We start from the raw sequence: 57671 nt of genomic DNA, 5'->3' as shown, positions 1-57671 counted from the left end.
AAAGAAGCGTGTTCTATATTTCCGATGGAACGGCCATTACCGCAGAGGTACTGGGGCACGCCGTACTGTCGCAGTTTGCGCTGGACGCCACCAGCTATACCCTGCCCTTTGTCGAAACCGAGGAGCGGGCAGAGGCCGTACGGCTGCAAATCAATGCCATCTATCAGTGCAGCGGCGATCGCCCGCTGGTTTTTTACTCGATCGTGTCGCCACACATCCGCACGATTATCGAAAGCAGCGAGGGCTTCTGCCAGGATATCGTCCGTGCGCTGGTTTCGCCGCTGCAGGCAGAGCTGGGTATCCAACCGGTACACGTCGCTAACCTGACCCATGGCCTAACGGCCCATAATCTGAACCGCTACGATGCGCGTATCGCCGCGGTTGATTATACCCTGGCCCACGACGACGGTATCTCGCTGCGTAACCTGGAGCGTGCCCAGGTGATTCTGGTGGGCGTTTCGCGCTGCGGTAAAACGCCCACCAGCCTGTATCTGGCGATGCAGTTTGGTATCTTTGCCGCTAACTACCCGTTTACCGCCGACGATATGGACAACCTGCAGCTGCCACCCGCGCTACGCGAACATCAGGACAAACTGTTTGGCCTGACCATCAACCCCGAGCGACTGGCGGCGATCCGCGAAGGCCGCCGGGAAAACAGCCGCTATGCCTCCCTACGCCAGTGCCGTCTGGAGCTGGGAGAGGTTGAAGCGCTCTACCGTAAACACCAGATCCACTACCTCAACACCACCAACCACTCTGTCGAAGAAATCGCCGCCAAAATCATCGATACCCAAGGGCTCAATCGCCGCATGTATTGAAATAGCGCCTGCCCCTATCGCCGCGTCATGCGAATAGGGACAGGCAAAAAAGGGGCTTATTGTGCGGCCTGACGCACGTACTAGTAAGAAAGTACACCAACTGCTCACAAAAGCCACGGCACTCTATTGATTTGTCCTGTAATTGCTTTATCGTGATCGCCATCACTTCCCGGTACTCTTGCCGTTGAGAAGACCAGCTTTAGAGACAACCATGCACAAAACCGATGAACTGCGTACTGCGCGCATCGATACATTGATTTCGCCCGCAGAACTGGCGCAGCAACTGCCTATCGATCCGTTGGTGGCAGATCACGTGACAACGTCACGAAAACGAATTGAACGCATCCTTCAGGGCGATGATCCCCGCCTGTTAGTCATCATTGGCCCCTGCTCCATCCACGATACGGCGGCGGCGCTGGATTACGCTCAGCGTCTGGCTCCCCTGTGCCAACGTTATCAGGATCGTCTGGAGATCGTGATGCGCACCTATTTTGAAAAACCGCGCACCGTTATCGGCTGGAAAGGGCTGATCTCCGATCCGGATCTGAACGGCGCCTGCCGCGTCAACCACGGCATCCGTCTGGCCCGTGAGCTGCTACTGCGGGTCAACCAGCTGGGGGTGCCTACCGCAACAGAATTTTTAGATATGGTGACCGGGCAATATATTGCCGACCTGATCAGCTGGGGCGCGATTGGCGCACGTACCACGGAGAGCCAAATCCACCGCGAGATGGCCTCGGCGCTCTCCTGTCCGGTTGGATTTAAAAACGGCACCGACGGCAGTACCCGCATCGCTATCGACGCGATCCGCGCTGCCCGCGCCAGCCATATGTTCCTGTCGCCGGATAAAGATGGCCGGATGACCATCTACCAGACCAGCGGTAACCCGTTTGGCCATATCATCATGCGCGGCGGTAAGGTGCCCAACTACCATGCTGCCGACATTGAGCAAACCTGTCAGCAGCTGCGCCAGTTCGATCTGCCACCTTACCTGATCGTCGACACCAGCCATGGCAATTGCCAAAAGCAGCATCGTAGGCAGCTGGCTGTCGCCGACGCGGTCGCCAGCCAGATCCGCGCAGGTTCCCGCAATATCGTCGGGATTATGGCGGAGAGCTTCATCGCCGCAGGAGCCCAGAAAAATCAGCCTGGCCAGGCGCTGATTTACGGGCAATCGATCACTGACCCCTGTCTGGGCTGGGAGGACAGCGAGCAGCTGCTGGCGCAGCTGGCCGATGCAGCTGACAGCCGCCTCTGATCCCCGTCAGGACGCACGTCCAGTGCGTCCTGACATCCCCATTCTCCTATTACTTTATCTTTTTGTGCCCTTCTGCTTGATCCAGATCATAAACAATTCGCATCCCCGTTGATCGAATGATAATTATTATCATTAAATGCCGCGCATTTCAGGTATTAACGGAGAGTTACCATGACGCTGGACATTACCCCTTATCTGGCCGCGGCCGAGGGCATCCCCTTTCCCGAACGCTGGGCCACCATGCCCTGGCGCCATCAGCAGCCCCTGCCTGCCGACGCCCTGACACAGGGCTGGCAACAGCTGTGCCAACGCACCCTGCCGCCCAATAAGCGCCTGGTCTATGTGCATATTCCCTTTTGCGCCACCCACTGTACCTTCTGTGGCTTTTATCAAAACCGCTTCAGCGAGCAGGCCATTGCCCGCTACTTCGACTACCTGCAGCGCGAAATCGACCTGGAGAGTGCCCTGCCGCTGCAGCAATCGGCACCCATTCACGCCATCTATCTGGGCGGCGGTACCCCCAGTGCCCTAAACGCTGAACAGCTGCACCGCCTCATTGTTCAACTGCGTAGCCTCCTCCCGCTGGCCGCCGACTGCGAAATCACCGTCGAAGGACGCGTTCTGAACTTTGATGATGCGCGCATTGACGCCTGCCTGGCGGCCGGTGCCAACCGTTTTTCCATCGGCATCCAGACCTTTGATACCCATCTGCGTCAGCGCATGGGGCGGCGAGCCGATCGCGATCGGGCCATCGCCTTTCTGCGGGCATTGGCCGAGCGCGACCGGGCGGCGGTGATCTGCGATCTGATGTTTGGCCTGCCGGGACAGACCGCGCGGGAGTGGCAAAACGACCTGGACATCGTCCACGATTTGCCGCTGGACGGCGTCGATCTCTACGCCCTCAACCTGCTACCCTCAACGCCGCTGGCCAGGGCCGTCGACAGCGCCCGCACCCGCGTCGCCGACGCCGCCGAGCGCCAGTCATTCTACCTGCATGCATTCGATGAGCTGGATAAGCGGGGCTGGCACCAGCTCAGCAACAGCCACTGGGCACGCACCACCCGCGAGCGCAACCTGTATAACCTGCTGATCAAGCAGGGTGCCGACTGCCTGGCCTTCGGCAGCGGTGCCGGTGGCCACCTTGATGGCCAGTCCTATATGCTGCAGCGTTCCCTGGAGGCCTACTATCAACGGCTGGACGCCGCGGATAAGCCGCTGATGATGCTGAGCGCACCCGCGCCGCAGCACCGCTGGCGCCTGACGCTGCAGGGCGGCATCGAGACCGGGCGGCTGGCTCTCGCCACCCTGCCCGGCGATCCTGCGCCGCTGCTGCCACTGCTCCAACAGTGGCAATCCTGCAACTTGCTACGCCTGCAGGATCACTGCCTCATGCTGACGCCACGCGGACGTTTTTGGGCCAGCAATCTGCTGCAGGCCCTACAGCAGCTGTTGGCCCAGTTGTTAACCCCGACAGCGATGACATCCCCTGTTGCGGGCGCCCGCGCCGCACACGCCCCCCAACACACACCCCCGGAGAGACACCATGCATCCTAAAAACCTGTCACGCGTTGCCGAACTGGACGCCTTTCTATCCACGGCGCCGATGGATACCGTTGAAGAGATAGCCCAACGCTTCGCGCTTTCTGCGCTGGATGTGCTGCGCCGCCTGCCGCAGGTCACCCTGTGCGGCGGGGATGCCTTTGATCGGGTTTGGCAGACCCTGACCGGCTGGGGCGATGTCACTACGCTTATCAACAACCCCGATTTAATTCTGGAGTTTCATGGCCCGCTGCCCGGCGGCGCACACCGGCACGGTTTTTTCAATCTGCGCGGTGAGGGCGGCCTGAGCGGCCATATCCGCGCCCAGCGCTGCCGTCACATTGCGTTGGTTGAGCGCCCTTTCATGGGGATGGAGACCGCCAGCGTGTGGTTTATCAACCCGGAAGGGCAGGCCATGCTGAAAGTATTCGTTGGCCGGGACGAAAAGCGGCGCCTGCGGACAGAACCGCTGATGGCTTTCCGCACCCTGGCGCAGACGCTGGCAACCACGGAGGAGTACAGATGACACCGTGGATCCTGTTTGGCGCCGGACAGGGCGCCGGCCTGGCGTTGGCACAACAGGCGGCGGGCCATCACCCGCTGTATGCCCTGGTGCGTAAGGAGGCTCAGGCCCAACGCCTGCGCGATCTCGGCGTTCAGGTCACGCTGGGCGATGCCTGCGATATACAGACGCTGGGGGCGCTATACCGCCAGGCTGGCCCACACAGCGCGATCCTCTCCACCCTGGGCGGCGGCGGCCATGACTACCTCGCCCACCGGGCAATTATCGATTGCGCCGTCGAACAGGGGATCGCCCGGATGCTGTTAGTGACATCGCTGGGCTGCGGGGAGAGCTGGCCACTGCTGTCGCCGCGCGCCCGCGCCGCCTTCGGCCACGCGGTGCGGGAAAAGAGCCTGGCGGAGTGCTGGCTGCAGAGCAGCGGTATGGACTTTTGCATTCTGCGTCCCGGCGGGCTGCTGGATGGCGAGGCCAGCGGGCAGGCCACGTTGTACCGGACGCCGCGCCACGGTCTGGTGCGCCGCGCCGATCTGGCGCAGTGGATGTACCGCCTGATGGCTATGCCACAGCTCTGGGGGCAGATCCACACGCTGATAGACCGCCATCTGACGCTGCCAGAATACCCCATATGTTAAAAACTGCTTGCCGTCATCGGCAGCTTATACGATAATGATTATCATTAAGATGAAGAGCGGAATTTTATCCTGCGTAATGACTATGGAAAAAGCGACTCCCGATTCACCACGTACCAAGCTGACGCAAGAACGTACTTCAGCGCCGGGCAGTACCATCGCCAGTCACACCCTGCTCGGCCAGGCAGGCCGGGTCACCATTACCCATAAGGGAGAGTACTACCAGCTACGTCAGACCCGGGCGGGTAAACTTATCCTGACCAAATAGATCCCATAACACCCTGATATTGTTTCGCCAGCCACCCAGTCCTCCGCATACCCGCGGTGTGGCAAGGCAGCCAGCAGTCCCAATGCCATATTACATTTGGAGTGTTGAGCCATGCCTACGCTTTTCTCCCCTTCCCTACGCCCGCTCACCCTGACCATCAGCAGCCTCTTGTTAACCCCAGCCCTGCTACAGGCTGCAGAGAACGGCGACAGCGTGACCGTTATCGCCACCGGAAACCAGCGCGACAGCTTCAGCGCTCCCATGATGGTCACCGTCATCGACCGGCAGGACCCAGTGGCCGCCAGCGCAGCGTCCGCGCCGGAAATGCTGCGTAATGTCCCGGGCCTGAACCTGAGCGGCGTCGGCCGCAGCAATGGCCAGGACATCACGCTGCGCGGCTACGATAACCGCGGCGTTCTGGTCCTGGTCGATGGCGTACGTCAGGGAACCGACACCGGTCATCTGAACGGGACGTTTCTCGATCCGGCACTCATCAAGCGGGTCGAGGTGGTACGCGGTCCCGGCGCCTTGCTGTATGGCAACGGCGCACTGGGTGGCGTTATCGCCTACCAGACCGTCGATGCTGCCGACCTGCTGCTGGCGGGGAAAAACAGCGGCTACCGCCTGTTTGCCAGCGGCGCTACCCAGGATCACAGTCTGGGCCTGGGCGCCAGCGCCTATGCCCGCAGCGATAGGCTGGACGGCCTGCTCTCCTTTAGCACCCGCCAGCGCGGCGACCTGCGCCTCGGCGGGGGGGAGCGCGCCGCCAACCGCGAAACCATCGGCAACCTGTTGGCCAAAGGCACCTGGCTCATCGACGGTGCCCAATCGCTGAACGCCAGCCTACGCTATTACGACAACGCCGCCCGTGAGCCCAAAAATCCGCAGGATATCCAGGCCAGCGCCAGCAATCTCATGACCCGTCGCGACACTATCCAGCGCGATCTGCAACTGGAGTACCGCCTCAAACCGATGGAGAATACCTGGCTCGATGCCAGCCTGCGGCCTTACTACTCCGACGTCCGGATTACCGCCACTCCCCAGGGAGAAAGCGAGGAAAGCCGAACCCAGCGAACCCTGGGGCTACGGGCAGAAAACCGCAGTCAACTGTGGAGCGAAGGCCCCGCCGCCCACCTGTTGACCTACGGCAGCGAAGCCTATGGACAAAGCCAGCGCCCGGGCGGCGGCGCCAGCACCTACCCCCAGGCGGATATCCGCTTTGCCTCGGGCTGGCTGCAGGATGAGATAACCCTGCGCGATCTGCCCGTCAGTCTGGTAGCCGGTACCCGCTACGATAACTACCGGGCCCATAACGACAGCTATGGCGACATCAACGCGGACAAATGGTCATCCCGAGCCGCGATCACCGTCACCCCGGCCGACTGGTTAATGTTGTTTACCAGCTACGCCCAGGCCTTCCGGGCACCGACCATCGGAGAGATTTACAACGACGCCCGCCACTTCAGTATCGGACCCTTTGTCAACTACTGGCGTCCCAACCCCAACCTGCGCCCGGAGAGCAACACCACCCAAGAGGCCGGCTTTGGGCTACGCTTCGACGATCTGCTGGCCGAGGGCGACAGCCTGCAGTTCAAGTCCAGCTACTTCGGCACCCGCGCCAGGAACTATATCGATACGCAGGTGGTCAACGACTTCGCCAAGCGCCAGTTCTATACCACCTCGATCAACGTTGACGATGTCAAACTGTGGGGCTGGGACGTCGCGCTGAACTACCACAGCGATCGGTTCAGCTGGGAGTCCGCCTATAACCGTACCCGCGGCAAAAATAACCAAAGCGGCGACTGGATTGCCAACGGGACGCCGGACACCCTCAGCAACCGGCTGGATATTCCGCTGGCCCACAGCGGCTTCTCCGTCGGCTGGGTCAGTACCTTTGCCGCTGCCTTCCACACCAACGACAGCCGGACACAGCCGCAGGCCGGCTATGGCGTCAATGACTTCTATGTCAGCTACCGCACCCCAGCGCTGGGCAACCAGTTCAGCGCCACCACCGTCCTGAGCAATGCGTTTGACAAGGCCTACTACGCGCCGAGCGGCGCGCTGCAGGATGGCCGCGGCGCCCGTCTGCTGCTCAGCTACCAGTGGTAGCGCGATTTTCACCCCGGGGCGCTAGCGCGCCCCGTTTTCACCTGCACCATAAAAAAGGATCTTTGCATGAGCCATGACCTGTATACCCGCTACATGAACGCCAGCCAGCAGCACCCACGCGCCTCTGCCCGCGATCTGGCGCAGATTTTGGGCGTCAGCGAGGGCGAGTTGACCCGGGCCCGCGTCGGCCACGACGCCGTCCGCCTGCACGCTGACGCCGCGGCCCTGCTGACGGCCTGCGCCGCGCTGGGCGAGGTTAACGCCATCACCCGCAACGGGTATGCCGTACATGAGCAGCTGGGGCGCTATGACAACGCGCACCTGAGCGGCCACAGCGGGCTGATCCTCAACCCACGGGCGCTGGATCTGCGCCTGTTTTTACAGCACTGGCACGCCGCCTTTGCCCTGCGTGAGCACAGTGCGCGCGGCGAGCGCTTTAGCCTGCAGTGCTTTGACCCGCAGGGTGATGCCGTACATAAAATCTATGCCACGCAGGAGAGCGATATGGCAGCCTGGCACGCGCTGGTTTCCCGCTTCACCGGTGACGGCAATCCGGCCTTCCCCGTGCTCTCCGCGCCCCCCTCTGCCGCCGCACCGGCGCTGGACGCAACCGCGCTGGAGCGCGAATGGCGCGCCATGACCGATGTACACCAGTTTTTTCCGCTGCTACAACGCCATGGCGTCAGCCGGCAGCAGGCCTTTGCCGCCGTCGCCGATGATCTGGCCTGCCGGGTGGGTAACGCCGCGCTGCAGCAGATCCTGACCCAGGCGCAGCGGTGTCAGAATGAGATCATGATCTTCGTCGGTAACCGTGGCTGCGTACAGATCTTCACCGGTGAAATCGCCAGGCTGACCCCGCAGGATCAATGGCTCAACGTCTTTAATCCGCGCTTTACCCTGCACCTGTCCGCCCCGGCCATCGCGGAGAGCTGGATCACCCGTAAACCGACCCGCGATGGCATGGTCAGCAGCCTGGAACTGTTCGCCGCCGACGGTACCCAGATAGCCCAGCTGTTCGGGCAGCGTACCGAAGGCGAGACGGAACAGACACAGTGGCGCGAGCAGCTGGCGGCCGTGACATCGCTGACGCAGGAGCCGGCATAATGGCTCGAATCACTCTGGCGATACTGCTGGCAGTGTGCAGCATCGGCGCCCGGGGCGGTGAACGGCTGATCACCATCGGCGGTGACGTGACGGAGATCGTGTTTGCCCTGGGGGCGGGCGATCAGGTTGTCGCCCGGGACAGCACCAGCACCCAGCCTGCCGCCGCCGCCGCACTGCCGGATGTAGGCTATATGCGCCAGCTCAACGCAGAGGGTATCCTCGCCCTGAAACCGACCCGGGTGCTCGCCAGCGATCAGGCCCAGCCGACCATCGCGCTGTCACAGATAAGTGAAGTGGGCGTCACCGTGGTACCGGTGGCCAGCGTCAACCGCCTGGAGGCCGTCAGCAATAAAATCCGCCGGCTGGCCAGCGCACTGGGGCGCGAAGCGCAGGGACAGGCGCTGATCGAGGACTACCAGCGACGTCTGGCCGCCATCCCGGGTTCCCCCCTCACTACCCGGGTGTTGTTTATCCTCAGCCACAGCGGCATGACACCGATGGCGGCCGGAGGCCAGACCGCCGCTGACGCCATCATCCGTGCAGCCGGGGGCAAGAACGCCATGCAGGGCTTTAACCGCTACCGGCCGCTCTCCCAGGAGGGGGTCATCGCCGCCCAGCCGGATCTGATCCTGATCAGCCGCGATGGCGCCAAGGCGCTGGGAAGTCCGGAGCGGGTATGGACGCTGCCCGGGATGGCGCAAACGCCGGCGGCGCGCGAAAAACGGGTACTGGTGCTTGACGACATGGTGCTGCTGGGCTTTACCCTCGGCACACCGGATGCGCTGGCCGCACTGCGTAGCGCGGCCGAACAGGCGCAGCGGCCATGATCCGCCGCTCTCCGCGTCTGACGCTGGCGTTGCTGTTGGGTCTATTGATGTTGATCACGCTGACCGCCGCCCACCTGGGCGCACTGCGCCTGTCGCCCGTCGCGCTGCTGCGCGACGGCGATCCCCTCCAGTGGCAGATCTGGCTCAACATCCGCCTGCCGCGGGTGCTTCTGGCAGTGGTGATCGGTATTGCGCTGGCCGTCTCCGGCACGATTATGCAGGGGCTGTTCCGCAACCCGCTGGCCGATCCCGCCCTGCTGGGGATCAGCAGCGGCGCGGCGCTGTGCGTGGCGCTGACCATCGTGCTCCCGCTGGCGCTCTCGCCGCTGCTGGCACTGTATACCCAAATGCTGGCGGCGTTTGGCGGTAGCCTGGCCATTTCGCTGCTGATTTATCTCCTCAGTCGCGGCGCACATGTGACACTGTCACGATTATTGCTCGCCGGCATCGCTATTAACGCCCTCTGTTTTGCCCTGGTCGGGGTGCTGAGCTACCTGAGCGACGATCAGCAGCTGCGCCAGTTCACCCTGTGGAGCATGGGAACCCTGTCGCGCAGTGAATGGCATACGCTGGGCGTCAGCGCCCTGCTGATCCTGCCGGCCAGCCTGTTCGCGCTCACGCTGGCCCAGCGCCTGAACCTGCTGCAGCTGGGCGATGAGGAGGCCCACTACCTCGGACTTGATGTGGCGCGCACCAAGCGCCAGCTCTTGCTTCTCAGCGCCGTCCTGGTCGGCAGCGCGGTGGCTGTCAGCGGCGTCATCGGCTTTATCGGCCTGGTGGTTCCCCACCTGTTCCGCCTGCGGCTCGGCGCCGATCACCGCTGGCTATTGCCCTGCTCGGCCTTGGGCGGTGCCTGCCTGCTGCTGCTGGCCGACACCCTGGCCCGCACCCTGGCGGCCCCGGCGGAAATACCGGTCGGGATGCTGACCAGCCTACTGGGCGGCCCCTATTTTCTCTGGCTGATACTGCGCTACCGGGAGGTAAGTCATGGCCAATAACCCCAGGTTACAGGCCGAGCGGCTCACCTACAGCGATCATGGCCGGACGTTAATCCACCAGGTGTCGCTGACCCTGCCCTGCACCGAGCTGGTGGTCATTATCGGCCCCAACGGGGCGGGAAAATCGACCCTGATGCGCCTGTTGGCGGGCTATTTACGCCCGGACAGCGGGCGCTGCACCCTACTGGGGAAGGAGCTGGCCGCGTGGCCTGCACAGCAGCTGGCGCAGCGGCGGGCGGTGATGCGCCAGCACAGCGCGCTGGCCTTTCCCTTTAGCGTACGCGAGGTGATCGCCATGGGGCGTGCACCCTGTCCCGAGGGGCAACAGCAGGCGCTGCAGGCGGTGATGCAGCAGAGCGGCTGTCTGGCGCTGGCGGATCGCGACTATCGCACACTCTCCGGCGGCGAGCAGCAGCGGGTACAGCTGGCGCGGGCGCTGGCCCAGCTGTGGCATCCCGCCCCCCAGCCGCGCTGGCTGTTTCTCGACGAGCCGACCTCTGCGCTCGATCTGTTTCACCAGCAGCACCTGCTGCGCCTGCTGCACGGGATGACCCGCCGCGAGCCGCTCTCGGTCTGCTGTATCCTACACGATCTCAATCTGGCCGCCCTGTATGCCGATCGCATCCTGCTATTGCATCAGGGGACGCTGGTCGCCAGCGGAACGCCGGAGCAGGTGCTGGACCCGGCGCTGCTGTCACACTGGTATCGGGCCGATCTGACGGCAGGACGCCATCCAGAGAACGGCGGCCCCCAGATCCACCTGCGGCGCTGAGGCAAGACAAACGTTTCTCCTGCCGGCGGGCGCTGTCCCGCCGTTTTCTCCGCGATAACGCATCAGCATGGCTTATCTATAACGGTTTTATATTGGCATCATAATGGTGTGTCAGTAGACTGTGCGCGAATGGATTTCTCTCCCTCCCGTGCGCAGCGCCGTCGTACGGCCGGGGATGATGCGACCCACCACGGTGTAAGCAGCACGAATCAATGACAAAGGAGTGAATTGAATAATGAGTGAAACCAACGCCAACCCAGCCTGGCAAGTAGAGAATATCGGTATCGATCGGGTACCCGAACCGGCGTGCCGCAGTACCCCCAGCGAACTGTTCTGGATCTGGTCTGCCGCCAATATCGGTATTTTGGGCGTGGTCTACGGCGCGATCATCGTCAGCTTTGGCCTCTCCTTTGTACAGGCGATCCTGGCCGCCCTGCTCGGGGTGATGAGTTTCTGCCTGGTCGGCTACTTCAGCTTTGCCGGTAAACGCGGCCGCACCTCTACCCTGACCCTCTCCCGCGCCATCTTCGGCATCCGCGGTAACATCGCCCCCACCCTGTTCAGCTGGATCAACCTGATGGGCTGGGAGGCGGTCAACATCATCACCGGAACCCTGACCCTGGCCGCGCTGCTGCAGGCCTGCGGCGTCCCGGGCGGACACGGTCTCACCCTGGTGTGCCTGGTGCTGTTTGCCGGCCTGGCCATCGCCGTCAGCCTGCTGGGACAGACGGCCGTCGCCGCCATCCAGCGCTGGTTTACCCGCATCTTCGGCACCATGACCCTGATCGTGGTCGGCTACATCCTGTTTACCACCCCCTGGCAAGCCGTACTGGCGATGCCCTCCGGCAGCTGGCTGACCGCCTTCCTACCGGCCGTGTCGGTGATCGCCGCCGGCACCGGTATCAGCTGGGCTATCGCCGGTGCCGACTACAGCCGCTACCAGTCCGCCAAGAGCAAAGAGAGCCACATCTTCGCCGCCGTCACCGGCGGCGCCGCGCTACCCCTGTGCCTGCTGATGCTGGCCGGGATCCTGCTCTCAGCCCGCCTGCCCGATCTGGCCGCGGCAGAAAACCCCATCGCCCTGATAGGCTCAGTGCTGCCGCGCTGGATGTCCATCCCCTATCTGTTGGCCGCCACGGCGGGCATCGTGACCATCGCCGTGCTCAGCCTCTACTCCGCCAGCCTGAACCTGCTGACCATCGGGGTTAAGATCCGCCAGATCTGGGCGGTAACGCTTGATGCCGCGATCGTACTGGGCATCGCCCTGTACATTCTGTTCGTCGCCGGCGACTTTATGGGGCCTTTCGTCGCCTTCCTGCTGTGCTGCGGCCTCTTCCTGGCCGCCTGGGAGGCCATCTTCCTTGTCGACTATGTCTGCCTGCGTCGCCATCAAGGCTATAGCGACAGCCAGCTTTTCGATCTGCACGGCGATAATGCCGGCGTACGCGTCGGCCCGCTGCTGTGCTGGCTGCTTGGCGCGCTCTGCGGGCTGATGGTGACCCGCACCGGCTTTATCGACGGCCCGCTGGCCATCGGCATCTTTGCCGACTCCAGCCTGGGGCTGTTCGTCGCCTTCCTGATCAGCCTGCTTAGCTACGCCCTGCTAATCAACATGAGTAAAAAAGCATGACAACGATGCGAACACCGCGCCCGGTCGCCGTCATCGGCGGCGCCGTCGGCGATCTGATCCTCAATCTGCCGCGTCTGCCGCTGCGGGGAGAGGACATGGAGGCCCAAGAAGGCGGGCGGACTATCGGCGGCTGTGCCTTCAACGTGGCGCGGGCGCTGTGCCGCATGGAGATCCCGGTCATCAACGGGATGCCGGTCGGCAACGGCCCCTGGGGCGCGCTGGCGGAACAGGCCATGACGGCGCTGGCGCTGCCGGTGCTGCTGCGTCACCCGCAGCAGGATAACGGCTGGTGTCTGGCCTGCGTTGAAGCCGATGGAGAGCGTACGTTTATCAGCGTCAGCGGCTGCGAGACACAGTGGTCTGCGCCCCTGCTGGCGCAGATAGCGCTGCCCGCCGGGGCGCTGGTTTACCTCAGTGGCTATGAGCTGGCGGGAGACGGGGGTCAGGCGCTGTGCGAATGGATGTATGCTTTGCCACCCGGTTGCACCCTGCTGCTGGATCCCGGGCCTCGCCTGCCCCATCTGCCGGAGACGCTGTGGCAGCGGCTCCCCGCGGGCAGCCTGCTGACCCTAAACCGCGATGAAATCACGCAGCTGTGCGGCGAGGGCGACCCGGTCATAGCCGCGTCGGCGTTTGCCGTCCAACGCGGGATCCATCTGATCTGCCGCCTCGACGCCCACGGCGCCTGGCTGTGCGCCAGCGATGGCCGCCAGCGGCACCTGCCCGCCTACCCGATAACGTTAGCCGATACCATTGGCGCCGGGGATGCCCACTGCGGCGGCGTGCTGGCAGGGCTCGCCCTCGGCCTGGCGCTGGAGGAGGCCATCGATCTCGGCAATCAGGTCGCCGCCTGCGTGGTCAGCCAGCCCGGCCCCGACGGTGCGCCGACCCGCGCGCAGCTGAAGGCGCGCTTTCCCCAGGCGCACACGCGCCTGTAGCCAGCCCTAGGCCAGCTGGCGGCGCAGCCATGCCGCCAGCTGGGGTATCATCCTCCCTGTCGTATCATCTCCTCCCTGCGCCAACACCCGCTGGGATACCGCCTCTCCCTGATAGGGACAGCCCGCCAGTGCGACGGTCAGCGCCTCAAGCGGCGCCGGCGTCAACGCATCGCTGAACAGACGGGCACGGACGATCGTCCCCCGCGCCACCTCGCAGTGCAGCTCCACGCCGCCCCAGTCAAAACGCGTCTCCATCACATGGCTAAAGTCGGGCGCCTGGCCATAGTTCCACGCCCAGCTGCTCTGGCGCTGAAACTGCTGTGCAAAGCCGGGCAGATCCGGAAGATGCTGCAGCGAGATATGCTGCGGTGCGACCCGCTGCCCGTAATGGGTAAAAAAGGCTTCGACGATGGCATTGCACAGACGCGTATGATTGATGTCCGCAACCCACTCCGACAGATTGGCGACGCGCGCGCGCACTGAGGCAATGCCCTTAGCCTGCAGCTTCTTCAGGTCGGGGTTCAGATAGTCGGCCAGACGGCCCAGATTGGCATTCAGCAGCAGGGTTCCGTGATGAAAACCGCGATCCTGGGTCTCGCGGTAGGCCGAACCGGAAATTTTGCGCCTTCCCTGCGGGGTATCCAACTCCAGATCGTTGCGCCCGCTGGCCTGGACATCCATTCCCAGCCCTGCCAGCGCAGCAAGAATGATGCCTGTGGAGACCTGCTTATCATAGCCGGGCTTACCGGCCATAAAGGTAAAACAGCTGTTGCCCAGATCGTGAAACACTGCGCCACCGCCGCTGCTACGCCGGGCCAGTTTAACGCCGTCCTGCGCCATGCGACGGGTATTGCACTCGCGCCAGGGATTTTGTGCGCGGCCAATCACCACCGTATCGACATTACGCCACAAGAAAAGAACCCGCTGTGCGGGATCCATCTGGCGGAAGATGCACTCTTCCACCGCCAGATTGAACCAGGGATCGTGAGAATCGGAGATAAAAAGCGATAACGGCGTCATAACCATGCCTTTTTACTGAGCTAAAGTCATGATGATAGCACTGCCACTGCGCAGATAAGAGCCCGCAGCGGAGGCTATAGACGCCGGGCCTGCCAGTAGGCATTACGCCAGTAGACGTTGTTCAGCGACGATCGCGTTACCCCTTGCGAGGTCGACGCGTGGATAAACGTATCATTGGTATCATAAATACCGACATGCAGACCGTTATCACCGCTTCCGGTGCGGAAAAACACCAGATCGCCGGGTAACAGATCGTCCCGCGATACCCGGGTACCCAGCGAGGTTTGCTCCTGTGTCGTCCGCGGCAGCTGAATGGCAAAGCGATCGCGGAAGGTTCGGTACACAAAGCCGGAGCAGTCAACACCGCTACGCGCCATTCCGCCATAGCGATATGGCGAACCATGCCACTGCTGCAGTTGATCATTGAGTTGCGCTACCACCACTATCGGGTCTGCCAGACGGCCAGATGGTGGCGGTGCACGGTGTTTGCTGCTACATCCTGCCAGAATCAGTGCAACGCTACACCATGCACAATAGCGGTATACGGATGCCAATCGTCTCATCTCCCTTATGCCTCAATGATGCGCTAGCGTCTATAACGGCGCCTGCTGGCGCACTCTCCCTGATGTTATCAGCCATACTACGCACAGCCTTAATCAATAAATAATGGGGAAACACATGCTGAGGTCAAGTTTTTTATGCGTCATGGGATAAAACCTGAGGTTTAGCTCATCAAAGCAACAAAATACTGAGTTAACGAACGGCAGAGATACCCGCGGCGCGGGCTATTTATTCCTGTACTACCAACACCGCAGCGCAGGCCCATAGCATCCATAGCGTCCATAGCGTCCATAGCGTCCATAGCGTCCATAGCGTCCATAGCGTCCATAGCGTCCATAGCGTCCATAGCGTCCATAGCGTCCATAGCGTCCATAGCGTATAACGCTACGCCGTGTTGCCCGCACTGCCAACGCATATAGCCATTTTCACCCCTATTCGCTCATTGCATTATATTGCCATGTCCTACGGCCTGATACATGAACAATATGAATAACCACCGGTGACACTCAAGTACCATTGCGGTTATGACTACAGAACAAAGGCAGATATTATAAATTACATCAATACATTCATCTAATTTAATCTGGTTGGCGCCCGACCACCGCTTATGCTTACATCAAGAAACGGCAACGGCGCCCTCCGCACCAAGAGCCAATGTAACAATATGAACACCAAGGTTAACATAATAATTAAATATGATTTTGCAACAAGAAATCTAAACACACTAATTAAACAATGACACAGTAGATTATTCCCTATGGTACGAAATGCACAGGTAATACTATAGAAATTAACCCATCCAACAAGAAAATACCCTATCGCAAGCAGAATCATCGCGTAAAACACCCCCCTCAGACGCTGCTCACCAAGCATCCCTCATGCAATAAAATCGCTCTACACTTATTGATTTACCATCAAAACAAGCGTATTAAAAACAAACAGATTAATAAATTTAAAAGGTGTAAGAAATGGATGTCGAACAGATCGGAAACACCGAACTTATTGAACTAACAAATATATCAAGCAATGGAAATAGATTATTTGTAAAGTGTGAATACAAGAACCCCACAGGGAGCCATAAAGATCGCACATTTCTACATATAATAGAATCACTTGAGCTGCATGGTAAAATTTCTCCCGGCATGACACTGATAGATTGCTCAACGGGAAACGGTGGCGCTGCACTAGCATGGATTGGGCAACAGAAAGGATACAATGTTGTTATATTTATGCCAGAAGGCATGACGAGAGAACGAATTCAACAAATAAAAAGCTTTGGTGCGGAAATCATTGAAACACCAAAGGAAAAATTCCTGAATGGCTCTGATGATGAAGCAATTGCATACGCTAAAGTCAATAAAAATTCATTCTATATAAACCAGTCAGAGAATATATTAAACATGGAGTCATGGTATGAGTGCGGACGCGAAATAATTAAACAGCTAGCATCAAAAAATATAAATCCGGATTATTTTATTTGCTCGATAGGAACAGGTGGAACATTTTCAGGAATATCAAAAATATTAAAAGAAGAATTCCCAAAACTCAAGTCAATTGGCATTGAGGTTGATAAATCATCACCTATCCACGCAAAGATAAATAAAAAGATTTTCACGCATCGCCCACATAATATGATGGGTCTAGGCGCGGGAAAGATATCAGGTAATACAAAAATAGATCTAATAGACGAAATAAAAGTCATTAGTGGAGAACACGCATGGGCGCGAATGCGGAGGTTCATAAAAACAAACAATAAAGAAATCGGCCCAACTTGCGGCGCCAACATTTTAATAAGTGAAGAGATCATGAGGAGCGTATCCAATAAAGTAATCATAACAATTTTCTTCGACAGCTCATGGAAATATAAGAGCCGATGGAATGGCATATATCCAGAATATAATATGTAAAATGGAGATCATCATGCTTCTTGAGGAAATTTATACGAATGCTAAAGTTGTTAAATCAGGCCGTATGTTAACAACCGTTAATGAATTTAGCGACCAGTTACCAGCACTTAGACCTATTGTTTTAATTGAGATAGCTTATCAAGTTATTAAATATATAAATATTAGCTTTGATAAAATCGTCACCGAGGAGGATAAAGGTGCGCCATTAGCTACTACGATATCTCTGTTGACTGGAAAACCTCTTGCAATGGCTCGCTGGTATCCATATAGCCTCAATGAATATAATAAAAATGTTGTAAAAATTTCCTCAGAGTACTTTGATGGAAATATATATCTAAATGGCATAAATAAAAATGATAGGGTGGTTATTATTGATGATACAATAAGCACTGGCGGCACAGTTATTTCTTTAATAAAAGCAATAGAAAATGCTGGAGGTATAGTGGAGAGAGTAATATGTGTTGTCGAAAAATCGCAAAACAATGGAAGAATCAACGTAAAAGAGGAAACAGGTCATGATATTATATCGATAGTAAAAATAAAGATTGATGATAATAAAGTAACCATTATCGATAACTAAGAATAATAGCACCATCATGGACATTATACTGAAATCGCATGGATACTTTTATCAAAGGATAATCCAATGAGCACCAACGCAGCATTTTCCGGCGTTAGTTTAGGGGTCGTTTTTTGCATGATTAGTGCGGGATTCGATGTCTATGTAGCCAATGTTATTCAAGAGGTCAATCCGGCAATTTTCATTATCTACTGTTTTATTCTGTCAACCCTGGTTTTCAGCATCATCTCCAGCGTAAAAAAAGGATCGCGGTATTACTTCATTAAAGCGAAGGCGAATTTTGGCAACCTATTTTTAGTAAATTCCGCCGTTCTATTAAACTGGGGGGGGCTGATACTATCATTGAAATACCTTGAGCCAGCAGTCGTGGGCATTGCATCGGTTGCTTGTGGTCCAGCTCTGACACTCATCATTTCACGTTATATTATTAAAGACACATCCCACCCTACAAAATATGAAGGATATGCAGCCTGGGTGATATTGACAAGTGTCGTTGTTATGCTGGTTAACTCCTATGTTGGGAAAAGTGGCGTTACAGATACAACGACAACAGAAAGAATCATTGGTATATCCTGTGTCGTCCTTAGTGCAATAGGAACAGTATTGTATACTTTTTTTTCTAAAAGACTAAGCACGGGGGACTGGAAGACCTATGAAATATTAGGTGTGCGTAACATATTAATGTTACTGGTCACGCTATTTTATATGTTCTCCTATGAGATATCTTTTTTATTAAATAAAGAAATGCTGCTAATTATCCTGAGCCTTTCTATTATTGGGCACATACTACCTGTGTTTCTCATCCAAAGCAGCATTGCAACATTGGACCCAATACATGTATCATTAATCCTACTGTTGCTGCCTATATTTACTTTACTCTTTCAGTTTTTTGATCCACGTATCCATATATCATCTGAAACTTTCATTACAGTTATTATGATAACGTTTCTACTCATCATTTTAAGCATCGTAAAACTACAAAAAATCGATAAGGATGAAAGATGAAAAAAATCGCAATAGTTGATGGGTTTTCATCTGGAAAATTCATAGCCAAAGAGTTACACAATATGCAATGCAAGCTCATACATATATCATCCAGTGATAAGCTAGATAGCTATTATTATAATAGCTTCGACTATAGCATTTACCAAGAAAATATTATACATAGCGATCTTTCCCATACGCTAGATTTTATCTCTAAGTTTGGTGCGGAGTGTATTATTGCCGGTGCAGAAAGTGGCGTCCTGCTCGCTGACAAGCTAAATCACACGTTAAATCTCGCCTACAGTAACGAATATGCCAAAACACATGCGCGCCGTAATAAGTTTATTATGCTGGAGGTATTAAGAGAGCATGGACTATGGCCAGCCAAGCAGTGCATACTCTCGCGATGGGACGAGATCCTGACTTGGCTGGAAGATCAGCCCTACCCTGTGGTACTTAAGCCCATTGATAGCGCCGGCTCTGACGGTGTATTTATTTGCCACTCTCAGGATGAGGTGCGCCATGCTTTTAGCACCCTATCCAATAAGGTAAACAAACTTAACCTTATAAATAAAACGATCCTATGCCAAGAATTCCTTCACGGAACAGAGTATGTCGTCAACTTCGTATCTCTGGGGGGGCATATCCTGGTTAGCGAGGTCGTAAAATATCATAAAAAGAGGCTTGCCAGTGGCAACATCGTTTATGATATCGATGAGCTCATTGACTACAGTGCTCCTGAGTTTAATCAATTAGTTAATTATGTAAAAAAGGTCTGTCAATGCTTAGGTATTCAGCATGGCCCAAGTCATGCTGAGGTGATGCTGACTGCAAGTGGCCCCTGCCTGGTCGAAATAGCGGCAAGAAGCGATGGTATTCTACGTCCAGATGTCTCGTATCTCACTACCGGTATAGGGCAAATACTCGCTAGCGCAGTTTCCATTGTGGCACCGGATAAATTTGCACGCCTGGTGGAAAAGCCATTCTATCATTTAAAAAATCATACTTTTAATGTCGGTTTAATCAATGATAAAGAAGCAGTTTTTACCTCGTCAAAACTGCTTGTACAGCTTAAACAATTGGCTTCATTTCATCGGGCAGAGTTTTACGTTGATGAGCTAAAGAGCATACAACAAACCACCGATGTATTTAGTCAACCAGGGACAATCTATTTAATCAGTAAGGACAAAGCACAGCTGTGGAAAGATTACGCAGCTATCCGGCATCTAGAAAATACAGGGATTTATCATGTCACATGATCGTTTTTCATACGCTGATGATATGGTGGCAGCTATCAGTGTGGATATGCTTATTGGGCTTCATTTTCCCGATGCGCTTTCAGGCTGTTCATCATTGTGATAATAGAGCCAGTCACGGTCGCCGCCGCGGATACGGCGAAAAGGTACGCCAAACAACGTACTCAGGGCCGCCACCTGCATCACGGCCTGCGCCGTGCCCTGCGCCATCACCTGCCCCTGGCTAAGCATCCAGACATCGTCGGCATGGAATAGCGTGTGATTAAGATCGTGCGCACTGGCAATCACAGTAACCCCAGCAGCGCACAGTTCACTCAGCAGGCCATCCAATGCGGCCTGCTGCCGGATATCCAGGCTGCTCATCGGCTCATCCAGCAGCAGCAGATACCCCTGCGGATTTAAGGTCGGCCAAATTTGCAATAGCACAGCCGCCAGCCGTACCCGCTGCCACTCACCACCGGACAAATGGCTCATCGGCCGACTCAGTTTGTCACTGAGCCCCAGACACTCACTCAGCATCGCCAGAACGGTATCGACCCCCGAGATAGGGGCAGTACGCGGCGCATGTAGTCCCAGATAAGCAAATACAGGCATAAGCCCGGTCGGTAGCTGTTGCTGTAGCAGACACGCGCGCCAACGCGCCTGCTGTGCGGGAGTCTGGCACAGCAGCGGCCGCCCCGCCAGCCATACCTCGCCTTCCCCGCTCAATAAACCGGCTAACCGCAGCAACAGTGTGCTTTTACCCGCACCGTTCGGGCCGATGATATGCACCAACCGTCCGCGCGCCACCAACGCACTCAGGGGCGCCAACCGGCCGGAAACTGCCACACCATCGATACGCAGCCCATTATCGTACATTGATTCCCCCTGATGAGCGCCGCAGTAGCATCCAGATAAACAGCGGTGCACCAATTGATGAGGTCACCACCCCGATCGGCAACTCGGCAGAAAACAGTGCGATCCGCGCCACGACGTCCGCCAGCAGCAGCATCGAGGCGCCCGCCAGCGCGCAGCCCGGAAGCAGCATTCTGTGCTGGGTGATGCCCCACAGGCGCAGCATATGGGGCACCACCAGGCCGACAAAGCCGATCACACCGGCCAGCGCGACGCTCACCCCGACCAGCCAGCCGATAGCCAGCACCAGCAGGCTACGCCAGTGGGTCATGCCCAGCCCCAGCTGACGGGCAGGCAGCTCCCCCAGCGCCATCAGATTCAGAATATCACCACGAGTCAGCAGCCACAGCAGCACCGGCAGCAGCGCGCCCATCAGCCACCCCTGACGCCAGTCGATGCCGCTGAAGCCGCCCATCAACCAGTAGAGCAGCTGGCGCAGATCCAGGCTGCTGCTAAAGTAGACCGCCCAGGTCATGGCGGCGCTGCAGGCGATCCCCAGCGCGACGCCGATCAGCAGCAGCCGGGCGTTGTTCAACCGCCCACGGCGGGCAAACAGCATCAACAACAGGGTAATAGTCAACGCGCCGACGATGGCCAGCGCGCTGAGCAGCCACATCGGCATCAAATTCTGCCCCAGCAGCACCGCGATCACCAAGGCCACGCCGGCACCGTTAGAGACGCCCAGCAGCCCCGGCTCGGCCAGGGTATTGTCAAACAACGCCTGCATCACTGCCCCGCTAACCGCCAGCGCCGCGCCGACCGCCATCACCGCCAGCACCCGTGGCAGACGCAGCTGCCCGACGAACAACTGCCCGTCGGGGGTGAACCATTGCGTTGGCCACAGCCAGATATCACCAGCGCTCAACCCCAGCATTAGCGCCGCCAGCAGCAGCAGTGCCAGCAACGTCAAGCAGCGACGGTCCCGCCGCCGCTGGCGTTGGATCAGACCGCTGAAGGTGGGCACTGCGTCAGGCTGACACATCGTCATCATACGGCTCAACAAAGATACCCTGCGCACAGCCGGCCTCATTAAAGAACCAGATACCCTGGGGATAGTCATCCAGGGCGACCAAATACATGGTGCCTTCGCTGAAGGTCTCCAGCGCCAGAATGCGCCCGATCCGGCGCGGACCGCCGTCCGTTTTGACACTGACCCGATCGTTTACCTGCATAGTTAATGCCTCAGTCTCTCGCCCGTAAAAGCGCTGAACAGTACAAGAAAAAGGCCACCCAAGGGCGGCCTTTTGTCCTGTCTGCCTGATTAATCCTTGGGTGTTGCGTTTTCGACCCGGCACTTTAACTTCTGTCCCGGACGAAATGTCACAACACGGCGCGCCGTAATCGGGATATCTTCCCCGGTTTTCGGGTTGCGCCCCGGCCTCTGGTTCTTGTCGCGCAGATCAAAGTTTCCGAAACCGGACAGTTTGACCTGCTCGCCATTTTCCAGCGCGCGGCGTATCTCTTCGAAAAACAGCTCGACGAGGTCTTTGGCGTCCCGTTTGCTCAGCCCAAGCTTTTCAAACAGGTGTTCAGACATTTCAGCTTTTGTAAGCGCCATAGATTCAATCCCTCAAGGATGCTTGGAATCGCTGTTTTAACGCCTCTACGCATTTTGCGACGGTAGCGGCAATTTCCACTTCTTCCAGTGTACGCGTGGTATCCTGCAACACCAGACTGATCGCGAGGCTCTTATGACCCTCTGCAACCCCCTTACCACAATACACGTCAAATAAGTTTACGCCAACTACCTGATTTGCGCCAACTTTCTTACACTCAGCCAAAACATCTTCCGCCGACACATTTTCAGCCACCACAACCGCGATATCACGGCGGTTCGCGGGATAGCGGGAGATCTCGCGCGCCTGTGGAATCAGACGCTCTGCCAGAGCACTCCAGCACACCTCAAACACGACTGTACGACCGTTGAGATCCAGCTTACGCTCCAGCTCCGGATGTACCACGCCAATGAAACCAATTCGCTCGCCATGCAGATACAGCGCGGCGCTCTGCCCCGGATGCAGGGCATCGTGGGCTTCGGCGCGGAACTGCACCGCGTCCAGTTTACCGGTCAGCTCCAGCACCGCCTCCAGGTCGCCCTTCAGATCGTAGAAATCGACGGCCTGGCGCTCGATGCCCCAGTGCTCTTCGTCGCGATGACCGGCGATCACCCCGGCCAGCATCACGTCCTGGCGGATCCCCAGATTCGCCCCCTCGTCCGGAACAAAGCGCAGGCCGCTTTCAAACAGACGCACCCGTGACTGCTGGCGGTTCTGGTTATATACCACGGCGCCCAGCAGACCGGTCCACAGCGACAGGCGCATGGCGGACATATCAACGGAGATCGGGTTTGGCAGGATCAGCGCCTGCTGCTGCGGGTGCAACAGCGCCTGTACTTTTGGATCGACAAAGCTGTAGGTGATAGCCTCTTGGTAGCCACGATCGACCAGCAGGGTCTTGACCCGCTTCAGGGGCAGATTCGCCTCACGGTGTGCGGTCATCACCAGATCAGCACGCAGTGGCACATCCGGAATATTGTTATAACCGTAGACACGCGCCACCTCTTCGATCAGATCCTCTTCAATGGCCATGTCAAAACGCCAGCTCGGCGCGACAGCCTGCCATCCGCCATCCACTGCCGTTACCTGGCAGCCCAGACGCTGCAGAATATCCAGCACCTGCACATCATCGATATGATGGCCGATCAGACGATCCAGTTTGCTGCGCTGCAGCACAATGTTGGCCGGCTGCGGTAGGTAGGCATCGTTGGTCACATCCATAACCGGACCGGCCTGGCCGCCGCACAGCGCCAGCAGCAGCTCGGTAGCGCGCTCCATGGCACGCTGCTGCAGCTGCGGATCGACGCCGCGCTCATAGCGATGCGACGCGTCGGTGTGCAACCCATAGCGACGGGCGCGGCCGGTAATCGCCAGCGGGTTAAAATAGGCGCACTCCAGCAGCACGTCTCGGGTTTCCGCGTTAACACCGGAATGTTCACCGCCAAAAATGCCGCCCAACGCCAGCGCCTGCTGATGGTCGGCAATGACCAGCGTATCGCTACCCAGCGTCGCCTGGCTGCCATCCAGCAGCGTCAGGGTCTCCCCATCACGGGCCATACGTACCACGATCCCACCCTGCAGGCGGTTGAGATCGAAGGCGTGCATCGGCTGCCCCAACTCCAGCAGAACGTAATTGGTCACGTCCACCACCGGATCGATGGATCGAATGCCGCAGCGACGCAGCTTTTCACTCATCCACAACGGCGTCTTCGCCGCGACGTCGATGCCGCGCACCACGCGGCCAAGGTAACGCGGGCAGGCCTCTGGCGCCTCAACGGCGATCGGGAAGCGCTCATCGATGCTGGCCGCTACCGGCGCCGCTTGCGGCATATTCAGCGGCAGGCGGTTAAGCACCGCGACATCGCGGGCAACGCCCAGAATACCGAGGCAATCGGCCCGGTTAGGGGTCACACTGATTTCGATCGCGTTGTCATTCAGCTGCAGATACTCCCGCAGATCACAGCCGATCGGCGCATCCTGCGGCAGTTCGATGATACCGCTGTGATCCTCACAGATACCCAGCTCAGAGAAAGAGCACAGCATCCCTTCGGAGGGTTCGCCGCGCAGCTTAGCCGCTTTGATTTTGAAATCGCCCGGCAGAACAGCTCCGATAGTAGCAACGGCCACACGCAGTCCCTGACGGCAGTTCGGCGCACCGCAGACGATATCCAGCAAGCGCTCGCCGCCGACGCTGACCTTGGTGACCCGTAGCTTATCGGCATTGGGATGTTGATGGCACTCGACCACCTCACCGACCACCACACCATGGAAAGCGCCGGCAACCGGCTCTACGCCATCCACTTCCAGGCCAGCCATGGTAATTTGTTCGGACAATGCATCGCTGCTGATGGCAGGATTTACCCACTCGCGCAACCAAAGTTCACTGAATTTCATGTGTTAATCCTGCCTTATTTGAACTGTTTGAGGAAACGCAGATCGTTTTCGAAAAATGCGCGCAAATCAGTGACACCGTAACGCAGCATCGTCAGTCGCTCCATACCCATCCCGAAGGCAAAGCCGGAGTAGACCTGCGGATCGATGCCGACGTTACGCAGTACATTGGGATGCACCATGCCACAGCCCAGCACCTCCAGCCACTTGCCGTTTTTACCCATCACATCCACCTCAGCAGAGGGTTCAGTAAACGGGAAGTAGGAGGGGCGAAAACGGATCTGCAGATCCTGTTCAAAGAAGTTGCGCAAAAAGTCGTGCAGCGTCCCCTTCAGATTGGTAAAGCTAATATCTTTATCCACGATCAACCCTTCCATCTGGTGGAACATCGGAGTATGGGTCTGATCGTAATCGTTGCGGTAGACACGACCTGGCGCAATGATGCGGATCGGCGGCTGCTGCTGCTGCATGGTACGGATCTGCACGCCGGAAGTCTGGGTACGCAGCAGGCGGGTCGCATCGAACCAGAAGGTATCGTGGTCGGCGCGTGCCGGGTGATGAGCCGGAATATTCAGTGCATCAAAGTTATGGTAGTCGTCCTCGATCTCCGGGCCGGTGGCAACGGCAAAGCCGAGCTCGGAGAAAAAGGATTCAATACGTTCAATGGTGCGCGTAACCGGATGCAGGCCACCGTTTTCCATTCGCCGACCCGGCAGGGAGACATCGATGGTCTCCTCAGCCAGACGGGCATTCAGCGCTACCGACTCCAGCGCCGCTTTACGGGCGTTCAGGGCCTCCTGAACCTCCTGCTTGGCCTGGTTGATGACCGCTCCAGCCGCCGGACGCTCTTCTGCCGGCAGATTGCGCAGCGACGTCATTTGCAGCGTTAAATGACCTTTTTTACCCAGAAATTCGACGCGCACGCTATCCAGCGCAGCGACATCCTGAGCACTCTCTACGGCTGCCTTCGCCTGGGCAACCAACTCGGCGAGATGTGACATGACTTTCCTCTTCTTCCGGCCAGTATGGCCCGATGGTCGATGTTGAGCGATGACGGCTCATCGTATTACGGCGCGCCGCTTCGCACGCCGCGTCAATGCGCGGCGATAAAAAAAGCCTCCACGAGGGAGGCTTTTGGCGCTATTTTCCGTTTCTTTTCTTATGCGCAAAGCCTCCGGCGATCAGACGCTAAAGTAAAAAAAGAAACGGAAAATAGCAGCATTCATGCTTGCGTTACCTTGATCATTCATAACGTATTGAAATCTTTGTCTATTGAAAGATCCAGCGCAGAGAATGTCAATAAATTATCACTCACTCTGCACAGTTCTGGTGAACAATGCTCCAGCTGCAAAAGCAAAAGAGGGAGCAAGCTCCCTCTTTCATCTGACTTACGCCAGAGCCACTTTCGCTTTTTCAACCAGGGCGGTGAACGCCACTTTGTCGAATACCGCGATATCAGCCAAGATCTTACGGTCGATTTCAACAGAAGCCTTTTTCAGGCCATTGATGAAACGGCTGTAAGAAATGCCGTTCTGACGGGCAGCAGCATTGATACGTGCGATCCACAGCTGACGGAACTGACGCTTACGCTGACGACGGTCACGGTAAGCATACTGACCTGCTTTGATCACTGCCTGGAAGGCAACACGATATACGCGCGAACGGGCACCGTAGTAACCTTTCGCCTGCTTCAATACTTTCTTGTGACGTGCACGTGCAATTACACCACGTTTTACGCGAGCCATATGCTCTCTCCTAAAGTCTTATTCTTGATTCAAAAAAAGTTACTTATGCGTACGGCAGGCACGCTACAACCAGACCCAGATCGCCTTTGGAGACCTGAGACTTCGGACGCAGGTGACGCTTACGCTTGGTAGATTTTTTGGTCAGAATATGACGCAGGTTAGCATGTTTACGCTTGAAACCACCACCGGCGGTTTTCTTAAAGCGCTTGGCCGCGCCACGCACAGTTTTAATCTTAGGCATTTCGATTTCCACTTCGCATTGTTAATTACAACGAATCAGTTAGGCGAACGATTCTACGGTCGGGAAACCCGAACCGTAGAACCCTTACTTGATAGCCTTACTGTTTCTTCTTGGGAGCGAGCACCATGATCATCTGGCGGCCTTCGATCTTCGAAGGGAAGGACTCGACTACCGCCAGTTCACTCAGATCGTTCTTGACGCGGTTAAGCACCTCAATACCGATCTGTTGGTGCGCCATCTCACGACCGCGAAAACGCAGCGTGATCTTGGCCTTATCGCCATCTTCCAGAAAGCGAACCAGGCTGCGGAGTTTTACCTGGTAGTCGCCATCATCGGTGCCAGGACGGAATTTGATTTCCTTAACCTGGACAACTTTCTGTTTTTTCTTCTGCTCTTTGCTAGCCTTACTCTTCTCATAGAGGAATTTGCCGTAATCCATGATACGACAAACCGGCGGTTCAGCGTTGGGGCTGATTTCGACCAGGTCGACGCCAGCTTCCTCGGCCTTCTCAAGAGCTTCTCTCAGACTGACAATACCAATCTGCTCGCCATCCACACCTGTCAAGCGAACCTCTTGGGCGCGAATTTCCCCGTTAATACGATTAGGACGCGCCGTTTGAACTCGTTTTCCGCCTTTAATACCTTATTCCTCCAACTGATGAAGACTACGGCTGCGAATCTCTTGCTGCAGCTTCTTGATTACGTCGTCAATGCTCATTACGCCCAGGTCTTTACCACGGCGTGTACGCACTGCCACTTTGCCGGCTTCGACTTCTTTGTCACCGCAAACCAGCATATAGGGGACGCGACGTAAAGTATGTTCGCGAATTTTAAAGCCAATCTTCTCGTTTCTCAAGTCTGATTTTACGCGAATACCGGCGGCCTGCAGTTTTTTGCTCAATTCTTCGACATATTCAGCCTGAGAATCGGTGATATTCATCACTACGGCCTGTACCGGCGCCAGCCACGTTGGGAAGAAGCCGGCAAACTCTTCGGTCAGAATGCCGATAAAACGCTCCATGGACCCCAGGATGGCCCGGTGGATCATCACCGGCACCACACGTTCGTTGTTTTCGCCAACGTAAGAGGCGCTCAGACGACCCGGAAGAGAGAAGTCGAGCTGCACGGTACCACACTGCCAAGCGCGATCCAAGCAATCATGCAGGGTAAACTCGATCTTCGGTCCGTAGAAGGCGCCCTCACCCGGCTGATATTCAAACGGAATCCCGTTCTCCTGCAGCGCTGCGGCCAGGTCCTCTTCCGCGCGATCCCAGATTTCATCGCTGCCGATACGCTTCTCCGGACGGGTAGACAGCTTCACCACGATTTTTTCAAAGCCGAAGGTGCTGTACATGTCGTACACCATCTTAATGCAGCTGTTGACCTCGTCGCGGATCTGCTCTTCGGTACAGAAAATGTGCGCATCGTCCTGGGTAAAGCCACGGACGCGCATCAGGCCGTGCAGGGAGCCCGACGGCTCGTTGCGGTGGCAGCTGCCAAACTCGGCCATGCGCAGCGGCAGATCGCGGTAGGACTTCAGCCCCTGGTTGAAGATCTGCACGTGGCCCGGGCAGTTCATCGGCTTGATGCAGTATTCACGGTTCTCTGATGAGGTGGTGAACATGGCATCCTTGTAGTTTTCCCAGTGGCCGGTTTTCTCCCACAGCACGCGGTCCATCATAAACGGACCCTTCACCTCCTGGTACTGGTACTCTTTCAGCTTCATGCGAACAAACGCTTCCAGCTCGCGGAAGATAGTCCAGCCGTCATTGTGCCAGAACACCATGCCCGGCGCTTCTTCCTGCATATGGTACAGGTCGAGCTGTTTACCGATCTTGCGATGGTCACGCTTGGCCGCCTCTTCCAGACGCTGCAGATAGGCGTTCAGCTGCTTCTTGTCTGCCCAAGCGGTACCATAGATGCGCTGCAGCATCTTATTATCGCTGTCGCCGCGCCAGTAGGCGCCGGAAGACTTCTGCAGCTTGAAGTGGTGACAGAAGCGCATATTCGGCACGTGCGGACCACGACACATGTCGAGATACTCTTCATGATGGTACAGGCCGGGGCGATCGTCGTGACTGATGTTCTCGTCGAGGATCGCCACTTTGTACAGCTCATCGCGCGCGACAAAAGCGTCACGTGCCTCTTGCCAGCTGACTTTTTTCTTGATGACGTCGTAGTCTTTTTCCGCCAGCTCATGCATACGCTTATCCAGGCGCTCGAGATCTTCCTGGGTCAGCGTGTGATCCAAATCGACATCATAGTAGAAGCCGTTGTCGATTACCGGGCCGATGGCCATTTTGGTTTGTGGCCACAGCTGCTTGATGGCATGCCCCAGCAGATGGGCACAGGAGTGACGCAGAATGTCTACCCCTTCCTGATCCTTGGCGGTAATGATGGCGACCGTTGCGTCGGCATCGATTAAATCGCAGGCGTCGACCAGCTCACCGTTGACGCGACCGGCGATACAGGCTTTTGCCAGACCCGGGCCGATATCGCGGGCGATGTCCATGACAGATACGGGATGGTCGAAATGACGCTGACTGCCGTCAGGAAGCGTAATAACAGGCATTTGAATTCCTTATCTACAGTGGTGACCCACACGACAGGTCACATATAGAAAAAAGTTTTGTTGAGTTTCAGGGATTGCCGGTGCGTTCCTGCTCTACTTAGCAAGACGCGTACGCTGCGCCATCAACGACTCTGCGGATAACACAGCGGACTAACACCGCGCCGCGCAATATTACCCCCCAGCAGCCGCAATTGCCAACCGCAATCCCGGCAGCGAAAGGGATTGTGCTACTCCGGCACGCGCTTGCCGCGGGTCGCGGTGCAAAAAGTGAATGTGCTTTTCGTATTGATCCAGAATATCGTGCAGTACCGGCTCCTGAGTCCCGCCCATCAGATCGTAGTCCTGCCACCCTCTTTCAGGTAGACCGCAACCCGGTAGTATGGACTGACAGTGCACAGCCTGCAGGTCGTGGTCGACCGCGTCATGAGACCGATATGGCTATCACCACGCTCCTGATGATGAAGCGCGTGTTCCATCTTTCTCGCCGGTATTTGCCCAGCCCGGTTGACTCAATTTGTACGCTGATGGCTCTGCTGCTGTGCTGCCCAGACTACAGCGGTATCAGTCAGCGTACCAAGGCGGTTCACATCAGTTTTACAACACCACCCGTGGTGAAATCTCACATCGGGTCATCGATGCTACCGGTCTGAAGGTCTTATGGAAAGTCCGGCAGCATGGTGCTGATAGGCGCAGGATGTGGCGCAGGCTTCATCTGGCCGCAGATCGTGCAACGCATGAGATTATCTGTACCGGTTTATCGCTCTGCGCTACAGCAGTGTGCAGGTATTGCCGGGACTGCTTAACCTGTTAACCTGACCCACCGGAAAATCAGGGAGGCGTCGGCTGATGGCGCTGATGAGACATGGGATGGCCATGATGTGGACTGTCCCCACAACCAGTGACAAAGGAAGCCCGTTGGCATCTGTCATCAGACTGCGCTTTACACCTTGTTTCCCTCTGTCCGTGGGATTGCGGCCTATTTTTGGTTCCTGACAACAGTGATTTGGTCATACAGCCGTCCATCGACAACCAGGACCAGTCAATGCCGTACAGACGTTCACAGACCAGCAATCCGTCCTGCCAAACACCTACCTCTCTCCATTCCTGGAAGCGCCGGTGCGCAGAGCTCGATGAATATATCCCTGTGGCATTCAGTGCGTTCCACTGGCATCCGGTTCTGAGGACGAAGAAGATAGCATCCATTGCGGCACGGCTATCAACGCGTTTCCGGTGCGTATCGAGTGGATGGCTGGTTTTGTGCTCAGGGATACGCGGTGCCATTGTTTCCCAGAGTTCATCGCTGATCCGCCATTTGCTGCCTGTCATATTTTCGCCTTCAGAAATTATCAGTTACGACATTCTGACAATCCCTTCTGGGATAGGTTATTAGCATGTGGCACCCGATAAGGATTTGTAGAGTTGGTAGGAGGGGCGCACGCATAAGATAAATCGCCTATCAAAACATTGGGGAAGCGTGGGTAAGATAACAGCCGGGAAATAAAGAGGCCTCACGGATGAGGCCTCAGATAATCGAGTGCTACATATTTAAGGGCATGACCACCGCGAGGCAGAAATCCCGCGCCGTTTACTCAGTGGCACATTCCGGGCAAGCCAAGACGAGGATCTGTTGGGTGCTGCAACTCACTGTCGTCACGAACGTAATTAAATGTCCCATTTAACTCCTTCCGTTGCCTCGAATGATATAAACATAGCGGAATCTTCAGTAGTCGAGTGTGATATAGCTCACCGATCTATCTCTTTTTTTGCGCGCACGGGCTGAGTGCTTTGCGCAAGATCCGCTTTTCTATCGCGTCGGGAAATTTGACCGTAGACATTGAGTTGTAGCGTACGCTTGCTATCATCGCGGCCTACCTAGCGAGGAATATATGATGAAACACTATCTTTCACTGTTGGCTGTGTGCCTGCTGGCCGGTTGTAGTGCAGGACCTCAGGCGACAGAGAGCATGCCGCAGACGCTGCGCAGCAACTATCAATGCGATGTGCCGCAGGCGCAAGCGTTCCCCCCGCTACAGACGGGGGCGGATCTGGTGGTCAATATGCGTCATCTCTCTCAGCATGCTCAGGCACGAAACTTCGTCGCCGGTCAATGGTTGGTTCGCAACGGCTCACTGCCTGAACGCGATCGTATCGGCGCCTGCAGTACGCAGATCTTACAGGCGTCACGCCAGATTATTGATGCTCAGTATCAGGCAGTATATCCCACCCTCAATACTCAGGCGCAGCGCGATGCGCTGAAGGAGACTATCACGACATGGCGTGCTGCGATGCAGGGGATCACGCCGCAGGGCGTTAACGATACGTCACTTTCGGCTTTCAATACGGCGGCAGATCGCCTGCTTTCGCTGCTGCAGCCGCGCTGAGGCCGGATGCGATTGGGTGGAGGTATGGATTAACGCATCCTCTCCCGCCCGCCGCGCGTAGGATGCCGATAGTTTTAACGTTCATGATGGCCGCTCCGCTCAAGTAGTGAGGATTTATTGTCCCACTGTGGCACAGGATATAATAGAGGGCGACCATTTCATTAACAAAGCCCCGTTAGCGCCGCAGATCGGCGCCGGTCTAAAGGCTAAGGAGTTGTCATGCATCTGCTAAAAACTACCCTGATCCTGTTGATCGTCATCTATCTGGCCATGCTATTCAGCGGCTATGGATTTCTGATCAGCAGTCGTAACAACCTGGGGGGACTGGGACTTCAGTGCCAGTATCTGACCACCCGCTCACTGGTAACGCAGACGCAGATCCACGATAGTAACGGTGTCATCGGTATCGCCGAATGCCCGCTGTTTAAGGCCATCAGCTCCCCCCTAGATCAGTAACCCCAGCACAAGTGGGCCAATCCCGCGCCCAAATGACGCAGCAGGTGCGATAACCCGCTGCCGTCACTCTCATCGAGTGCCTGATGGCCATAAACATTATCATCATGCGGCGATAAAGATAGCATCGGCGTAAAGTCCAGAGCAGCACGCCAAGAGAATAAAAATAAAATGTGCCACCATCCATAAACGATAGCCTACTCCTATCGAACAAATACTGATAACCCTCTAGCGATCCTCCTGCCCTGCTCCCTATACTGACATAAAAAGTACGTATTATTGCGCTGTCTGACTAAATAAACGACGTAAATCAATGGGAGAAATAATCATGAACGTGACCCCGCTGAATACCACCACGCTGGAACCTTCCCTGGTGACCACCCGCAACGATCTGGCCCCAGAGATTAAGCAACAGACCATCGTTCAACTACAGCCGCTGGTCGCTGAGTTTATCGATCTGGCCCTGCTGACTAAGCAGGCACACTGGAACATGAAGGGCAAAAATTTTATCGCTGTACACGAAATGCTGGATGGTTTTCGTACCGCTCTGCTGAACCACCAGGATATCTTCGCCGAACGTATCGTTCAGCTGGGCGGCATCGCGCTGGGGACTCTGCAAACGACCGCGGCCATCTCATCGCTGGCTCCCTATCCGTTGAATATTACCCACATCCGTGAACATCTGTCCGCCCTGGCGGATCGCTATGCCGTTGTCGCCAACCATACCCGGGGGGCGATTGGCGCCACGCAGGACGAGGACAGTGCGGACATGCTGACCGCCGCCTCGCGTGACCTGGACAAGTTTCTGTGGTTCATCGAGGCCCATCTGGCCGACTAGCCTCTGACGAGGTGCCATCGATATGAGCCGGTGGCGGATGCCGTCCCGTGTCTTTTTTTGTCCACGCCATCTGCGGCGCATTAGAATGGATGCGACTGCGGGTGATGGGCCTCAATATAGGCTGCAATCTCCGCGACATCGCTCGCCTGACATAGCTCGGTACCGTGGCGTAGCGTTGCCGCGGTTCCGGCCGCAACACCGCCAATCGCCAGTGTGCTCAGCGATCCTCCCAGAGCCAGCTGCAGCGTCATCGCGGCGACCATACTGTCACCGGCTCCCACCGTCGTCAGCGCCTTAATCGGCGGCGGCGTCACCTGAATCCAGGCTTGACGATCAACGGCAATCGCCCCCTGAGCCCCCAGGGAAACCACCACATACTGCGCAACGCCCTGCAATACCAGCGCATGGGCCGCCTGCAAAACCGAAGCCGGCTGCGTCATATCCCGCCCGCTCAACGTCGCCAGCTCCTTTTGATTAGGTTTAATCAGCGCCAGTCCTCCCTGACTCACCGCCGTCATCAAGGCATCGCCCGAGGTATCGACAACGCAGCGAATACCACGCTGACAAACGTACTGCAGCAGTGCGGCAAACCGCTGCGGCGTAATGCTTTCCGGCAAACTTCCGCTCACCACCAAAAAAGCATCCGCGGGGATCTGATCAAGTCGTTGCGTCAGAAGATCGAATTCCCGCGGCGTCAGATCCGCGCCAGGCATCACAAAACGAAACTGCTCGCCGGTAGCCGTCACATTGATATGCATATTTTGACGCGTCCAGCTCTGTACCTCTACCACATCAACCGCAATCCCTTCCGCCAACAGCAGTGTGGTTAAGTATGCACCGGTCGATCCTCCCGCAGGATAGATGGCCACTGCGCCTCCCCCCATGCGGTAAATGGCCCTGGCCACGTTAACCCCACCGCCACCCGGTTGGTATATGGCCTGACTGCAGCGTAACTTACCCTCCGGATATATTTTATCCGTGCTGGTCGAACAGTCCAGCGAGGGAGACAGCGTAAGGGTATAGACAGAATTCATATGCGCGCCTTAATCGGTAGAGTTTATTTCAGCGTAGCATGCCTTGCCTCCCCTCATCCTGCAGTGCGCGATCACCTATAGGGGATTCCGCGGAGCTTGACCGAACGGTATTGTTAACTAACGAGCGGAAATTCTGACTGAAACGTGTCGAAGTATAGGGAATGGTGCTATAACAGAAAGGTCAGCCTACGCTGAACAGAGCAAATTGATGGATTTATGTAGGGAGCCTGTATGAAACGGATCATTAAAGGCGATACAAACTTCTCTCACCTTGTTGTTGCCCATGCCGCTATCGACCAGCATGCAAACGCCTTCGGCCGCACCCGTCAAGGATGGCCTTGTATCTACCACCTGAAATACCGGGATAAACTCATTGCCGTAGAGGTCGTCACCCGACGGCAATCCTATGTCGCGACCGTCATGGTCGGCGCCCGCAATCTAACCAAGCTATGCGGCATGCCAACCGCCGCCTGATAACCAGGGGCACACAGACCGGTGTGCCCTCCCCGAAGACCTTCATCTTACACCCTCAGTATCACGACGTGCTGCCAGTTTGAAAGCTACGCATGGCAGCGTTACTTTCCAGCCGTCGATTTAAAATAACATAAACAAGAACAATATGTTATCTTAAAATCACAAATATAACCTTGCAACTCAGTCGCAACGGAGCTTAAGTAATTAGGCAACCTACCCAACGATAGTTAAAGAGAGGCTACTATGAGTAAGGGAATGGATAGCAAAAAAAATGCCAAGAAAAAACCGCAGAAAACGCTGGTGGAAAAGCGCGCGGCAAAACGTGCTAAACGCGCCCACACGGGGGATGTGGTAGAATAAAAACAACAGCACTTTTGAAAAATAACCCGCTACGGCGGGTTTTTGTATTATATGCAGGCGCAGTGATTCCTTTTCATTGATTTCACCGGGAGTACCGGGTACGGCTAGTGCGACATACGCAGCGATGCCAACGATTATCTATAGCGTGGTATTTTTCGCCTTCTATTTCTCGGAAAATAATCACCATCGAATCATGCCATGGCTAAGACAACCCTTATAAAAAACCAAATAACTCTATCATTCCCATACTCTATTATATCATCAATGAAATACACTCCTTATTAAATAAAAACATTGTTAATAATACAAACAGCGTAAAATAGTATTAACCCGCCACGAAATTTATAGTTCACACCAAACACAGAAAAAACAATAAAACATGATCATTACATATATGTAAATAAATTAAAAACACACCACATACAATTAGAAGGATGTATCATGGCCTAATATTATTAATAATAATTCCTGCCAAAAAAATAGAACAAAGACTCAAATGAATAGAGATTTATGATGATTAGCAAGAGGTTTTTATGAAAAAAAAAGCCAACCCGAAGGGTTGGCTTAAAAAGAAAGCTTTAAGACACAGTAAAAAATAAAATGCAGTAACAATGATGAGGTCTAAGTATACGATAACAATAGAGATAATATTGACATTTTGTGTGATCGCCAAGAATTAGCCAGAATAGTCAAAACAGATAGCACGACAAATAACAAAACACTGACAATTGCGCAACCGCATAAAAAACATACGGCGCGTTATAAAATATAGCAACATTTACATTTACACATAGTTAATTACGCCATTTAATATATTAAATGGAACTCTGCTTTTTATTTAGCTGAAAAAACACCTATCATTAGGGCGTGCCCGATGTGTTTACTTTGACAGATGGAACGCAATTTAGTTCTCACTCGCAGCACCAAAAAACAAAATAAGCAGTGGCATCTCATACCTGACCGCACCGGTCAGCAACTAAGAAGGAATATTATTGTGAAACGTAATCTGCTGGCAGCCGTTATTCCTGCTCTGTTAGTTGCAGGCGCAGCCAACGCTGCGGAAATCTACAACAAAGACGGCAACAAGCTGGATCTGTACGGTAAAGTAGACGGTCTGCATTACTTCTCTCAAAATCATAGTGTGGATGGCGACCAGTCCTACGTCCGTTTCGGCTTCAAAGGCGAAACCCAGATTAACGATCAGCTGACCGGTTATGGCCAGTGGGAAGCTCAGGCTAACGTTAACCAGCCGGAAAGCAATTCATCTAACTTCTTCACCCGTCTGGGCTTTGCCGGCCTGAAGTACGGCAACTACGGCTCTATCGACTACGGCCGTAACTACGGCGTGCTGTACGACATCGAAGGCTGGACCGACGTGCTGCCGGAGTTCGGCGGCGACACCTCTGCCCAGTCCGATAACTTTATGACCCAGCGCGCCAACAACTTGGCCACCTACCGTAACAACGGCTTCTTTGGCCTGGTTGACGGTCTGAACCTCGCTCTGCAGTATCAGGGTAAAAACGATACCACTGGCGAAAGCAACAACGGCCGTGACAAGCTGACTAAGCAGAACGGCGATGGCTTCGGTCTGTCCACCACCTACGATCTGGGCTGGGGCATCAGCGCCGGTGCGGCGTACACCACCTCTAACCGTACTACCGTTCAGAAGTGGCACGGCAACCAGTCTAACTCCAACGTTGCCGGCGGTAACAAAGCCCAGTCCTGGGGTGCCGGCCTGAAGTATGATGCCAACAACATCTACCTGGCCACCATGTACACTGAAACCCAGAACATGACCCCGTTCGGCTCCACAGGTATCGCTAACAAGGCGAAGAACTTCGAAGCCGTGGCCCAGTATCAGTTTGACTTCGGTCTGCGTCCGTCCATCGCCTACCTGCAGTCCAGGGCCTCTGAGCTGAACGCCTACAACGGCTTTAACGGTGGCAAGGCTGACCTGGTGAAATACGTTGACCTGGGCGCGACCTACTACTTCAACAAGAACATGTCCACCTACGTTGATTACAAGATCAACCTGCTGGACAATAACGACTTCACCCGCGCGAACAGCATCAATACCGATGACATCGTTGCTCTGGGTCTGGTTTACCAGTTCTAATCCACGTCTGCGGATAGCATAAAGGGGCGCCAGGCCTGACGGCTCCCTATAAATAAAGACAGGCATAGAGGATTGTGATCTACCCGTAAGGCCTCTCCTCTATGTCTGTTTCTCTGGTTTTCCCTGAATTTTTCAGTCCGCCACTGACCTCTCTCCACCAGTAGCATAAAAGACGCAGCGTGATATGAGCGTTGCTCTGATCCCGCGTCACTTCCCCCACACCAGCATCGGTGCACGTTAAACGCATAATTAAGCGTGCCGACAGGCATCTCAGCCGTAACCTCATGTTCAGTGATATTCTCAGCGGGTGCCCTGCCCCGCAGCTTCTCACTGTGTGATTGCCGAGGTCTGGAGTGGCCAGAGATCAGCGGTTGCAGACCCGCCTGTTCCCCTGAAAAAGGGATAAGCAAGCAGTGTGCAATCAAGGCGGGTGTTATGGTATCTGAGGTTGCGTAAAAATGCGCTCCACCAGTCACCCGGGATACTGTCGGGGGAGGAACCCCGACAGGGTGGATGCGGGTATAGCGGGGGCCAACAGCAACATCATCACGGTGTACTGATAATGTTTTGGGGAGGAGCCGTCAGACATCAGCTCCCTTTTTATCTGGCCCACGCCTCGCACTGCGAGATGGCGGCTTAGCGCGGCAGACTCCGCTGTAAAAACGTCAGCAGCAGCTGGTTCACCCGCTGCGGCTGCTCCAGCGTACAGATATGCCCGGCCCCGGCAACCACCTCCTGACGGCAGTTCAGCATCTCAGCCATCAGATATCCCTCCAGCGGTGGGCGCGGTCGATCCTCTGCCCCGGTGATCACCAGCGAGGGCATGTGCAGCCGGGTCAACAGATCGCAGCGATCCGGGCGTCCAAAGATCATCCGCCCCAGCGGAACGATGCTGTCGCGTAGCGTCTCTGCGGGTAGTCTGGCCAGGCGCTCGCTCAGCGCGGCGATCAGGTCAGGCTCCGGCGTCTGACGGAAGAACAGCGGTGCTATCTGCGCCAGCAGCGGCGGCGGGATAGCGCCGGCCTGCTCGATAGCCTCCAGCATGGCAAAATAGCGCTGGTGGGTTACCTCCGGCTCGCGTCCCACGAACGTATCCATCAGAACCAGCGCCGCACAGCGATCGCCGGTCAACGCCGCCAGTTCGGCTCCCCACATTCCGCCGACGGACAGCCCCACCACTGCAAAACGCTCGATCCCCAGGCTGTCCAGCAGTGCCAGGGTATCCTGCGCCAGGCAGGCTAGCGAGTGGTGCCCCTCCGGTAGCGCCGCAGAGCGGCCGTGTCCCCACAGCTCCGGTACGATGACGCGGTAGTGGGCGCTCAGCGCCTCGATCTGCGGACGCCACATATCGGCATCGAACAGGTAGCTGTGGCCCAACACCAGCGGAAAGCCGCTGCCGTGGTCCTCATAGTACATATCGCGCTGGTGTAAATGCAGTATTGGCATACGACTCCTTGCTAAAGCTCACCCAAGCGGGTCTATTGTGTTACGCCAGACAGCGTTAAAATAAACGCATATTCCAACGCAATATCTTCATAGGCTTTAAAGCGCCCCGATTTTCCCCCGTGCCCCGCCTCCATATCGGTATGCAGCAGCAGCAGGTTATCATCACATTTCATCTCACGCAGGCGTGCCACCCACTTGGCTGGCTCCCAGTATTGCACCTGAGAGTCATGGAGTCCGGTGGTCACCAACAGATGGGGGTAGGCCTGTGCCCGGACCCCATCATAGGGGCTGTAACGCTGCATGTAGTGGTAGTATTCGGGATCCTCCGGATTCCCCCACTCATCATACTCACCGGTCGTCAGCGGGATCGAGGGGTCCAGCATGGTCGTCACGACGTCGACGAAAGGTACCTGGGCGACTGCGCCGCGGTAAAGCTGGGGAGCCATATTAAGCACTCCGCCCACCAGCAGCCCACCGGCGCTGCCGCCCATGGCATAGACCTGATCGGTGGCGGCATACCCCTGACGGACCAGCCCCTGCGTAACATCGATAAAATCATAAAATGAGTTCAGCTTATGCAGTAGCTTACCGTCCTCATACCACTGCTGTCCCAGATCGGCGCCGCCACGGACGTGGGCCAGCGCAAACACAAAGCCCCGGTCGAGCAGACTCAGGCGGCTGGTGCTGAAGCCGGGATCCATGCTGCTGCCATAGGCGCCGTAGCCATAGATCAGGATCGGATTCTGTCCGCGCACAAAACGATCGCGCCGGTAGACCAGGGACACCGGCACATCCACGCCGTCCCGCGCCCGCAGCCAGATGCGTTCGCTGGCGTAGTCCTGCGCGCTAAATTCCGCCACGCTCTGCTGCTTCAGCAGGCGCCGCTCACCGCTGTTCAAATCCAGCTCATAGACACTGCCCGGCGTCGTCATTGATGCGTAGCCGTAGCGCAGTTTGGCAATCTCTGGCTGCGGGTTATAGCCCAACCAGGTGACATAGGTTGGATCGTCGAAATGGATCAGTCGCTCCTCTCCGTCATCGCGACGGATCTGGCGCAGCGTCGTCAAACCGTGGGTGCGCTCCTCCACCACCAGCCACTCCTGAAACAGACAGAAGTCCTCCAGCATGACCGCATCGCGGGGCGGCACCAGCGTCTGCCAGCTCAGTACATCGCCATCCGGTCCACAGTACAGGGCAAAATTCTGCCCTTCCCGGTTAGATCGGATATAAAAACGCGAGTCATAGTGCTCCAGCGAATACTCGTGGTCGCGCCTACGCGGCTGGAAGCAGTGCGCCCGCGCCTCGGGGTCATCGGCATCCAGCAGCAAAACCTCGGAGGTTGTGGTGCTGCTGATATGGATCATCACGTAGCGCTGGGAGAGCGACTTCTCCAGCCCCAGGTAAAACGCGTCATCCAACTCCTGATAGATCAGGCAATCCTGGCTGCAGGGCGTGCCCAGACGGTGGCGATAGATCTGATAAGGCAACAGGGTCTGTGGATCCAGGCGGATATAGTAAAAGGCGCGGGAGTCGTTACACCATTCGATATGCCCATCGCACCCTTCGATCGACTCCTCCAGCCAGATGTCATCCATCAGGGATTTTACACGCAGCGTATATTGTCGCCGGGACACCGTATCCTCGCTGATGGCCAGCAGGCGGTTATCCGGGCTGACCTCCAGCGCGCCCAGTGCATAAAAATCATGCCCCTCAGCACGCTGATTGGTATCCAGCAGCCGCTGCCACGCCGTCTCGTTCTCTGGGCACGCCGACTCAGGCTGGCGCCAATATTCGGCATATTCGGCGGCGGGCCGGTAGCGGTGCTGGTAGCGGTAACCGTTGCGCACATAGGGAACGGAGGCATCCTGCTGGGGAATACGCGCCACCATCTCTGCCAAGAGCGCCGATCGCAGCGCCGACTGCGGCGCCAAACAGCGCTCGCTGTAGGCGTTTTCCGCGTTAAGGTAGGCTAACACCTGTGGATCGCTGCGGGTGTCGTCGCGCAGCCAGTAATAATCATCAACCCGGCGATCCCCGTGCATCACGATCTCATAGGGATGTTTTGCTGCTTTTGGTGCCTTTTTCATTCTTAATGCCTAACGGATTCATCACACAAGCCATCTTATAACAGGGTGACACAATCCGCAGGCGGTGAAAATGCAAAAATACCGTCGTATGCCTGGTAAGATAAACGGAATTACGCGAGATAACGCAGCGGATCACCCGCCAGAGGATGACTCCTCTTCGTCGGCGTCACTCAACATGTGGCATACGACCGCCAGCTGGTGTGCGCTCAGGGGACGGAAAAGATAGGAACCCTGAAAATCGCAGCATCCCGCTGCCGACAGGCACTCAAACTGCTGTACGCTGTCGACCCGCTGCGCGCAGCAGCGCATGGCCATTTTATCCGCCAGGCGCAGCATCAGCTGAACCATCACCATGGCATCCGGATGCGGCAGCAGGCCAATCACCTCCGGGGGAATATATATCCGATCCAGCGGTAGCTGGCTCAGGGCCGCCAGCTGCCGATACCCCTCGCCGTACTCCGCCAGCGCGGCCCCATATCCCTGCTCACGCAGGGTGTGCATGCCCGCCAGGCACGCGGGATCCGACAGCAGTTCGTCGCTCCCCTGCCAGATAAATGCGATCACCGGTGGCGTCAAACCATACTGGGACAGTGGCTGGGTAAAGGGGGTCAGTACGGCATTATGGGCGGCGAGGCCCAGCGGTAGGGCCAAAGAAAGGGTGAAGTCCGGCGTGACCTCATTACGCAGCCGCTGTAGCAGCGGCAGAGCGCGCTCAGCTAACCAGCCAAATAGCGTGGGTCCAAGTTGGCAGCTCATCAAGGCGTCCATAAACCGATCGGGCAACAGTACCCCATAGCGGGGATGCTGCCAGCGTATCAACAGCTCCGCACCCTGGATATGCCCATGAACATTCCACTGCGGCTGGTACTCCAGATAAAACTCGTCGGTAGCGAGCGCATACTGCATTCTGACCCGCAGCGCCTCCGCCTGCTTATGAGATGGCGCACTCGATCTGACATCACTTAAGAGATGGTAATATTCACTATTCATTATGCTATCTAATTCTATTTGCCTCCTCATATGTGGAGGAACTGGTATTGATTGCATGTAGCGTCAACATTGACAACTTTGCCATTATTACAACGAAAATTAATCGTTTTTAAAGTATTGCTGCACCAAGATTTAGCAAAGTTAATATTTATTATATTGGGACATTGCATGAAGCACCCGTAACGTATTAGCAAAGTTTATCAAATAAAACAGTTCCAGCCACCATTCTAGCTGATAATAGATAAATAAATAAGTATAATTAATCATTTAATTAACAGGAGGCATGATAAAGATAACCATATAACCCTATAATTTTCATAAAATCACAACAAACCTTTTTTATATCAAAAATAACAGTATTGGATGCTATTTTTATAGCTAAATATATTAATATACCTATCAGGTCGCATTCGTGAAGGAAACGATGATCTGAACTTAACAATCTCACGTCGTTTGCACACCCGAAGCGCAGAGATACATATGCCATTTGGTGATGCCTTCGAACAATTGGGGAGGCATCACCAAGGCGCTGAGCCGGATGACGTTGCCGGGTATGTCACACCACGTCCGGAGTGCATAACAGGCGCACCAGCGGGAGCCATCCTGCCGGTTAACGCTGATTTATTCATAGATGGTCGCCTCCTGTTTGCCAAGCTAAATATGGTGTGGTGGATTTGCAGGTCATCAATTGCAGTCATAGATCCCGACCTTGCCGAGGTGATGTGAAACACCTCTGTCCCTGATGGAATACGCTGATGGAGGCCTCTATCAACAAAGCGCTCTTTCAGGAGCCTTGAATAAACCGGGTTCTCCCCATCACGGTATGAGCTGTCCTACCATCACGTCATACTTGCCGGAACAATCGGTGGTGTTGTTTCTGTCTTACTGAGCACTCTATTGCTTGATGAAACGCTGACGACTTCGGTGAAGTGCCAGTACGGTTTGTCGCTCAGGGAGCTTGACAGGCATGCATCGCATGTTGGGTCACGTAACGGCTTCGCAAATAGCCTCTGCGTCTGCAGCATCATGCTTATTGGTTTTGACATAGGGCTTGACGAACTGAGGGGCCATCAGTTTGATGTTATGGCCCATCGACATAAGCTTACCGACCCAGAAGTGAGCAGAAGCACAGGCTTCCATGCTGCTCAAACATGGAGGGATGTTGGTAAAAAAGGAAAGCATTTTTGTGCGTTTGAGCTGCCTGTTGGGCAATCGCTGGCCGTGTTCGTCAATTCAATGAACCTGGAAAACCTCTTTTGCCAAATCGATACCGATAGTTTTAACGTTCATGATGACCGCTCCGCTCAAGTAGTGAGGATTTATCGTCCCACTGTGGCACAGGATATAGGGGGCGACCATTTCATTAACAAATCCATGTAACCACGAAGCGTGACCGTCATAAAATAGACCAAACCATCAAGGTGATCTGCCACATAAATACGCTAGCTACACACCTTATCAGATGAGCGTATCACCGACTGCGGCAGACAGCGGGGAAGTGATAGGATCTGCACCCGCTGTCGCGGGTCGAACCTCAGCCCGCCAGCGCACGTACCAGTGAAAATGAAATGACATAAAGCCGCTCGATCTGCGGATAGATCTCCCCGATCACGCTGCGCAACGCATCCAGCGTCATGTTTTCCTGAGCGGCATGCTGCGCATTCAGCTGCGCCAGCATCACCGGGGTTACGCCAATCACCTCAATCTCACAAAAGGGGCGCCCATCCTCATACTGTCCTACCATGAGCCGCTGTCCCGGCTGAAAGTGAGACTCACTGTCATCGCGGATGGTAATCGTCTTACGCCCAGCCAAAATATCGGCCTGAAAGCGACGATAAAAAGTGATATCGGGCTTCATATGTTACTCCACCGCATTATTCAACAGGAAAAAGCAGCATGATATTCTGCAGCCCCGCCGCGCGGCGGCATAGGCGCACACTCCCGCCGAGGCCACACCGAATAAACCGACAGGCTAGGCAGCCTGCGCCTTTTCAATCGCGTCCGACTCCCCGACGGACTCTTCACTAACCAACTCCGTCGATGACACATCCACCAGCGACGCAAGGCTGGCTCCTCGCAGCAGACGCCCCAGGCTCTCTTTCTGTTCAGCCAGATAAAAGCTCAGCGCTTCACGCTGTCCCTCCTCCAGTGTCAGCGGGGCCTGAGTCAGCCACTCGTTCAGGTTATCAGCCAAATCCAGCATTTTGTCATAAGCATCCGCCTCTTTCTTACTGGCAAAGGTCATTTTTTCCACCCCATCGCGTACCACAACATATTGAATATTTACTGTCATCTTACCCACTCTCGCCTTAATACTGTTTTTATAGACAGTAAATGATTTAGGGGCCTATCTGCAAGCCTCCAGCGTTACAAGGGCTACCGTTCGGTTGATTTCGCAGCCAAAAACAGAAAAACCCGCCAATGGCGGGTTTTGTCAACTGCGATAGCGCGATTTGCTTACAGCGCAATCACATCAGCGGCGGCCGGGCCACGCGGGGAGTCCTGGATAGAGAACTCGACCTGCTGACCTTCTGCCAGGGTCTTGAACCCATCGCTCTGGATGGCAGAAAAATGGACGAAGACATCTTTGGAACCATCTGCGGGCGTGATGAAACCAAATCCCTTGCTTTCGTTAAACCATTTGACCTGACCGTTTTTCTTGCTCATTACGCTTTCCTTCACTTTGAAAAACTGCCCTAAGGCATGCTTGATCCTATTAACGATGTCACTGCCAGACAAAGGGACTATCAGTCCAGATATTTCTTCGCCATAGGCAACGCCCCGTTTTAAGGCGTCATTATTAATGACATACTTTACTTCAGGGTGCAAATGGTTAGCCGTTATTTTTAATCACACTGAGAAAGATGGCGCGCTACAGAATAGCCTGGCAGGGTATTTATAAAATATAAATTAAAAATAAAACAATATAATATTCATTGCGTTGCGACGAATATAAAACATTTCAAACAGAAAGTATAAGCTGTCAATTAAATCACCAAAATAGCTATCACATGTATCGCCATCACTAACGGCTTAAGTATCTCCCCCTTTATCAGAAGCACTATCGCCCAGTTTATATTGTCAGACATAATAAAGAGACGGCGTCAGTATTCATTCGACGCCCCTCTTTCCTGTTCAGCCCTTCTTGTCGGGAGGATATTAACGCGGTACGCGCATTCCTCCTTCAATCCCCTGCGGACTTAACAGAACCTGCCACAGCTGAATGTTACGGGCGCGAAATGCCCCGGCACAGGCCGTAAGGTAATAGCAGAACATGCGGTAAAAACGCTCGCTGTAGTTGGCGCTAATCTCAGGCCAGCACGCCTGAAAACGTTGGTGCCACGCCATCAAGGTGCAATCGTAGTCCGGCCCAAAGCTGTGCCAATCCTCCATAACGAACAACCCTTCACTGTAGTTAGCGATATGTGCTACCGACGGCAGGCAACCGTTAGGGAAGATATACTTGTTAATCCAGGCATCCACGTTCAGATCAGTCTGATTAGAGCCGATGGTATGCAGCAGAAATAGACCATCCGCCTTCAGATTACGCGCGGCCACCTCAAAGTAAGTGCGGTAGTTTTTAGGACCGACGTGTTCAAACATCCCCACCGATACGATACGATCGTAGCGGTTGTTCAGATCGCGATAGTCCTGCAGCAAAATCTTGACATCCAGCCCCTGACAGCGCGCCTGTGCCATCTTTTGCTGTTCGGCAGAAATCGTTACGCCGTCCACGGAAACACCATAGTTTTCTGCCGCATACTGTGCCAGCCCACCCCAGCCGCAGCCGATATCCAACAGCCTCATGCCCGGCTGCAGCCGCAGCTTCTCACAGATCAGCTTCAGTTTATCCTGCTGAGCCTGTTCCAGCGTCTGCGCCGTCTTCCAATAAGCACAGGAGTACTGCATCTGTGGGTCAAGCATCCGGCTAAACAAATCGTTCCCCAAATCGTAGTGCTCTTTTCCTACGATCCAGGCGCGTTTACGGCTCTGCAGATTAAAGATCCGCGCGGACGCGATGCGTGCAATATCAGCAATGTGCTTCGGTAGCTGGGTATCCAGACCGGCGGTCAGAATGCGCTGGAAGAAAATATCCAGTCGCTCACACTCCCACCAGCCATCCATGTAGCTCTCCCCCAGTCCCAGGGAGCCCTCTTGCAGTACACGATGAAAAAACTGCGGATTTTTTACCTGAAGATCATAAGGCTGATTGCCATTAATGGTAATCCCCGCCCGGCTCAGCATCTCTTCCGCAATACGGTACCAGTTATCCTGTTTTAATTCGCTTTCTTCAATGCAGGTCGCACTACTCATTCCATATACCTTCCCGCTACGCCCGATGCACTCCTGCGTTTGCGCAGCGCTGTTGAAGTCTTAAGCGACCGGCTTCCCTCCGGTCAAAGCAATTAATCATACAATATTATTTATGGTACAAATCTTCAAGCTGCAGCGCCTCACTCACTGAGAGGATGAGGCAGCGCTAAAAGTAGTCACACGGCGCCCCGCCCATCTCCTGTTTTTCCAGTATATCCCTGCCTCCGACAACGAAAATATTCTCGTGCGGCATAGCGCACAATTGTGTAAAGCAGCCCCAACAGACAATCATCAACATAATTAAAAACAAATGGTTAGTTAAACTTTATCGCTTTATTGCTCATTGTAATAAAATCTTTCCCGTTGCCACGCAAACGGTTTCGTATATACTGCCGACGATAATTTCCCCGAATGAACAGGAGCAGAATCCATGCAGCCAATCGGAACCGCCCTTCGTCCCCACGCAACCCGCGTCATGCTGTTAGGCGCCGGTGAGCTCGGCAAAGAGGTCGCTATTGAGAGCCAGCGTCTCGGTCTGGAAGTGATTGCCGTGGATCGCTATGCCGATGCGCCGGCCATGCAGGTCGCCCACCGTAGCCACGTCATGGATATGCGCGACGGCGACAGCCTGCGAGCGCTTATCGAGCGCGAGCGCCCTGACTATATCGTGCCGGAAATAGAGGCCATCGCAACGCAAACGCTGCTGCAGCTGGAGAGCGACGGCCAGCGGGTCGTCCCCTGCGCCCGGGCGGTACAGCTTACGATGAACCGTGAGGGGATCCGCCGCCTGGCGGCTGAGACCCTGGCGCTGCCCACCTCTCCCTATCGCTTTGCCGACAGCATCGAGGCGTTTCGACAGGCGGTGACAGAAATAGGCTACCCCTGTTTCGCCAAGCCCGTCATGAGTTCATCGGGCAAAGGGCAGAGCATTCTACGCAACGACGACGATGTGGCACCCGCCTGGCAATACGCCCGCCAAGGCGCCCGCGGTGACGCCGACAGCGTCATCGTCGAGGGCGAGGTCCGCTTTGATTTCGAAATAACCCTGTTGACGGTGCAGGCCAGCGACGGTATCCACTTCTGCGCGCCGATCGGGCACCGCCAGCAGGAAGGCGACTACCGCGAGTCCTGGCAGCCGCAGGCGATGAGCCCCGCCGCACTGGCGCGGGCGCAGGCGATCGCCGCCTCAGTCGTCCGGGCGCTGGGAGGATATGGTCTGTTTGGAGTAGAGCTATTTGTCCGCGGCGATGAGGTGATCTTCAGCGAGGTCTCCCCCCGCCCCCACGACACCGGACTGGTCACGCTGGTCTCACAGGATCTCTCTGAGTTTGCGCTGCATGTCCGCGCATTTCTCGGGCTACCAATCGGCGTGATCCGCCAGTTTGGCCCCTGTGCATCTGCCGTACTGCTGCCCTCACTTCACAGCGACGACGTCACCTTCGCCAACCTCTCACAAGCGCTGCGCCCGGCAACCCAGCTGCGCCTGTTTGGCAAGCCGCACATCGACGGCGTACGGCGACTCGGCGTCGCGCTGGCCTGGGGAGAGAGTACGGAAACAGCGCGCCAGCGCGCCAGGGACAGCGCGGCATCGGTGGTGATCCGCCCCTAAGCGTCCCCAAGCTACCGCCGCCGCCCCATCTTATTGCGATGCCTCGTCGTCGTCCGCCTCGTCAAAGGCCACGCGGATCTGCTCGCCACGGTGGCTGGCGCGAATCTCTGCAGCGACCTGGGCAATCGCCTCCCCGCTGCTCATCCCCTGTGTCATCAGCGTCTGGATGCGCTCTGCCGCCTGCTGCTGCTGTTCATGGGTTAATGCCGGCATACCGCCAACCATACAACGTCTCCTCTCGGTTATTTCCGCTGCAGTATATAGCCAACCCGACGAACGGAACAGCACCGTGGTGATTGCCGCACAGGCGCCATCCGTAGATAATTGACCTAAATCATACACAGACCGATGAGACTCCCGCGCCGCCATGACCGCTATCCCCGAACTGACACAGCGTGACCTTCCCTACCGGCCCGATGCGGCGCTGCGCTACTTTACCCCGCTGGCGCATCATCCCTGGGCCATGCTGCTCAGCTCCGCCGCCGCCGACCACGCCCATAACCGCTATGATATTGTCGTAGCCGACCCCTGCGCCACGCTGCAGACCCGCGGCGAACAGACGCAGATCGCCACGCGGGATGGTGCCTGCCGTGACGACGGTGGCGATCCGCTGACCCTATTGCGCACAGAGATTGATCGCTATCTTCCCCGCTGCCCACCGCAGCCGGATCTGCCGTTTTGCGGGGGGGCTCTCGGGCTGTGGGGCTACGATCTCGGGCGACGATTCGAACATCTGCCCAGCCAGGCCCACGCCGATCTGCAGGCCCCGGACATGGCGCAGGGGATCTACGACTGGGCGCTGATCGTCGATCATCAGCGGCGTAGGGTGACGCTGCTCAGCTGGCAGGACGCTGGGAAACGCCTGGCCTGGCTGCTGGCGCAGACGCCCGTCCCCGCCGCCCCCTTCAGCCTGACGTCTGCGTGGCAGGCTAACCTGAGCCGACACGCGTACCGCCAAGCCTTCCAGCGGATACAGGCCCACTTACAGGCCGGCGACTGCTACCAAATCAACCTGACCCAGCGCTTCAGCGCCGACTACCGCGGCGATGAGTGGCAGGCCTTCCTGCGGCTGACCCAGGCCAACCGGGCACCGTTTTCCGCCTTCCTGCGTCTACCGCACAGCGCCGTGATCAGCGTCTCACCGGAGCGTTTCCTGCAGCTCAGCCAAGGCGATATCGTGACCCGCCCGATCAAAGGTACCCTGCCCCGATGCCCGATGCCCCATGACGATGCCCTGCAGCGCCTGCGTCTGGCTGCCTCAGCCAAAGATCGCGCAGAGAACCTGATGATTGTCGATCTGATGCGCAACGACGTTGGCCGGATCGCCGCGCCGGGCAGCGTCAGCGTACCCGAGCTGTTCGCGGTGGAAACCTTCCCCGCCGTTCACCATCTGGTCAGCACCGTCTGCGCCCGTCTGGCCGAAGGGCTGGATGCCTGCGATCTGCTGCGCGCCTGCTTTCCGGGCGGATCGATTACCGGGGCACCCAAGATCCGCGCCATGGAGATCATCGATACGCTGGAGCCACAACGGCGTAACCTTTACTGCGGATCCATTGGCTATATCAGTGCCTGCGGCAATATGGACACCAGCATCACGATCCGTACCCTGCTGGCGGAGCATGGACGCCTGCACTGCTGGGCGGGCGGCGGCATCGTCGCCGACAGCGAGGCAGAGGCCGAATATCAGGAGACGCTGGACAAAGTCAGCCGGATCCTGCCGCTGCTGGCGGACGGAACACCTCTGCTATGCGACTGAGCCCAGCGTTGGCCCGCTTTGTAACCGATTTTCAGCTGAATAGCCCGCTGCCGGAGCGCCCGACGCGCCACACGCGCCAGGCGGCGGTGCTGATCCCCATCGTCAACCGCCCGCAGCCGACCCTGCTGCTGACCCAACGCGCGGCCGACATGCGTAAGCATCCCGGTCAGGTCGCCTTTCCCGGCGGGGCGCGTGATAAACAGGACACCTCTCTATATATCACCGCCCTGCGTGAAGCGCAGGAGGAGATCGGACTGGATCCCGCCCGGGTCAGGATCCTCGGCCATCTGCCGCCACAGGACAGCAGCAGTGGCTTCTGCGTTACGCCGGTGGTCGCCATCCTTTCAACGCCGCTGCATCTGTGCCCCAACCATGGCGAAGTCGCACAGATCTTTGAGCTGCCCCTGGCGCAAGCGCTGGAACCGGGCCGCTATCACCCGCTGGATGTGACCCGCGCTGGTACGGCGCACCGTCTCTACCTGTCCCGCTACCGGGAGTTTCTGATCTGGGGACTGACGGCAGCAATGATCCGCCGCCTGGCCCTGCAGACGCGCATGTCCTGAGCCGAACTCCACTCCCTACCTCAGTTTATCCGGCCAGTGCATCGCCACCGTGCACTTTTGCCAGCCACCCGACCCAAACGGACGATCTCCAGACTCAAACGGGGCTAGAATATGAATATGTCTTGATTTTCACTATTTTCAGAGTCATATGATATAGAGTGAGAAATTGGCAGCATATTACCATGGTTATTTTGCGCAGCTCGCCGTACCGCCGATCGCCGCGTTTCCGCGCGGGAGAGCACGCCAGTGGCACAATTGCGCGTGCGCCGATGCCGCAGTTCGGTTATTGTTGGCGCCCCATTAAAGGGGCCTGCGCAGCATTAAATTATTTAATGCGAATCGGCGATAACAACTCCACCCGCCGCCGCTGCGACGGCGCCCATGGGTGACACGTGACCCGCAATTGCGCCGGTCGACGACTTTACACCAGCAGCACAAGACATAGCCTCTTTAAGGAGCTTTAGCGTGATTAGCGTTTTCGACATGTTCAAGATCGGCATTGGCCCCTCCAGTTCCCATACGGTCGGACCGATGAAAGCCGGGAAACAGTTTGTCGATGATCTGGCGGCACAGGGTCTGTTGCCGTCGGTCACGCGCGTTGCCGTTGACGTTTACGGCTCGCTCTCACTGACCGGTAAAGGCCATCACACCGATATCGCCATCATTATGGGGCTGGCGGGAAATCTTCCTGACAGCGTCGACATCGACGCCATTCCCGAGTTTATCCACAGCGTGGAGAGCAGCGAACGGCTGCCCCTGGGGCGCGAAGGCCACCCGGTCATTTTCCCACGCGACGGCGGAATGGTCTTTCGCAGCGATAACCTGCCGCTGCATGAAAACGGCATGACCATCCGTGCCTACGGCGCCGGTGACGCCCCGCTGTACAGCAAAACCTACTACTCCATCGGCGGCGGCTTTATCGTTGATGAAGAGCACTTTGGCCAGCAAAACGACGACGGCGTCAAAGTCCCCTATCCGTTCCACTCCGCGCAGGCGCTGCTGGACTACTGTGAAGAGACCGGTCTTTCCATCAGCGGGCTGGTGATGAAAAATGAGCTGGCGCTGCACAGCAAAGAAGAGATTTACGCCTACTTTACCGCCATCTGGGACACCATGCAGGCCTGCATTGAGCGCGGGCTGAACACCGAAGGCATACTGCCCGGGCCGCTGCGGGTGCCGCGACGCGCCGCCGCACTGCGCCGGATGCTGGTCACCAGCGACAAATACTCGCGCGATCCGATGAATGTGATCGACTGGGTCAATATGTTTGCCCTGGCGGTCAATGAAGAAAACGCCGCCGGTGGACGCGTCGTTACCGCACCGACCAACGGTGCCTGCGGCATCGTGCCGGCCGTGCTGGCCTATTACGATCACTTTATCGATCCCGTAACGCCGGACGTCTTCGTGCGCTACTTCCTGGCCAGCGGTGCTATCGGCGCCCTGTACAAGATGAACGCCTCGATCTCCGGCGCCGAGGTCGGCTGTCAGGGCGAGGTGGGCGTCGCTTGCTCCATGGCCGCCGCCGGGCTGGCTGAGCTGCTGGGCGGCAGCCCGGTACAGGTGTGCATCGCTGCGGAGATCGGTATGGAGCACAATCTGGGGCTGACCTGCGATCCGGTCGCCGGTCAGGTACAGGTGCCGTGCATCGAGCGTAACGCCATTGCCTCGGTAAAAGCGATCAACGCGGCCCGTATGGCGCTGCAGCGCACCTCCGCGCCACGCGTCTCCCTGGACAAGGTGATTGAAACCATGTACGAAACCGGCAAAGACATCAACGCCAAATACCGGGAAACCTCTCGCGGCGGCCTGGCTATCAAGGTACAGTGCGGCTGAGGCAACGCCGCGGCGGCGATAGCATAGCGGGGGCATTCGCCCCCGCTGTCTTACCTGCTCCCCCGCCATGGGGCTACGGACGCGGGTCCGGCGCGCTAGCATGCTCGTGGTGACGATGATAGCCATCCAGCATGCCACGGAAGATCTGCCCCGGCGTATCCCCCAGCGTACATAGATAGATATGCGCGCACAGGAATATCAGCGCGGCCACCGCCAGCACCATATGCAACGTCAGCATCAGCGGCGCCTGTCCGGCGCTAAACTGCGGATAAAGACACAGCAGACCGCTGACCATCAGCAACGGCACCAGCGCATACATGATGGCCAGATAGGCCAGCTGCTGCAGCGGGTTAAACTTGCCCCGCGCATCCGCGACAAAGGGGTGCACCTCCCCCTTCATGATACCGAACAGATAGAAGTGCGCCTGGCGCCGGCAACGCGAGATCAGCCCCTGCCAGCGGACGCGGTAATGGCGTCCGTTGCCGCTCAGCAGGTTGATCAGCACAAAGCCTATCCAGGCGACGATCAGTACATAGCCGCACAGCGTATGCAGGGTGACCCACTGCGCCACCGGCCCCAGCGAAAAGTGGCCACACAGCCCGCTCAGCAGCAGCAGAACAAACAGCAACGCGTTGCTCCAGTGCCAGCAGCGCACCGCCGCCGGGTAGAGATACAGCCTCACCGGTACCCCCGGAGCATGCTTCGGCGCCAGGGCGCAGCGCAGCGCCCCGTGCAGCGCCAGCCCGGCCAGCAGCGTGGCGACCAGCGCCGCCGCCAGCGCCAGCCACTGTGGCCAGTAGTCCGGTGTGTAGTGTAACTCCGCACCCCAAATGCTGTTCATGATTGCTCCTCCCGGTGGATCTCTTTACGGCGATACAGGCTGACCTCTCCGCTGCGCGCATCACGCTGGCGATAGACCTCCTCTTGGCCAATCCAGCGCTGCACCTCCGCCGACTCCAGGCGACCGAAGTGCAGCGCATCGGTCGGGCAGACCGAGACACAGGCGGGCGCCAGCCCCTCCGACAGGCGGCTGTCGCTGCAGAAGTTGCACTTATCCGCGACGCCGCTGCGCGGATCCAGATAGCGCACGTGGAAAGGGCAGGCGGCGACGCAGTAGTCACAGCCGATGCAGCGGGACTTATCGACCTGCACGATCCCGTTATCATCCCGGAAAGAGGCGCCGGTCGGACACACGCTGACGCAGGGCGCATCGGCGCAGTGCTGGCATGAAATCCTGACAAAGCGAAAGCGCCCCTCCGTCTCCTGCTCCGGCAGATGGATCTGCACCTGCAGCCGACTGTACGCCACAGGCACATCGTTCAGCACCCGGCAGGCGACGGTACAGGCCTGGCAGCCAATGCAGCGTTTCTCGTCATGTAGCATGACATAGTGGTTGTTGTTCTGATTCATCGACGGCTCCTTCAGGCGCGGCGCAGGGTAACCCCGGCGGTGTGGACCACGGTGCCGGACACCGGGCTGGTTGCATGGGGCAGCAGATTGCCGCAGTGGATCCCGTGGCGGCTGGCCGTCGTACGGGCACCGGCCTTGGCGCCAAACCCCATATAGACAAACAGGGTATCGGGGCGGATCGCCAGCGTCACCAGCGCCCGTCCCTTCTCCCGGCCGGTCGGGTTCTCCAGCCACACCGTATCGCCGCTGCGGATACCGCGCGCCTGTGCCGTCTGGGGATGCACCCACACTGCGTTGTCCCACATCAGCTCGCTCAACAGCGGCACATACTGCGTCGCACCGTTGGTGTGCACCGCCACCTTACCCTGAATGAAATAGAGCTGATCCGGCTGCTTAAGGGGCAGGTTGCGAAAGCGCGGGGCGCCATATCCCGGCAAGAGCGCCTCCAGCGCCGCCGAATAGAGCTCGATACGTCCGCTTGGCGACTTAAAGCGCAGGGCCCCGCCCAGCGTGCCGTCGCTATCCCGCTGCGCCGCCTGAGGGTAGCGCTCGACAAACCGCTCAACCGAAGCCGGCTCGCGCAGCAGCAGCGGCACCCCCCAGCTGAGATATCCCTTTTCGCGCAGCGCGCCGTACAGCGCCCGATCGCCACCCAGCTGAAACAGCTGGCGCGTCGCCATCGTCTCCCAGGGGTAGTACTGGCCCAGCCCCAGCGCCTCCCCCAGCTCCTTCCAGATCTGCCAGCTGGGCCGCGCTTCGCCGATGGTCTCCACCACCTGCTGACGCAACGCATAGGCTGGGTTGAGGCCGGACACATCGCTGACCTCCTCATCGCGCTCCAGATAGGTGCACTCCGGCAGCAGATAGTCGGCATAGGCGGCGCTTTCGCTCAGATACACATCGCAGCTCACCACCAGCTCCAGCCTCTCGACGGTTTTGACCAGGTCGGGCCGACAGGTGACGGTCTGAAACGGATTATGACGCGACATAATCCACCCCTTCAGCGGATAAGGCGTCTGCGTCAGCGCGGCATCGATAATGCTTTGCACCACGCCGCCGCTGGCGGTGATATAGGTAAACTGCGGCGCCGTTGCGTCAATGCGCGGCGCCTGGATGGATGGCATCCCCTTTACGCCGGGTTTGGCCAGCGTCGGCGCCACCGTCTCACCGGCCAGCGTGTTATAGACGGAGGCCCCCTTCTTCTGATACAGCCCCCCCTGACGCTCCACGTTACCCAGCAGGGCATTCAGGGTGAAGATCATCCGCCGCATATCGACCTCTTCCTGCGAATAGGTCGCACGGTGGCCCGGATTGACAATGGCGTGGGGCGCACTGGCAGCCAGCTCACGGGTTACCCGTACGATGACCTGCGCCGGGATATCAGCATGTTGCTGCGCCCACGTCGGCGTAGTCTCACTGACGGCCTCCGCCAGCCGATCGAATCCCAGGGTATAGCGATCGACAAAGGCCGCATCGTACAGGCGCTCGGCGATCATCACGTGACACATCGCCATCAGCACCGGCAGGTCGCCGCCGGGGCGGATCGCATGCCATTCATCGGCCTTGCTGGAGAAGACCGACAGCCGCGGATCGAAGCTGACCACCTTGGCGCCCCGCTCCTGCGCCATCATCATTTCATGCGTATCAGCAACCTCGATCCCCTCATACAGATTATGACCGAAAGCCACCATATAGCGGGTATTGACGATGTCCATCGCCAGATCGCCGCCCATCATCACCTTGGCGGCGATCGACTTACCCGCCGGACAGGTCGAGGCATGGGTGAAGGTATTCGGAGAGCCATAGGCGGAGGCCAAATGGAACAGGTGCCCTGAGAGGGATCCGGACTTGGAGGAAAAGGCCAGGCTTTGCGCGCCGTGCTGCGCCTTGATGGCATTCATCTTTTCAGCGATCTCACGGTAGGCCTGCTGCCAACTGATCGTCTGCCACTCCCCGGCGCCGCGTGGGCCGCGGCGCTTCATCGGCCTGACGATACGCTGCGGATCGTTCACCAGGCTCACCCCGCTGCCGCCGCGGGCGCAGATCCGGGTGCCCTGATGCGCCGCCTGCGGATTACCCTGGATAAACACCGTTTTATTATTCACCACCTGCGCCTGTATCGGGCAGCGGAAAGAGCACATCTCACACAGACTGGGCGTCAGCCTGGCCTTACCTTTTATTTCATCGGGTCGATTCAACGCCAGCGCCCCAGGCGGAAAACTGCTGAGGGCACATCCACTACAACCGACTCCAATGCCTTTAAGAAAATAACGACGACTGATACTCATATAATCTCCTTTTTATTATACAAAATGATTATAGGGAGAAAACATCTTCATTACTTGAGCTCATCAGCAAATCAGCAGCACGCGGTAAAATATTTTACCGCCGCCGAAGTCAGCATGATAAATAAATATATATTGCACTGATACATGCCACAAAAAAGATAAATAAAAAATATCATTACCAGATAAAGTAATAATACACAGCAAACGCCGTTAATAGTATAACGCCTAATTTTTTATTCCATCACTCGCGCGCCTCCGCCCTGAACAGCACGCCACGCACGGCATGCTGCCGTATATCTCGGCATACTCCCCGCGGCAGGATTTAAAAAAGAGTAGTCCGGCTAACATAAAGCGGTTTTTTGATAGAAGATTCAATTAATCGCCACAATTACCCCAGAGATAATCTGGTACTGCGCAATATGTTTATTGATATATCCAATAAAATTTTTTTCAACATTTCAGCAAAGCACAGTAAAAATAGAAGAGGTAGATTTATAGCCTATCTCAGAAGGGATATATTGTTGCAAACAGTTTGGTCACGGACAGTGCGCAACAACCGGAGTATACACGCGGTACATGCGCATTGTGAGCGCGACCCAGAACAAAAATGGCAAATCAAATAGCCTAATGGGATAGGCTCTTATAGCATATTCAATAAATAATGATATGGAATCTCATCAATATATTCATGGCGAGATCAGCACGCCCCTGATTACTCCCCCGCCATTTACCGCGGCGATCACGATACCTACACACCGCGATCACTGCGGGTCAATGCGCAGGACATGCCGTTAGCGCACGACTACGGCAGCACAATATTGCTCTGGCTCAGTAGCCCCATGCGCTGATGGAGGGCACAGGCCGCCTCCACGATCGGCATCATCAGCGCTGCACCGCTTCCCTCCCCCAGGCGCATATCCATATGCAGGTACGGTGTCAGCCCCAGCGCCGCGAGCGCCAGCGCGGCCCCCTTCTCCGCCGAATGGTGCGACGGGATCAGGTAAGGGTGCACCCCCGGTGCGATCCGGCAAGCAGCCAGCGCCGCGGCATAGGAGAGAAAGCCATCCAACACCAGTGGAACCCGCGCCGCCGCGGCCCCGATCATCACGCCGGCCATGCCGACCAGATCGAACCCGCCCAGCGCCGCCAGCGTCGCCACGCCGTCTTGGGGGTCAGGCGCATTGATACGGATAGCCTGCTCCACCACCGCCACCTTATGCCGCAAGCGATCGGCCGGCAGGTTGGCGCCCAGCCCCACCGTCTGCGCCGGCACGCTGCCGGTCAGCACGCTGACCAGCGCCGCCGCCGGCGTAGTATTGGCGATGCCCAGTTCGCCGATCCCCATCAGATTGACCCCCGCCTTGGCCTGCGCCATCGCCAGCCTGGCGCAGCGCACCAGCAGCTCTTCGGCCTGCACCCGGCTCATCGCCGGGCCGTGCGCAATATTGCCACAGCCCCGCCCCATGCGCATATTGACCGCCTGCGGCAGGGGATCAGCGTCGATGCCGGCATCCACCAGCGTGACGGCGGCGCCGGCCTGCTGCGCCAGCACACACACACCGGTGATCCCCAGCGCCATATTGTGCGCCTGGATGGCGGTCACCGCCTGCGGCGAAATGGCGACCCCTTCCTGGTATACACCGTGATCGGCGGCGATAACGAAGATCTGTTTCTTCGTCACGACCGGTGGCCGCGGCGCAAAGATCCCGGCCAGCTGAACGGCGAGCTGCTCCAGCCGTCCCAGACTGCCGGGTGGCTTCAGTAAACTGTCTTGGCGCTGGCGCGCCTGCGCCTGTGCCGCGTCGTCCAGCGGACGAATGGCGGCGACGATCTCCGCCAGCGTCTGTGCATAATGGGTCATCGTTACGTATCTCTTAAGGTTAATGTCATGCGGGGCATACCGTTCGCGTCATCATGATGACGGCGCCCCGCCCGCGTGGGCGCGCATCAGCTGATAGATCCGCGCGATGTCCACATGTTCGCGCAGCGCCGCCGCCAGCCTGTCAAACTGCTGCTCGCGCCAGGCGGAGTAGTTGAGGGTCGGGCCACCGTCCGGCGCCAGCCCCTTACGCTCGCGCAGCGCGTCGAGCAGCGCCCGCGTTAGCACCGGGGTATCAAACAGCCCATGCAGATAGGTGCCCATCACCAGACCATCGGCACTGATGGCGCCCTCCTCCCGATCGTCTGCCGTCCCGTTGGACGACAACAGGCGGCAGAACGGGGAACATCCGGCGCCGCGCCGGGTCACCCCCATATGGATCTCATACCCCGCCAGCGGAATCGCACTGCACCCCGCCCACGGACCGGGCAACCTGCCCAGAGCCTCGCCCCGCACCTGCGCGGTGGTTTTCTCCCGGGCAAACCGGGTTTCACAGTCCAGCAGCCCCAGGCCGCTCATGGCCGCCTGCGCCGACTCAACGCCATCGACGATCCGCCGTCCCAGCATCTGGTAGCCGCCGCAGATGCCCAGAATCGGCGTACCGGCCTGACGGGCGCAGAGGATCTGATGGGCCAGGCCGCTGTCGCGCAGGTAGCGCAGATCGGCCAGCGTGCTTTTGCTGCCCGGCAGAATCAGCAGGTCCGGGCGGCCAATCTCATC

At 56.9% G+C, this 57671-nt stretch carries 54 protein-coding genes, 3 pseudogenes and 1 other annotated feature (2 of these 58 cut by a window edge); of the genes and pseudogenes, 27 read left to right on the top strand and 30 right to left on the bottom strand.

Features of this window, described 5'->3' with window-relative positions; genetic code table 11:
• The 13 genes from ppsR to EIEH_RS06860 all read left to right on the top strand — a co-directional run.
• Positions 1-818, top strand: partial view of a posphoenolpyruvate synthetase regulatory kinase/phosphorylase PpsR gene (gene ppsR / locus EIEH_RS06920; protein ID WP_015871235.1) — the 3' portion only. It extends 4 nt beyond the left edge of the window; 818 of the gene's 822 nt are visible here — the last part of the coding sequence; the start codon falls outside the window, past its left edge; it ends in the stop codon at positions 816-818.
• 211 nt (positions 819-1029) lie between these two features.
• Positions 1030-2076, top strand: coding sequence for a 3-deoxy-7-phosphoheptulonate synthase (locus EIEH_RS06915; protein WP_015871234.1), 1047 nt, complete (start codon positions 1030-1032; stop codon positions 2074-2076).
• 171 nt (positions 2077-2247) lie between these two features.
• Positions 2248-3630, top strand: coding sequence for a heme anaerobic degradation radical SAM methyltransferase ChuW/HutW (gene hutW / locus EIEH_RS06910; protein ID WP_015871233.1), 1383 nt, complete (start codon positions 2248-2250; stop codon positions 3628-3630).
• Positions 3620-4141, top strand: coding sequence for a heme utilization cystosolic carrier protein HutX (gene hutX / locus EIEH_RS06905; RefSeq protein ID WP_035609096.1), 522 nt, complete (start codon positions 3620-3622; stop codon positions 4139-4141). The genes hutW and hutX overlap by 11 nt, the downstream gene beginning before the upstream one ends.
• Positions 4138-4770 (top strand): NAD(P)H-binding protein, encoded by a 633-nt coding sequence (locus EIEH_RS06900; RefSeq protein ID WP_015871231.1) that lies wholly within the window; start codon positions 4138-4140, stop codon positions 4768-4770. The genes hutX and EIEH_RS06900 overlap by 4 nt, the downstream gene beginning before the upstream one ends.
• Positions 4771-4852: 82 nt before the next feature.
• On the top strand, positions 4853-5035 hold the full coding sequence (hemP, locus tag EIEH_RS17515; protein WP_049640583.1) for a hemin uptake protein HemP: 183 nt from the start codon (positions 4853-4855) through the stop codon (positions 5033-5035).
• A 111-nt stretch (positions 5036-5146) separates the two neighbouring features.
• Positions 5147-7144, top strand: a complete 1998-nt coding sequence (locus tag EIEH_RS06890; protein WP_015871229.1) for a TonB-dependent hemoglobin/transferrin/lactoferrin family receptor — start codon at positions 5147-5149, stop codon at positions 7142-7144.
• A gap of 66 nt (positions 7145-7210) precedes the next feature.
• Positions 7211-8248, top strand: coding sequence for a hemin-degrading factor (locus EIEH_RS06885; RefSeq protein WP_015871228.1), 1038 nt, complete (start codon positions 7211-7213; stop codon positions 8246-8248).
• The gene (locus tag EIEH_RS06880) at positions 8248-9075 is read left to right on the top strand and encodes a heme/hemin ABC transporter substrate-binding protein (protein ID WP_015871227.1); all 828 of its coding nucleotides are present in this window, start codon (positions 8248-8250) and stop codon (positions 9073-9075) included. Before EIEH_RS06885 ends, EIEH_RS06880 begins: the two co-directional genes overlap by 1 nt.
• Positions 9072-10073: a FecCD family ABC transporter permease gene (locus EIEH_RS06875; RefSeq protein ID WP_015871226.1), complete on the top strand. Its 1002-nt coding sequence runs from the start codon at positions 9072-9074 to the stop codon at positions 10071-10073. The genes EIEH_RS06880 and EIEH_RS06875 overlap by 4 nt, the downstream gene beginning before the upstream one ends.
• Positions 10063-10845: a heme ABC transporter ATP-binding protein gene (locus EIEH_RS06870; protein ID WP_015871225.1), complete on the top strand. Its 783-nt coding sequence runs from the start codon at positions 10063-10065 to the stop codon at positions 10843-10845. Before EIEH_RS06875 ends, EIEH_RS06870 begins: the two co-directional genes overlap by 11 nt.
• 235 nt (positions 10846-11080) lie before the next feature.
• Positions 11081-12475: a purine-cytosine permease family protein gene (locus tag EIEH_RS06865; RefSeq protein WP_015871224.1), complete on the top strand. Its 1395-nt coding sequence runs from the start codon at positions 11081-11083 to the stop codon at positions 12473-12475.
• Positions 12472-13413: a PfkB family carbohydrate kinase gene (locus tag EIEH_RS06860; protein WP_015871223.1), complete on the top strand. Its 942-nt coding sequence runs from the start codon at positions 12472-12474 to the stop codon at positions 13411-13413. The genes EIEH_RS06865 and EIEH_RS06860 overlap by 4 nt, the downstream gene beginning before the upstream one ends.
• A gap of 6 nt (positions 13414-13419) precedes the next feature.
• Here EIEH_RS06860 and EIEH_RS06855 read toward each other — a convergent pair whose 3' ends face one another.
• The 3 genes from EIEH_RS06855 to EIEH_RS19265 all read right to left on the bottom strand — a co-directional run bounded on the left by EIEH_RS06855 (position 13420) and on the right by EIEH_RS19265 (position 15398).
• Positions 13420-14433 (bottom strand): lipoate--protein ligase, encoded by a 1014-nt coding sequence (locus EIEH_RS06855; RefSeq protein WP_015871222.1) that lies wholly within the window; start codon positions 14431-14433, stop codon positions 13420-13422.
• A 74-nt stretch (positions 14434-14507) separates the two neighbouring features.
• The gene (locus EIEH_RS06850) at positions 14508-14996 is read right to left on the bottom strand and encodes an NlpC/P60 family protein (RefSeq protein ID WP_015871221.1); all 489 of its coding nucleotides are present in this window, start codon (positions 14994-14996) and stop codon (positions 14508-14510) included.
• A 237-nt stretch (positions 14997-15233) separates the two neighbouring features.
• Positions 15234-15398, bottom strand: coding sequence for a hypothetical protein (locus tag EIEH_RS19265; RefSeq protein WP_160162446.1), 165 nt, complete (start codon positions 15396-15398; stop codon positions 15234-15236).
• A 564-nt stretch (positions 15399-15962) separates the two neighbouring features.
• On the opposite strand from EIEH_RS19265, the gene EIEH_RS06840 reads away from it, so the two are divergent.
• The 4 genes from EIEH_RS06840 to EIEH_RS06825 all read left to right on the top strand — a co-directional run bounded on the left by EIEH_RS06840 (position 15963) and on the right by EIEH_RS06825 (position 19724).
• Complete coding sequence (locus EIEH_RS06840) at positions 15963-16901, top strand: cysteine synthase family protein (protein ID WP_015871219.1); 939 nt, start codon at positions 15963-15965, stop codon at positions 16899-16901.
• 10 nt (positions 16902-16911) lie between these two features.
• On the top strand, positions 16912-17481 hold the full coding sequence (locus EIEH_RS06835) for a phosphoribosyltransferase family protein (RefSeq protein ID WP_081168280.1): 570 nt from the start codon (positions 16912-16914) through the stop codon (positions 17479-17481).
• A gap of 66 nt (positions 17482-17547) precedes the next feature.
• Entirely contained in the window at positions 17548-18486 is a 939-nt protein-coding gene (locus tag EIEH_RS06830) for an EamA family transporter (protein ID WP_015871217.1), read from the top strand.
• Positions 18483-19724: an ATP-grasp domain-containing protein gene (locus tag EIEH_RS06825; RefSeq protein WP_015871216.1), complete on the top strand. Its 1242-nt coding sequence runs from the start codon at positions 18483-18485 to the stop codon at positions 19722-19724. The genes EIEH_RS06830 and EIEH_RS06825 overlap by 4 nt, the downstream gene beginning before the upstream one ends.
• 60 nt (positions 19725-19784) lie before the next feature.
• On the opposite strand, the gene btuD is transcribed toward EIEH_RS06825, so the two are convergent.
• The 11 genes from btuD to thrS all read right to left on the bottom strand — a co-directional run bounded on the left by btuD (position 19785) and on the right by thrS (position 29120).
• Entirely contained in the window at positions 19785-20579 is a 795-nt protein-coding gene (btuD, locus tag EIEH_RS06820) for a vitamin B12 ABC transporter ATP-binding protein BtuD (RefSeq protein ID WP_015871215.1), read from the bottom strand.
• Positions 20569-21603 (bottom strand): vitamin B12 ABC transporter permease BtuC, encoded by a 1035-nt coding sequence (gene btuC / locus EIEH_RS06815; protein WP_035609110.1) that lies wholly within the window; start codon positions 21601-21603, stop codon positions 20569-20571. Before btuC ends, btuD begins: the two co-directional genes overlap by 11 nt.
• Positions 21584-21787, bottom strand: a complete 204-nt coding sequence (dsrB, locus tag EIEH_RS06810) for a protein DsrB (RefSeq protein WP_015871213.1) — start codon at positions 21785-21787, stop codon at positions 21584-21586. Before dsrB ends, btuC begins: the two co-directional genes overlap by 20 nt.
• A gap of 89 nt (positions 21788-21876) precedes the next feature.
• Positions 21877-22173: an integration host factor subunit alpha gene (gene ihfA / locus EIEH_RS06805; RefSeq protein WP_015871212.1), complete on the bottom strand. Its 297-nt coding sequence runs from the start codon at positions 22171-22173 to the stop codon at positions 21877-21879.
• Between the two features lie 4 nt (positions 22174-22177).
• Positions 22178-24565, bottom strand: coding sequence for a phenylalanine--tRNA ligase subunit beta (gene pheT / locus EIEH_RS06800; RefSeq protein ID WP_015871211.1), 2388 nt, complete (start codon positions 24563-24565; stop codon positions 22178-22180).
• A 14-nt stretch (positions 24566-24579) separates the two neighbouring features.
• Positions 24580-25563 carry a phenylalanine--tRNA ligase subunit alpha gene (gene pheS / locus EIEH_RS06795; RefSeq protein ID WP_015871210.1) on the bottom strand — a complete coding sequence of 328 codons (984 nt, stop codon included), beginning with the start codon at positions 25561-25563 and terminating at the stop codon, positions 24580-24582.
• A gap of 105 nt (positions 25564-25668) precedes the next feature.
• Positions 25669-25793 (bottom strand) — a sequence feature (Phe leader region).
• On the bottom strand, positions 25744-25788 hold the full coding sequence (gene pheM, locus EIEH_RS18895; protein ID WP_193352018.1) for a pheST operon leader peptide PheM: 45 nt from the start codon (positions 25786-25788) through the stop codon (positions 25744-25746). Its footprint overlaps the feature before it by 45 nt.
• Positions 25794-25950: 157 nt before the next feature.
• Positions 25951-26307 carry a 50S ribosomal protein L20 gene (gene rplT / locus EIEH_RS06790; protein WP_015871209.1) on the bottom strand — a complete coding sequence of 119 codons (357 nt, stop codon included), beginning with the start codon at positions 26305-26307 and terminating at the stop codon, positions 25951-25953.
• A gap of 43 nt (positions 26308-26350) precedes the next feature.
• Positions 26351-26548, bottom strand: a complete 198-nt coding sequence (rpmI, locus tag EIEH_RS06785; RefSeq protein ID WP_005293643.1) for a 50S ribosomal protein L35 — start codon at positions 26546-26548, stop codon at positions 26351-26353.
• A gap of 97 nt (positions 26549-26645) precedes the next feature.
• A complete protein-coding gene (gene infC / locus EIEH_RS06780) occupies positions 26646-27188 on the bottom strand; it encodes a translation initiation factor IF-3 (protein WP_015871208.1) in 543 nt (180 codons plus the stop codon).
• Between the two features lie 3 nt (positions 27189-27191).
• Positions 27192-29120, bottom strand: a complete 1929-nt coding sequence (thrS, locus tag EIEH_RS06775; RefSeq protein WP_015871207.1) for a threonine--tRNA ligase — start codon at positions 29118-29120, stop codon at positions 27192-27194.
• 284 nt (positions 29121-29404) lie between these two features.
• Between thrS and EIEH_RS19665 the strand changes: the two are divergent.
• Positions 29405-29998 (top strand): annotated as a pseudogene (locus EIEH_RS19665) (transposase); the annotation flags it as partial.
• 12 nt (positions 29999-30010) lie between these two features.
• Here the strand turns inward: EIEH_RS19665 and EIEH_RS17510 are convergent.
• Positions 30011-30446 (bottom strand): annotated as a pseudogene (locus EIEH_RS17510) (IS5 family transposase); the annotation flags it as partial.
• Positions 30447-31009: 563 nt separating this feature from the next.
• Between EIEH_RS17510 and EIEH_RS06765 the strand changes: the two are divergent.
• From EIEH_RS06765 to dps, 3 genes are all read left to right on the top strand, one after another.
• Entirely contained in the window at positions 31010-31501 is a 492-nt protein-coding gene (locus EIEH_RS06765) for a hypothetical protein (RefSeq protein ID WP_015871203.1), read from the top strand.
• Positions 31502-31720: 219 nt separating this feature from the next.
• On the top strand, positions 31721-31957 hold the full coding sequence (locus tag EIEH_RS06760; RefSeq protein WP_015871202.1) for a YobH family protein: 237 nt from the start codon (positions 31721-31723) through the stop codon (positions 31955-31957).
• Positions 31958-32282: 325 nt separating this feature from the next.
• Positions 32283-32792: a DNA starvation/stationary phase protection protein Dps gene (gene dps, locus EIEH_RS06755; protein WP_015871200.1), complete on the top strand. Its 510-nt coding sequence runs from the start codon at positions 32283-32285 to the stop codon at positions 32790-32792.
• A gap of 80 nt (positions 32793-32872) precedes the next feature.
• Here the strand turns inward: dps and pfkB are convergent, their stop codons facing one another.
• Positions 32873-33826: a 6-phosphofructokinase II gene (gene pfkB, locus EIEH_RS06750; RefSeq protein WP_015871199.1), complete on the bottom strand. Its 954-nt coding sequence runs from the start codon at positions 33824-33826 to the stop codon at positions 32873-32875.
• 231 nt (positions 33827-34057) lie between these two features.
• On the opposite strand from pfkB, the gene EIEH_RS06745 reads away from it, so the two are divergent.
• On the top strand, positions 34058-34300 hold the full coding sequence (locus tag EIEH_RS06745; protein WP_012848661.1) for a DUF4060 family protein: 243 nt from the start codon (positions 34058-34060) through the stop codon (positions 34298-34300).
• Between the two features lie 1354 nt (positions 34301-35654).
• Complete coding sequence (gene ompC, locus EIEH_RS06740; RefSeq protein WP_015871197.1) at positions 35655-36776, top strand: porin OmpC; 1122 nt, start codon at positions 35655-35657, stop codon at positions 36774-36776.
• Positions 36777-37412: 636 nt separating this feature from the next.
• Here ompC and EIEH_RS06735 read toward each other — a convergent pair.
• The 8 genes and pseudogenes from EIEH_RS06735 to cfa form a co-directional block, all read right to left on the bottom strand.
• Positions 37413-38222, bottom strand: coding sequence for an alpha/beta fold hydrolase (locus EIEH_RS06735; protein WP_015871196.1), 810 nt, complete (start codon positions 38220-38222; stop codon positions 37413-37415).
• Positions 38223-38254: 32 nt separating this feature from the next.
• Positions 38255-40309 carry a S9 family peptidase gene (locus EIEH_RS06730; RefSeq protein ID WP_015871195.1) on the bottom strand — a complete coding sequence of 685 codons (2055 nt, stop codon included), beginning with the start codon at positions 40307-40309 and terminating at the stop codon, positions 38255-38257.
• A 132-nt stretch (positions 40310-40441) separates the two neighbouring features.
• Positions 40442-41215 carry an EAL domain-containing protein gene (locus EIEH_RS06725; RefSeq protein WP_015871194.1) on the bottom strand — a complete coding sequence of 258 codons (774 nt, stop codon included), beginning with the start codon at positions 41213-41215 and terminating at the stop codon, positions 40442-40444.
• A 984-nt stretch (positions 41216-42199) separates the two neighbouring features.
• Positions 42200-42532, bottom strand: a pseudogene (locus EIEH_RS19655) (IS110 family transposase); the annotation flags it as partial.
• Between the two features lie 301 nt (positions 42533-42833).
• Positions 42834-43157, bottom strand: a complete 324-nt coding sequence (gene yqfB / locus EIEH_RS06710; RefSeq protein WP_015871189.1) for a N(4)-acetylcytidine aminohydrolase — start codon at positions 43155-43157, stop codon at positions 42834-42836.
• Positions 43158-43271: 114 nt separating this feature from the next.
• A complete protein-coding gene (locus tag EIEH_RS06705) occupies positions 43272-43592 on the bottom strand; it encodes a YebG family protein (RefSeq protein WP_015871188.1) in 321 nt (106 codons plus the stop codon).
• A gap of 164 nt (positions 43593-43756) precedes the next feature.
• Positions 43757-43966, bottom strand: coding sequence for a transcription antiterminator/RNA stability regulator CspE (gene cspE, locus EIEH_RS06700; RefSeq protein ID WP_015871187.1), 210 nt, complete (start codon positions 43964-43966; stop codon positions 43757-43759).
• 492 nt (positions 43967-44458) lie between these two features.
• Positions 44459-45613: a cyclopropane fatty acyl phospholipid synthase gene (gene cfa, locus EIEH_RS06695; RefSeq protein ID WP_015871186.1), complete on the bottom strand. Its 1155-nt coding sequence runs from the start codon at positions 45611-45613 to the stop codon at positions 44459-44461.
• Positions 45614-46043: 430 nt separating this feature from the next.
• Here cfa and purT point away from each other — a divergent pair, with 430 nt between their 5' ends.
• Positions 46044-47222: a formate-dependent phosphoribosylglycinamide formyltransferase gene (purT, locus tag EIEH_RS06690; RefSeq protein ID WP_015871184.1), complete on the top strand. Its 1179-nt coding sequence runs from the start codon at positions 46044-46046 to the stop codon at positions 47220-47222.
• A 30-nt stretch (positions 47223-47252) separates the two neighbouring features.
• On the opposite strand, the gene EIEH_RS06685 is transcribed toward purT, so the two are convergent.
• Positions 47253-47447 carry a YoaH family protein gene (locus tag EIEH_RS06685; protein ID WP_015871183.1) on the bottom strand — a complete coding sequence of 65 codons (195 nt, stop codon included), beginning with the start codon at positions 47445-47447 and terminating at the stop codon, positions 47253-47255.
• 142 nt (positions 47448-47589) lie between these two features.
• On the opposite strand from EIEH_RS06685, the gene pabB reads away from it, so the two are divergent.
• The 3 genes from pabB (at position 47590) to EIEH_RS06670 (ending at position 51374) form a co-directional block, all read left to right on the top strand.
• Positions 47590-48978 carry an aminodeoxychorismate synthase component 1 gene (gene pabB, locus EIEH_RS06680; RefSeq protein WP_015871182.1) on the top strand — a complete coding sequence of 463 codons (1389 nt, stop codon included), beginning with the start codon at positions 47590-47592 and terminating at the stop codon, positions 48976-48978.
• Positions 48969-49541 (top strand): CoA pyrophosphatase, encoded by a 573-nt coding sequence (locus EIEH_RS06675; protein ID WP_015871181.1) that lies wholly within the window; start codon positions 48969-48971, stop codon positions 49539-49541. Before pabB ends, EIEH_RS06675 begins: the two co-directional genes overlap by 10 nt.
• A gap of 465 nt (positions 49542-50006) precedes the next feature.
• Positions 50007-51374 carry an L-serine ammonia-lyase gene (locus EIEH_RS06670; protein ID WP_015871179.1) on the top strand — a complete coding sequence of 456 codons (1368 nt, stop codon included), beginning with the start codon at positions 50007-50009 and terminating at the stop codon, positions 51372-51374.
• Positions 51375-51447: 73 nt separating this feature from the next.
• On the opposite strand, the gene phsC is transcribed toward EIEH_RS06670, so the two are convergent.
• The 5 genes from phsC to EIEH_RS06645 all read right to left on the bottom strand — a co-directional run.
• On the bottom strand, positions 51448-52215 hold the full coding sequence (gene phsC / locus EIEH_RS06665; protein WP_015871178.1) for a thiosulfate reductase cytochrome B subunit: 768 nt from the start codon (positions 52213-52215) through the stop codon (positions 51448-51450).
• Positions 52212-52784, bottom strand: coding sequence for a 4Fe-4S dicluster domain-containing protein (locus EIEH_RS06660; protein WP_035609081.1), 573 nt, complete (start codon positions 52782-52784; stop codon positions 52212-52214). Before EIEH_RS06660 ends, phsC begins: the two co-directional genes overlap by 4 nt.
• 11 nt (positions 52785-52795) lie before the next feature.
• Positions 52796-55072 carry a thiosulfate reductase PhsA gene (phsA, locus tag EIEH_RS06655; RefSeq protein ID WP_015871176.1) on the bottom strand — a complete coding sequence of 759 codons (2277 nt, stop codon included), beginning with the start codon at positions 55070-55072 and terminating at the stop codon, positions 52796-52798.
• A gap of 802 nt (positions 55073-55874) precedes the next feature.
• Positions 55875-56933 (bottom strand): nicotinate-nucleotide--dimethylbenzimidazole phosphoribosyltransferase, encoded by a 1059-nt coding sequence (cobT, locus tag EIEH_RS06650; protein ID WP_015871173.1) that lies wholly within the window; start codon positions 56931-56933, stop codon positions 55875-55877.
• 51 nt (positions 56934-56984) lie between these two features.
• Positions 56985-57671, bottom strand: the end of a protein-coding gene (locus EIEH_RS06645; RefSeq protein WP_015871172.1) for a cobyric acid synthase. It continues 855 nt past the right edge of the window; only the last 687 of its 1542 coding nucleotides appear in the window; its start codon lies beyond the right edge, outside the window; it ends in the stop codon at positions 56985-56987.

The sequence above is a fragment of the Edwardsiella ictaluri ATCC 33202 genome (assembly GCF_000264785.1).
Lineage (GTDB): Bacteria > Pseudomonadota > Gammaproteobacteria > Enterobacterales > Enterobacteriaceae > Edwardsiella > Edwardsiella ictaluri.
This window is presented reverse-complemented; position numbering and strand designations above follow the sequence as displayed.

Bases quoted from the DNA above. Each gene is read 5' to 3' on its own strand.
- EIEH_RS06890 (WP_015871229.1), top strand. From the start codon at position 5,147: ATGCCTACGCTTTTCTCCCCTTCCCTACGCCCGCTCACCCTGACCATC.
- EIEH_RS06660 (WP_035609081.1), bottom strand. From the start codon at position 52,784: ATGAATCAGAACAACAACCACTATGTCATGCTACATGACGAGAAACGC.
- EIEH_RS06730 (WP_015871195.1), bottom strand. From the start codon at position 40,309: ATGAAAAAGGCACCAAAAGCAGCAAAACATCCCTATGAGATCGTGATG.
- hemP (WP_049640583.1), top strand. From the start codon at position 4,853: ATGGAAAAAGCGACTCCCGATTCACCACGTACCAAGCTGACGCAAGAA.
- ihfA (WP_015871212.1), bottom strand. From the start codon at position 22,173: ATGGCGCTTACAAAAGCTGAAATGTCTGAACACCTGTTTGAAAAGCTT.
- EIEH_RS06875 (WP_015871226.1), top strand. From the start codon at position 9,072: ATGATCCGCCGCTCTCCGCGTCTGACGCTGGCGTTGCTGTTGGGTCTA.
- cobT (WP_015871173.1), bottom strand. From the start codon at position 56,933: ATGACCCATTATGCACAGACGCTGGCGGAGATCGTCGCCGCCATTCGT.
- hutX (WP_035609096.1), top strand. From the start codon at position 3,620: ATGCATCCTAAAAACCTGTCACGCGTTGCCGAACTGGACGCCTTTCTA.
- EIEH_RS06675 (WP_015871181.1), top strand. From the start codon at position 48,969: ATGCGACTGAGCCCAGCGTTGGCCCGCTTTGTAACCGATTTTCAGCTG.
- EIEH_RS06735 (WP_015871196.1), bottom strand. From the start codon at position 38,222: ATGCCAATACTGCATTTACACCAGCGCGATATGTACTATGAGGACCAC.
- cspE (WP_015871187.1), bottom strand. From the start codon at position 43,966: ATGAGCAAGAAAAACGGTCAGGTCAAATGGTTTAACGAAAGCAAGGGA.
- EIEH_RS06900 (WP_015871231.1), top strand. From the start codon at position 4,138: ATGACACCGTGGATCCTGTTTGGCGCCGGACAGGGCGCCGGCCTGGCG.
- dsrB (WP_015871213.1), bottom strand. From the start codon at position 21,787: ATGCAGGTAAACGATCGGGTCAGTGTCAAAACGGACGGCGGTCCGCGC.
- EIEH_RS06830 (WP_015871217.1), top strand. From the start codon at position 17,548: ATGAGCACCAACGCAGCATTTTCCGGCGTTAGTTTAGGGGTCGTTTTT.
- pfkB (WP_015871199.1), bottom strand. From the start codon at position 33,826: ATGAATTCTGTCTATACCCTTACGCTGTCTCCCTCGCTGGACTGTTCG.
- EIEH_RS06885 (WP_015871228.1), top strand. From the start codon at position 7,211: ATGAGCCATGACCTGTATACCCGCTACATGAACGCCAGCCAGCAGCAC.
- EIEH_RS06765 (WP_015871203.1), top strand. From the start codon at position 31,010: ATGAAACACTATCTTTCACTGTTGGCTGTGTGCCTGCTGGCCGGTTGT.
- EIEH_RS06760 (WP_015871202.1), top strand. From the start codon at position 31,721: ATGCATCTGCTAAAAACTACCCTGATCCTGTTGATCGTCATCTATCTG.
- EIEH_RS06860 (WP_015871223.1), top strand. From the start codon at position 12,472: ATGACAACGATGCGAACACCGCGCCCGGTCGCCGTCATCGGCGGCGCC.
- EIEH_RS06865 (WP_015871224.1), top strand. From the start codon at position 11,081: ATGAGTGAAACCAACGCCAACCCAGCCTGGCAAGTAGAGAATATCGGT.
- EIEH_RS06745 (WP_012848661.1), top strand. From the start codon at position 34,058: ATGAAACGGATCATTAAAGGCGATACAAACTTCTCTCACCTTGTTGTT.
- EIEH_RS06855 (WP_015871222.1), bottom strand. From the start codon at position 14,433: ATGACGCCGTTATCGCTTTTTATCTCCGATTCTCACGATCCCTGGTTC.
- pheT (WP_015871211.1), bottom strand. From the start codon at position 24,565: ATGAAATTCAGTGAACTTTGGTTGCGCGAGTGGGTAAATCCTGCCATC.
- EIEH_RS06870 (WP_015871225.1), top strand. From the start codon at position 10,063: ATGGCCAATAACCCCAGGTTACAGGCCGAGCGGCTCACCTACAGCGAT.
- purT (WP_015871184.1), top strand. From the start codon at position 46,044: ATGCAGCCAATCGGAACCGCCCTTCGTCCCCACGCAACCCGCGTCATG.
- btuD (WP_015871215.1), bottom strand. From the start codon at position 20,579: ATGTACGATAATGGGCTGCGTATCGATGGTGTGGCAGTTTCCGGCCGG.
- pheS (WP_015871210.1), bottom strand. From the start codon at position 25,563: ATGTCACATCTCGCCGAGTTGGTTGCCCAGGCGAAGGCAGCCGTAGAG.
- EIEH_RS06705 (WP_015871188.1), bottom strand. From the start codon at position 43,592: ATGACAGTAAATATTCAATATGTTGTGGTACGCGATGGGGTGGAAAAA.
- rpmI (WP_005293643.1), bottom strand. From the start codon at position 26,548: ATGCCTAAGATTAAAACTGTGCGTGGCGCGGCCAAGCGCTTTAAGAAA.
- EIEH_RS06915 (WP_015871234.1), top strand. From the start codon at position 1,030: ATGCACAAAACCGATGAACTGCGTACTGCGCGCATCGATACATTGATT.
- dps (WP_015871200.1), top strand. From the start codon at position 32,283: ATGAACGTGACCCCGCTGAATACCACCACGCTGGAACCTTCCCTGGTG.
- rplT (WP_015871209.1), bottom strand. From the start codon at position 26,307: ATGGCTCGCGTAAAACGTGGTGTAATTGCACGTGCACGTCACAAGAAA.
- btuC (WP_035609110.1), bottom strand. From the start codon at position 21,603: ATGACGATGTGTCAGCCTGACGCAGTGCCCACCTTCAGCGGTCTGATC.
- yqfB (WP_015871189.1), bottom strand. From the start codon at position 43,157: ATGAAGCCCGATATCACTTTTTATCGTCGCTTTCAGGCCGATATTTTG.
- hutW (WP_015871233.1), top strand. From the start codon at position 2,248: ATGACGCTGGACATTACCCCTTATCTGGCCGCGGCCGAGGGCATCCCC.
- thrS (WP_015871207.1), bottom strand. From the start codon at position 29,120: ATGCCTGTTATTACGCTTCCTGACGGCAGTCAGCGTCATTTCGACCAT.
- EIEH_RS06725 (WP_015871194.1), bottom strand. From the start codon at position 41,215: ATGCAGTATGCGCTCGCTACCGACGAGTTTTATCTGGAGTACCAGCCG.
- phsC (WP_015871178.1), bottom strand. From the start codon at position 52,215: ATGAACAGCATTTGGGGTGCGGAGTTACACTACACACCGGACTACTGG.
- EIEH_RS06880 (WP_015871227.1), top strand. From the start codon at position 8,248: ATGGCTCGAATCACTCTGGCGATACTGCTGGCAGTGTGCAGCATCGGC.
- EIEH_RS06840 (WP_015871219.1), top strand. From the start codon at position 15,963: ATGGATGTCGAACAGATCGGAAACACCGAACTTATTGAACTAACAAAT.
- EIEH_RS06850 (WP_015871221.1), bottom strand. From the start codon at position 14,996: ATGAGACGATTGGCATCCGTATACCGCTATTGTGCATGGTGTAGCGTT.
- cfa (WP_015871186.1), bottom strand. From the start codon at position 45,613: ATGAGTAGTGCGACCTGCATTGAAGAAAGCGAATTAAAACAGGATAAC.
- EIEH_RS06685 (WP_015871183.1), bottom strand. From the start codon at position 47,447: ATGGTTGGCGGTATGCCGGCATTAACCCATGAACAGCAGCAGCAGGCG.
- EIEH_RS06825 (WP_015871216.1), top strand. From the start codon at position 18,483: ATGAAAAAAATCGCAATAGTTGATGGGTTTTCATCTGGAAAATTCATA.
- pabB (WP_015871182.1), top strand. From the start codon at position 47,590: ATGACCGCTATCCCCGAACTGACACAGCGTGACCTTCCCTACCGGCCC.
- phsA (WP_015871176.1), bottom strand. From the start codon at position 55,072: ATGAGTATCAGTCGTCGTTATTTTCTTAAAGGCATTGGAGTCGGTTGT.